This window comes from Stappia sp. ABD4_338 (assembly GCF_056312175.1).
In genome coordinates this window covers 4324660-4380000 of record NZ_CM149982.1, presented here as the reverse complement: position 1 = coordinate 4380000, position 55341 = coordinate 4324660, and the positions used below count along the sequence as shown (strand labels likewise).

Genomic DNA, 55341 nt, shown 5'->3' with positions numbered 1-55341 from the left:
AGCGCGTCAGCCTCTACGCCGATACCGACCACATGGCGACCGTCGCCCGATCCGACACGGGCGAGTATGTCCCGGCCGAGGCACCGGACACCTTTCTGGCCGACGCCTTTGCGGAAGCTGATCGCGTCGGCTACGCCGGCGCCACGCCGAGCCTGTATGACAGCCTCTACCAGACAGCCATGGAGCAGAACGTCGAGCAGGACCTGATCGCCGACCTGGTGCGGATCTTCTCCTTCGACGTGGATTTCAAGGCGCGCGTGAAACCGGGCGACTCCCTCGAGGTCTTCTACGGGCTGGAGCAGGAAGACGCGGACACGCCGGCGGAGATTCTCTACACCGCGCTGACGACGGGCGGCACGACCCGGCGGTTCTACCGGTTCCGCACGCCGGACGACGGGATCGTCGACTTCTATGACGAGACCGGCAAGAGCGCGAAGAAGTTCCTCATGCGCAAGCCGCTCTCGGGCGGCAAGTTCCGGTCCGGCTTCGGCCTGCGCCGGCATCCGATCGTCGGCGTCATGCGCATGCACAATGGCGTCGACTGGGCCGCCTCGCGCGGCACGCCGATCATGGCCGCCGGTGACGGCACCATCACGCGTGCCAGCTGGGTGTCGGGTTATGGCCGGCGCATCGAGATCCAGCATGCCAACGGCTATCTCTCCACCTACAGCCACCAGACGAGCTTTGCAGAGGGCATCCACGAGGGCATGCGCGTGCGCCAGGGCCAGGTGATCGGCTATGTCGGTTCGACGGGCCTTTCGACAGGCGCCCACCTCCACTACGAGGTCAAGGTCAACGGCCGCTTCGTCGATCCCATGCGCATTCGCCTGCCGCGCGGCCGCGTGCTCGACGGCGAGATGCTGGAGGCGTTCAACCGCGAACGCTCCCGCATCGACACGCTCATCGAGCGGGCATCCGGCCCCTCGCGCGTTGCAAGCGCGAACGTCGGCGCGGTCTCCGACGCACGCTGACACACGTTTCCCTTGGCGCGGAACATATGAAAAAGCCCCGGACGAAGTGTCCGGGGCTTTTTTGTCGTCGTGCCGGATAGCCGGCGGGCTTTGCAGCCGTCAGGCGGCTTCCACCTTGGCTCCCGCAACCTGGAACACCAGCCTGTCGGAGCCCGCCGAGACATCGACCGTCTGGCCGTCGGCGATGCTGCCGCCCAGGATCAGTTCCGCAAGCGGATCCTGAACCTCGCGCTGGATCACCCGCTTCAGCGGACGAGCGCCATAGGCGGGATCGTAGCCACGCTCGGCCAGCCAGCCGCGCGCGCTCTCGTCCAGCGCCAGCCGGATCTTGCGATCCTCCAGCAGCCCCTGCAGGCGCTTGAGCTGGATGTCGACAATCGCCGCCATCTGCGAGCGCTGCAGCCGGTGGAACAGGATCTGGTCGTCCAGCCGGTTGAGGAACTCGGGCCGGAAGGAAGAGCGCACCACCGCCATCACCTGGTCCCGGACGGCGGAGGAATCCTCGCCTTCCGGCTGGGCAACGAGGAATTCCGCGCCCAGGTTGGACGTCAGGATGATGAGCGTGTTGCGGAAATCCACCGTCCGCCCCTGCCCGTCGGTGAGCCGACCGTCGTCCAGCACCTGAAGCAACACGTTGAACACGTCGCCATGCGCCTTCTCGATCTCGTCGAACAGCACGACCTGATAGGGCCGCCGGCGGACGGCTTCCGTCAGTGCACCGCCCTCCTCGTAGCCGACATAGCCCGGAGGCGCGCCGATGAGCCGCGAGACCGAATGCTTCTCCATGTATTCCGACATATCGAGGCGGACCATCGCGGTCTCGTCATCGAAGAGGAACGAGGCCAGGGCCTTGGTCAGCTCGGTCTTGCCGACGCCCGTCGGCCCCAGGAACAGGAACGAGCCGATCGGCCGGTTCGGGTCCTGCAGGCCGGCGCGCGCCCGGCGCACCGCGGTCGAGACCGCATGGACGGCTTCCTCCTGTCCGATGACACGGCGGGCAAGCTCGTCCTCCATGCGCAGGAGCTTCTCGCGCTCGCCCTCCAGCATCTTGTCGACCGGAATACCGGTCCAGCGGGACACCACCTGGGCGACGTGATCGGTCGTGACCGCCTCCTCGACCATGGACCCGCCGGCCGTTTCGCTGGCATCGGTCTCGGCGATCTTCTTCTCCAGGTCGGGAATGACACCATAGGCAAGCTCGCCTGCCCGGGCGAGGTCGCCCTTGCGCTGCGCCTTCTCCAGATCGATGCGCGCGGCATCGAGCTGCTCCTTGAGCTTCTGCTCGCCGGAAAGCTTTTCCTTCTCGCTCTGCCAGCGCGCATTGAGACCGTCGGCTTCCTCTTCCAGCCCCGCAAGCTCCGCCTCGAGCCGCTCGAGCCGGTCGTGGGACGGCTGATCGGTTTCCTTCTTCAGCGCCTCGCGCTCGATCTTGAGCTGGATGATGCGCCGGTCGAGTTCGTCGAGCTCCTCGGGCTTGCTGTCCACCTGCATCCTGAGCCGGCTCGCCGCCTCGTCGACCAGATCGATCGCCTTGTCGGGCAGAAAGCGGTCCGTGATGTAGCGGCTGGAAAGGGTCGCCGCCGCCACGACTGCGGAATCGGTGATGCGCACGCCGTGATGCAGCTCGTACTTCTCCTTGAGGCCGCGCAGGATCGAAACCGTGTCCTCGACCGTCGGCTCGTTCACGAAGACGGGCTGGAACCGGCGGGCGAGCGCGGCGTCCTTCTCCACGTGCTTCCGGTACTCGTCGAGCGTGGTCGCACCGACGCAGTGCAGCTCGCCGCGCGCCAGCGCCGGCTTCAGCAGGTTGGAGGCATCCATCGCCCCGTCCGCCTTGCCCGCTCCAACCAGCGTGTGCATCTCGTCGATGAACAGGATGATGCCGCCGGCGGCCGACTGGACCTCGGCCAGAACCGCCTTCAGCCGCTCCTCGAACTCGCCGCGATACTTCGCGCCCGCGATGAGCGATCCCATGTCGAGGGCGAGGAGCTTCTTGTCCTTCAGGCTCTCGGGAACATCTCCATTGACGATCCGGAGCGCGAGGCCTTCCGCGATCGCGGTCTTGCCCACGCCCGGCTCGCCGATGAGTACCGGATTGTTCTTCGTGCGCCTGGAGAGCACCTGCATGGTGCGGCGGATCTCGTCGTCGCGGCCGATCACCGGGTCGAGCTTGCCGTCGCGCGCCACCTGCGTCAGATCGCGAGCATACTTCTTCAGCGCGTCATACTGGTTCTCCGCCGAGGCACTGTCGGCGGTGCGTCCCTTGCGCAACTCGTTGATCGCCTCGTTCAGCCCGGCCGGGGTCACCCCACCCTTGGCCAGCGCCTTGCCGGAACTCATGGCCAGCGCCAGCAGAAGCCGCTCGACGGTGACGAAGGAATCGCCGGCCTTCTCCGCAATCTTCTCCGCCTGGTCGAAGACGCGGGCAAGCCCGGGAGCAAGGTAAAGCTGTCCGTTGCCGCCGGACACCTTGGCGATGGCGGCAAGCGCGGCGTTGTTCGCCGTGGCGATGTCCTTCGGCCGGCCACCCGCGCGCTGGATAAGCCCGGCGGCCATGCCCTCGGGATCGTCCAGAAGAACCTTGAGCAGGTGCTCCGGCGCGAACTGCTGGTGGGATTCGCCGATCGCATGGGTCTGCGCGGACTGCACGAAGCCGCGGGCCCTGTCGGTATATTTCTCGAAATTCATGTGAAACCTCCTGATCCGGCACCCCCCCGAAGCAGGAATGCCTTTTCGGAAATGCGGGCCCGTCGTTCCGGCACCCGCACGGCCGCTACGTGACCGCTCTCAGGATATAGTGTTGCATTTCGACCACAAAAGAGGGGAACCCCGTAGGAACCGCAATCAATCTCGCCCCTCCGGGCGCGCATCGTTCGGGAATGGCGTTTTTCCGCTGATACGGAACCCTTCAAAAACAAAAAAGGGGACCGCGTGAACGCGGTCCCCTCGTCGATTGCATGATCCTGCCGCCCGCGTCACGGACGGCAAGCTGCCCTCACGCGTCGCTCGCTGCCGTCTCGGCTTCCGCCTTGGCGGCACGACTGCGCGGCGCGCGGCGGGCACGCGGCTTCTTTTCCTCGGTGCCCTCGTTGGCTGCGGCAGCCTCCGCGAGCGCGGCCGGCTCGGACTTCGATTTGGACGCACCCGCCGAAGGCTTGGCTTCCTCGCCCGCCTGATCGGCACCGGCTTCCTCGCCGATGGCCGCACGCGAGCGGCGCACGCCCCGGCCCCGCGTACCACGGGTACGACGGCGACCGCGATCCTCGTCGTCACCACCGTCCTCGGCACGGGCTTCGCCCTTGTCCTCGGACGCCTGGGGCACGCTCTTGCCGTTCAGGACCGGCATGTTTTCCACGAAGGGCTGCGGCGCATCCATGGGCATGACGGGCTTGCTGTCGGAGGCGGCTTCGCGCTCGCCACGGCGTTCGGAACGCTCGGCGCGCTCATTGCGCTCCTCCTGCTCGTCCGCATCGTCGTCATTGTCATCCCCGCGCGGAAGAACCACAGGCTGATGCATGCTCTGCTGCGCCGAAGCGATGATGCGCAGATAATGCTCGGCGTGCTGGAAATAGTTCTCCGAGATCACCCGGTCGCCGGCCGCGGCCGCGTCACGGGCAAGCTGCTGGTACTTCTCGGCGACATGATGCGCGGTGCCACGGATTTTGACATCCGGGCCGTTGGACTCATACGTGCGCGACAGCGGATTGGGACCCTTGCGGCCACCCCGCCCCCGAAGGCGCTTGTTGTTCTGATTTCCTGGTCTCATTCTGCCGTTTACTCTCATGAACGGCGACCGGCACAGGCCAGTCAAAACAGTCCGGTCCGCCCGGGCGGCGCCGGCGCCATGATACGCAACGGAACGAGTCGATGTTGCGCGGTCTGAACAAGTCAAAACGGATCGGCAAACGACCGGCACCTGCGCGCCGACCTATCTGGGTCCTGAAAGGGTTCTTCTTGAACAGACCAATGCCGAGCTGCTGAAGGACCTGAAGGTCCATCCTTGCATCTTGCGCCACGGCAGGCACACCGCCTGAAGCGGGACCGGCGAAGACGATGAAACTCGGAAGAGCTCTTGGTCAGCCGACCCGTCGATAACGATGCCACCCCGTCGGGCCTCGGCGTGGAGAAACTAGCCGGTTCCGCGCCCTTTTCCAAGTATCTTTTTCAGAACGGAAATTGTTGGCGCTATTTTGCAACACATTGAGCGGCAACGACCCTATCGCGGCCACCAAGGTCCTGACGCACCTGGACTTCCTCGAGGCCGGCGTGTTCGAGCAGCTTTGTCACGGCCTCGCCCTGGCGCCATCCGATCTCCAGGAACACCGCCCCTTCGGGTCGCAACAGACGCGGCAGGTCGGCCGTGATCGCGCGGTAGGCGTCGAGACCGTCCGCACCGGCAAACAGCGCGAGGTCCGGGTCGTGCTCGCGCACCTCGCGCGAAAGCTGCTCCCGTTCCGCCAAACCGATGTAGGGCGGATTGGAAACGATCAGGTCGAACCCGCCGGAAAGAGCCGCGCCGAAATCCGTTGCGACCGCGTGAAAGCGTTGGCCCACGCCCAGTCGCCCGGCATTTTCACGTGCCGTTTCCAGCGCCCCGCCCGCAAGGTCCGTTGCAACCGCCCGTGCCAGGGGCAGTTCGCTCAGGAGCGCGACCGCGATCGCGCCGGTGCCGGTTCCAAGGTCGGCCAGGACAAGCGGCGCCTCGCGCAGCCCCTGTCGGTCCACATGTGCCAGCGCCGCCTCGACAAGTGTTTCGGTGTCGGGACGCGGCTCCAGTGTCTCGGGGGAGAGGTGAAAGGTCATGCCCCAGAAATCGCGACGCCCGAGAATGCGCCCGACCGGTTCGCCCGCGAGCCTGCGACGCGCGAGTTCCTCGATCCGCGCAGCCACCGCGTCATCCGTCTCGCGGTCGCCATGAAGGATGATCCCGGTGGGCTCCAGCCCACTCGCCTCGGCCACGAGCAGACGGGCGTCGAGCATCGCATCTCCGATTCCCGCCTGCTCGAAGCGACGGCGCAGCGTCCGCACGCTGTCCGCGAGCGTTGCCGGCCGGGTGTCGCCGCTCACAGGCCCTCGGCGGCGAGCAGCGTCGCCTGATGGTCGAGAACCAGTGCGTCGATCACCTCGTCGAGTGCCTCGCCTGACAGGATTTCCTCCAGCTTGTAGAGGGTAAGGCCGATCCGGTGGTCGGTCATGCGGCCCTGCGGAAAATTGTAGGTGCGGATGCGCTCGGACCGGTCACCGGAACCGACCTGGAGACGACGCGCCTCCGTGCGCTCGCTGGCAAGACGCGCGCGCTCGGCGTCGAAGATCCGCGTGCGCAGGAGTTGCATGGCCTTGGCCTTGTTCTTGTGCTGCGAACGCTCGTCCTGCACGGCAACGACCACGCCCGTGGGGATATGGGTGATACGCACCGCCGAGTCGGTCGTGTTGACGTGCTGGCCGCCGGCACCCGAGGCCCGGAAGGTATCGATGCGCAGGTCGCTTTCGGCGATGTCCACATCCACGTCCTCCGCCTGCGGCAGCACCGCGACGGTGGCCGCCGACGTATGGATGCGCCCGCCCGATTCGGTTTCCGGCACCCGCTGCACACGGTGCACGCCGGACTCGAACTTCAGTCGCTCGAACACCCTCTCACCGGACACGGACGCGATCACCTCCTTGAAGCCGCCGACCTCGCCCTCGCTGGCGGACACGATCTCCACCTTCCAGCCGTGAAGCTGCGCATGACGCTGGTACATGCGAAAGAGGTCGCCCGCGAAGAGCGCCGCCTCGTCACCACCGGTGCCGGCCCGCACCTCGAGAATGACGTTGCGCGCGTCCGCCTTGTCACGCGGCAGGAAACCGATCTTCACGGCCTGGGCAAGCGTCTCGACCCTGCCGGCGAGGTCCTCGCGCTCGGCCTCGGCAAGCGCGCGCATGTCCGCGTCGGCATCCGGGTCGGCCACCATCGCCTCGACATCGGCAAGCTCCCGCTCGGCCTGCTGCAACTCGCGCACGCTGCGCGCCAGCGGCTCGAGCTCCGCGTAGTCTCGCGACAGCTTCACATAGGTTTCCGCGTCGGGGTTCTGTGTCATGCGGTGTTCGATTTCCGCGACACGCGACAGCAAGCCCTCGAGTTTCTCCGCCTGGATCATGGCGTTGCATCAAGTCCTTTCATGAAAAAGCGGCAGACGGCCAGGCGACATGCCGCGCGCACCCACGGCCTTTCCCGTGGCGCGAGGCTGGCACGAAGTCCGGCTAGAAGGGAACGTCGGTTTCCTGGGCGAAGGCGCGCAGCGTCGGACGCAACGACCGCAGGTCTCCGGGCGCGTCGAGCAACGGCAGGACGGTCTCCTTGAGCCTTGCGAGATCGAGCGCGCGCACCATCGCCTTCACCGGCCCGAGCGCGGAAGGCGACATGGACAGGTTCGTATAGCCCAGCGCGACCAGCGCCATGGCCTCCAGCGGCCGCCCGGCGATTTCACCGCAGAGCGTGACCGGCGTGTCATGGCGCGCGGCCGTGTCGACGATCTCCTTCAGCGCGCGCAGGAAGGCTGGGCTCATGGTGTCGAACCGGCCCGCCACCCGCGTGTTTCCGCGATCGACGGCATTGAAGAACTGGAACAGGTCGTTCGAGCCGATGGAGGCGAAATCGACCAGAGAGTAAAGCTCGTCGAGCTGATAGAGGAGCGAGGGCACCTCGATCATCACCCCGAGCTGGAGCCGTTCGGGCAGCGCGTAGCCATGGCGGGTAAGATGGGCGATCTCGCGTTCCACCACCCCCTTCGCCCGGCGGAACTCGTCCACCTCCGACACCATCGGGAACATGATCTTGAGATCGCGGCCGGCCGCGGCGCGCAGCAGCGCCCTGATCTGGGTGCGCAGCACACCCGGCCTGTCGAGGCCGAAGCGGATCGCCCGCCAGCCCATGGCCGGGTTTTCCTCTTGGATGGCGCGCAGGTAGGGCAACACCTTGTCACCGCCGATGTCGAGCGTGCGGAAGGTAACGGGCCGTCCTTCCGAGGCCTCAAGCACCTGGCGGTAGTAGTCGGTCTGCACGCTCATGCGCGGGAACGACGAGGCGACCATGAACTGGAGTTCCGTGCGGAACAGCCCGACCCCGTCGGCCCCCGATTCCGTCACGGCCGGAAGATCGACGAGCAGGCCGGCATTGAGCTGCAACGAGAGCTTCGCGCCGTCACGCGTCACCGCCGGCTTGTTGCGCAGGCGCCTGTACTGGGCCTGCCGGCGGGCGCGGAACCGCACCTTCTCCGCATAGGCGTTCTCGATGTCGGGCGCGGGGCGCAGATGCACCTGCCCGCTTTCGCCGTCGACGATCACCGCGTCGCCCGATTCGGCGAGACTGACGAGATTGTCCGCCAGTCCGACGGCGGCGATGCCGAGCGCGCGCGCCACGATGGTCACATGGCTGGTCGGCCCGCCCTCCTCCAGCGCCACCGCGCGGATGCGGTCGCGACCGTAGTCGAGCAGTTCCGCCGCGCCCATGTTGCGCGCCACGATGACCGCGTCCTGGGGAAGGCTTTCGGAGATCGGCCCCTGCTGGCGTCCCATCAGTTCGCGAATGAGCCGATGAGCCAGATCATCGAGATCGTGCAGGCGCTCGCGCAGATAGGGATCGGTCTGGCGCATCATGCGCGCGCGGGTGTCCGACTGGACCTTTTCCACCGCGGCTTCCGCCGTCAGGCCGTTGTTGATCGCTTCCTCGATCTTGCGGATCCAGCCGCGATCATGCGCGAACATGCGATAGGCCTCGAGCACATCGCGGTGTTCGCCGCTCGGCGCCATGTCGCCGGAATTGAGCAGGTCGTCGAGAGAGATGCGCAGCCGGTTGATCGCCCGTTCGAGGCGCTCGAGCTCCACCGTCGCGTCCTCGGCAATGAGGTTCGTGACCACGACGCGCGGTTCGTGCAGCACCACATGACCGAGGCCGACACCATCGGACAGCGCCACGCCCTGAAAGTGCATGGGCCGCGACATGTCAAGCTTGGTGCCCTGCTGCACGATGGCTTCGAGCTCACCGGCGGCCACCATTTCCGCGATGACCATCGCGGTGGTCTGCAACGCCTCCACCTCGTCCTCGAAGTAGGTGCGGTGCGACTGGTTCTGGACCACGAGCACGCCGAGCGTACGCCCGGCGCGCAGGATCGGAACGCCCAGGAAGGAGTTGTAGGCCTCCTCCCCCGTCTCCGGCCTGTAGGCGAAGGCGGGATGGGCCTGTGCGTTGGGCAGGTTGAGCGGACGCGCGTCGGCCGCGATGAGGCCAACGAGGCCCTCGCCCACCTTCAGGCTGGTCTTGTGGACGGCGTCCCTGTTGAGGCCCTCGGTGGCATAGAGTTCCAGCACGCCATCGGCGCGCAGGATGTAGACCGAACACACTTCGGCGACCACATTGGCCGCGATCAGCACGACGATCTTGTCGAGCCGCTCCTGCGCGTTGATCGGCTCCGCCATGACCTCGCGGAGACGCCGCAGCAGAACACGTGGCCCTGCGAGAGTGCTCCGCATCACCCGTCTAGCCCTTTCCGCACCGCCGGTCGGGGGGCCGGCGACACGCGACCCGCGACGCCGGAAGGAACGGAGACTGCCGTCGCCGTTCGCCTACCCGTCCAGATCGTATAGCGAATGGAGAGTCCGCACCGCAAGCTCGGTATAAGCGGAATCGATGAGAACCGAGATCTTGATCTCCGACGTGGTGATCGCCCGGATGTTGATTCCCTTCTCGGCGAGGCCCTGGAAACAGCGCGCCGCGATGCCCGCGTGGCTGCGCATTCCGATGCCGATCACCGACACCTTGACCACGTCGCGCGCGCCCTCGATCGCCTGGTAGCCGATGGCGTCCTTGTGCTCGCGCAGCACCGTGAAGGCGCGGTCGTAGTCGCTCTCGGGCACCGTGAAGGTGATGTCCGTCGTGCGCCCGTCCGGCGAGATGTTCTGGACGATCATGTCCACGTTGATGCCCGCGTCGGCAAGCGAGCCGAACACGGCGCTGGCAACGCCGGGCTTGTCGGCGACGTTGCGGATGGAGATCTGCGCCTCGTCCTTCGCGAAGGCGATACCGGTTACGACTTGCTGTTCCACGATCTCGTCCTCGTCGCAGATGAGAGTGCCCGGCGGCAGGCCGCCCGCGCCGACCTGCGGCGCATCCGGGTCGTCGAAGCTTGAACGCACGAAGGTGCGCACGCCATGCACCATGGCCATCTCGACCGAGCGCACCTGAAGAACCTTGGCCCCGAGCGAGGCCATCTCCAGCATTTCCTCGAAGGCGATGCGCTCGAGCCGGCGGGCACGCGGCACGATGCGCGGATCGGTCGTGTAGACGCCGTCCACGTCGGTATAGATATCGCAGCGGTCCGCGCCGGTCGCCGCCGCCAGCGCCACGGCGCTGGTGTCGGATCCGCCACGGCCGAGCGTCGCGATGCGGTTGTCGGGCGCGACGCCCTGGAAACCGGCAACGACCGCGACCTGCCCCGCCTCGAGCCGCTGCACCAGAAGGTCCGCCTCGATCGAGGTGATGCGGGCCGCCCCGTGCTGGGTATCGGTCTTGAGCGGGATCTGCCATCCCTGCCAGGAACGCGCCTCGATGCCCATGTCCTGCAGAACGATGGCGAGCAGGCCGCTCGTCACCTGCTCGCCGGAGGAGACGATGGCATCGTATTCGCGCGCGTCGTGCAGCGCGGAGGCTTCCCGGCACAGGCCGACGAGACGGTTCGTCTCCCCCGCCATGGCCGAGACGACGACGGCGACCTGGTGGCCCGCCTCGACTTCCCGTTTGACATGGCGCGCCACGTTGCGGATGCGCTCCAGGTTTGCGACGGACGTGCCGCCGAACTTGAGAACCAGTCGGGCCATGGAATTCGTCGTGAGATCTCGGGCGTTGCCGCCGGCGTCATTGGATAAGGAGGGCGGCGAAGCGCCCGTCCCGGGTCGGCTTTTCCATACAGATTGCGACGACCGACCGCAACAGCGATGCTTGACAAAGCCGCGCCGACGAACGACTTCCGGTCATGGCCCAAGGAGGATCCGAGTGATGAGCGGCGCAGGCGCGAACGACAGTCAATTCGCCAATTCCGGGATGGAGCCGAGCGGCGGCACGGTCGACGCGGCCGAGATCGCCCGCTTCAATGCCATGGCCGCCGACTGGTGGGACCCGACGGGCAAGTTCCGGCCGCTGCACAAGTTCAATCCGGTGCGCCTCGGCTACATCAAGCAGCAGGTCTCGGCGCGGTTCGCCCGAGACGACCGCTCTCCCGACGCCTTCAAGGGACTGAAGTTCCTCGACATCGGCTGCGGCGGCGGCCTTCTGTGCGAGCCCATGGCACGGCTCGGGGCCGATGTGACCGGCGCGGATGCCTCCTCCACCAACATCGGCATCGCGAGCGTTCACGCGGAGCAGTCGGGGCTTGCCATCGATTACCGCGCCACCACCGCCGAGGCACTGGCCGACAGCGGCGAGCAATATGACGTCGTCCTCAACATGGAAGTGGTCGAGCATGTCGCCGACGTGCCGCTTTACCTCGATGCCTGCGCAAGGCTGGTGAAACCCGGCGGACTGATGTTCGTCGCCACCATCAACCGCACCCTCAAGGCCTATGCGCTTGCCATCGTGGGAGCCGAATACGTTCTCGGCTGGCTGCCGAAGGGGACGCACACCTATGAGAAGCTCGTGCGCCCGGAAGAGATCGAGCGTCCGTTGGTCGCCGCCGGCCTGACGCCGATCGAGCGCTGCGGCGTGAGCTTCAACCCGCTCGCCGACGAGTGGCGCCAGAGCCGCGATCTCGACGTGAACTACATGATGCTGTTCGGACGCGACCACGCCTGACCGCATAGCGGCAAGGCAGAGCGCCCGGCATCCCCAGGCAGGACCGACCATGGATCCGATCGTTCTCGTTCCCGGCCTCCTTTGCACGGACGCCCTTTATGCGCCGCAGATCGCGGCTTTCGAGGCCGATGGCCGCACCGTCTCTGTCGCCGATCATCGCAGTGACGACACGATCCCGGGCATTGCGGAAAGACTGTTGCGGGATGCGCCGGAGCGCTTCGCCCTTGCCGGGCTCTCCATGGGCGGCTACGTGGCCATGGAGGTCATGCGCCAGGCTCCCCGCCGTGTGACGCGTCTTGCCCTTCTCGACACGGCCGCGCGCCCTGACACGCCGGAGCAGACCGCCAACCGCAAGCGGCAGATCAGGCTTGCCGAGGTCGGACGCCTCGACGAGGTCTCCGCGGCGCTGTTTCCGCTTTTCGTGCATGAGGATCGCGAGAACGATCCCGGACTTCGGAACGCGGTGCTCGCCATGGCCCGCGCGACCGGAGCCGAAGCCTTCGCCCGTCAGCAGACGGCGATCATGAACCGGATCGATTCGCGGCCGCATCTTGCCGCGATCTCCTGCCCGACGCTGGTGCTTGTCGGCGAGGGCGACCGGCTCACGCCGCCGGACCGAGCCCGGGAAATGCATGAGCTGGTGCCCGGAAGCCGTCTCGAGATCATCCCCGGCGGCGGCCATCTTCCGACGCTGGAAACGCCCGGCGCGACCACGGCCGCGCTTCGGGCGTTCCTCGCAGGCTAGGGTGTGGCCCCCTAGCAGCCGGCCAGCCTCATATCCCGGCGGCCGCCTCCTCAAGGGCCGCTTCCTCGATCCGGACCATGCCCATGACCGCGCCGACGACACGGCGTGTCACGTCCGGATCCGGCGCGTGAATGAGCTCGCCAAGGCGTTTCGGCACGACCTGCCACGCCATTCCCCACCGGTCGCGCAGCCAGCCGCACTGTTCGGCCTTGCCGCCACCCTCGAGAAACCCGTCCCAGATCCTGTCGACCTCGGCCTGGCTCCCGCATTCGACCATGAGCGAGAAACTGTGGTTGAACGCGTCCGCGCCTTGCGTCTCGAGCGCCATGAAATGCTGGTCCGCAAGGCGGAAGCCGGCAAGGCGCACGCTCCCCGACGGACCTCCGGGAATCCCGTCGGGAAGCAGGGAAACCCATTCCACCTCGGCGTCCGGAAGCAGGCCGGCATAGAAGGAAAGAGCATCCTCCATGCCGCTGTCGAACCAGAGATGCGGGATGACCTTCGTCATGGCCACTCCTCCCATTTTTTCCGAACCTGCCTCAGGCCGACATATCGAGCAGAACGTCGAAGCCACCGAAAATCATGCGCTTGCCGTCGAAGGGCATATCGCCGAGTTCCGCCATGCGCGGGTCGCTCATCATCTTCTCGAAAACCTGTTCGTAGACTTCCCGCGAGGAAAACTCGATCCAGCTGAAGAGAACCACCTCGTCCTTCTCGGCCTTAACGGCACGGAAAAAGTCGGTGACCTTGCCCTCCGGCACATCGTCGCCCCAGCAGTCCGTGACGCGCGTGGCGCCGAATTCCAGAATGAGCTTCGCGGCGCCCTGCGCATGGGCAAGCATCTTCTCCTTGTCGGCCGCGGGCACCGCCGCCACCATTCCTGCAACATAAGCCATTTCGTTTCTCCCTTTTTGAAGTTCAGGTTGAGGTTCAGCCTGCGGCGGCCAACGCCTTGCGCGCCGCATCCATGTCCATCCACGCAAGCTCGAAGATGTGCCCGTCAGGATCCTCGTAGCTGCGGCCGTACATGAAGCCGTGCTCCTGCACCGGTCCCGGGTCCGAACGCCCGCCGCACGTGCCGGCAAGCTCCGTCAGCCGGTCGATCTCCTCGCGGCTCTCCGCCGAGAAGCAGATCAGCACCTGCGCCTGCCGCCGGGCATCGACGCGCTCCTTGTCGGTGAACTCCGCGAAACGCTCATGTGTGAGCAGCATCACGTGGATTTCGTCGGAATAGGTCATCTTGGCGGCGGTCGCGTCGGTGAACATCGGATCGTTTACCGCCCCCATCTTCTCGTGAAACGCGATCGAACGATCGAGATCGGTGACCGGCAGGTTCACGAAAATCAGCTTTCCCATGTCTTCCTCCTCCTCGCCGGACACCGCCGGCTTGCCAGTGCAAAAAATCCGTCCGGACCGGGCACTTCCTGTTGGAAACCGCGGAATACGGCCGTTTTCCCCTTGCCCTTTTATGTTGATATCAACATATTAAAGACATGTCAAAGACACTCCCCTTCGAGGCGACACTGGAGGTGCGCGACACCTGCCTTTGCCTGCATGCGCAGCGCGCCGCGCGCGCCCTGGCACGCCGGTTCGACGAGGTGCTGCGCCCCTTCGGCCTGACCAACGGCCAGTTCTCCCTGCTGATGTCGCTGAACCGTCCCGAGCCGCCGACATTCGCTCCGGTGGCGGAGCTTCTCGCCATGGACCGCACCACGCTCACGGCGGCCCTGAAGCCGCTTGAGCGGCGCGGTCTGGTACGGGTGGAGCCGGATCGCAAGGATCGACGCAGCCGCCGCCTGATCCTCACGCAGGAAGGCCATGCCGCGCTCATCGCGGCCCTTCCCGCCTGGCGGGAGGCACACGCCGAGGTCGACCGGATGCTGGCTCCGTCCGATCCGCAGGAGGTCCGCGACGCCCTGCGCAAGCTGTCCTGAAACGTGAGGGAAGGAAACGCCGAGGCCCGACGTCTCAGTTGTGGTCCTCGGGAAGGACCGGCAGCGGCAGGACGGCGATGCCCTCGTCGAGAAGCTCTCGCACATCTTCACCCGAGGCTGCACCATAGATGCCCCGCGCCTCGGCCTCGCCGTAGTGGATCTTGCGCGCCTCCTCGGGGAACGCCTCGCCAACGTCCGTCGCACCGGTCACGAGTTCGCTGCGCAACGCGCGGAGCTTCTCCACGACCTCGGTCGGCATCCTGGCCGCTCCGGCGACCTGTCCGCTTGCGGTGGCGGGCTCCGGCCGCTCCCGTGGAGCCACCGCGACACCCGAAGCCCCGTCAGACCTCTCGTCAGGCTGCGCTTGGGCGGTCGTCGGTTCCTCGCCCCGCTCTCCGGCGCCCGCACCGGAAAGCGCCTGCCGCACCGCATCCAGCCGCGCCTCGCGCACCCGCGCGGTCGAGACCGCCGGCGCCATCAGAGCCTTTTCAACGGCGGCCGACCCGCAGGTCGGACAGCTCACCAGGCCCCGTTGGCGCTGGGTCTCGAAATCGTCGTTGCCCCGGAACCACGCCTCGAAGTCGTGGCCGGCATCACAGTGAAGCGAAAAGCGGATCATCCCCGGTCCCTTCCGCCCCCGCGCTGGCCGTTCTCCACGACCTTGAGCACGAAATCGCGCTGGTTGGCGATGGCGGGAATGCGCCCGCGCGCCGCCTCCGCCTCGCCGATGTCGAGATCCGCGACCAGATGGCCGGGCTCGTCATGGTCCAGTTCGGCGATGACCTTGCCCCAGGGATCGCAGATCAGGCTGTGGCCGTAGGTTTCCCGGCCATCCTCATGGCGTCCGCCCTGGGCGGCGGAGAGCATGAAGGCCCCGTTCTCGATCGCCCTGGCACGCTGGAGCACATGCCAGTGCGCCGCGCCGGTCTGGCGGGTAAAGGCCGCCGGCGCGCAAAGCATCGTGGCCCCCGCCCCGGCCTGGGCGCGGAACAGCGCCGGAAAGCGGACGTCGTAGCAGACCGCAAGGCCCAGACGCGCTTGCGGAAGATCGACGACGAGGCTTTCGGTGCCCGGCTGGTAGGTGGCGGATTCCCGCCAACTCTCGCCATTGGCCAGATCCACGTCGAACATGTGGATCTTGTCGTAGCGCGCCAGAAGCCCGCCATCGGGCGCGAACAGGAAGGCCCGGTTGGCGGCCGTCTTCTCGCCGGTGCGAATGGCCAGGGAGCCGATATGCAGGTGGATGCCGAGTTCGCCCGCCAGCCTCGAGAAGGCGGCGACCGCCTCGTCTTCGGCCTCGGGCCGGATCTTGGCGAACAGGTCCGCACGGCTGCGCTCGAGCAGGTTGGTCATTTCCGGGGTCTGGACATACTCCGCCCCGTCCCGCGCCGCCGCGCGTATCAGCTCGCTCGCGGCGGCAACATTCTGCGCCACGTCGCGCGAGCTGCGCATCTGGACCAGTCCTGCCACGAGCCTGCTCATTGCCGTGCTCCCTTTCCGCCTGCTCCGCTCAACCCGCCAGAAGCGCGTCGAGCTTGCCGGCACGCTCCAGGGCCACCAGTTCGTCGCAGCCCCCCACGTGGGTCTCGTTGATGAAGATCTGCGGGAACGTCGAGCCGCCGTTGGTGCGCTGGATCATCTCCTTGCGCAGCTCCGGGTCGAAGGTCGCGTCGAACTCGCGGAAGGACACGCCCTTCTGCTGCAGGAGCGACTTGGCCCGCGTGCAGAAGCCGCACATCTGGCGGGTGTAGATTTCTACGCTCATGATTGCTTTCCGTTTTTGCTCCGACAGGTGCCGGATATAGGGGACCCTCTTGCCGCCGCGCAAGAGGCCGGCCCCTTCGCCTCACGCAGTCGTCACCGGCCGTCCGCGGGTCCAGGGCATCTCATCCGATGGGCGTTTCCGCGCCCGCATGGACGAAGGTGAGCACATCGACGGAGGCAGCACCACCCCGCAACACGGCGCGCGCCGCCGCCTCCACGGTCGCGCCGGTCGTATAGACATCGTCCACCAGCACCACCCTTCGTCCGGTCATGCGCATGGAGCCGTCGTGCGTGGCCACGAATGCCCCGCGAACATTCCTCGCCCGGGCGGCGGCATCGAGGCCGACCTGCCGTTTCGTCGCCCGGCGGCGTGCAAGCGCGAAGGGCGCGACCTCGGCACCGGCGGCCTGCGCCGCATGACGGGCCAGAAGCGCCGCCTGATTGTAACGCCGGCTCCAGTGCCGCAGCCTGTGAAGCGGAACCGGGACCACGAGCGGCGGCCCCGTCTCTTCCGCGCCCGGGGCGAGCAGTTCCGCACCGACGCGGGCCATCCAGCGCCCCATCATGCGCGCGGCGAAGGGATGGTCGTGATACTTGAGCCGCGAGACGAGAATGCGCGCCGGCCCGTCATGGGCGGCGACCGAGCGCAGACGTCCGAACACCGGAGGCCGGGCGATCGCCGACGGAGACACCGCTCCCTCGCCAAGATCATAGGCGAACGGCACGCCGAGACGCTCGCACCAGGGGGGAGCAAGGAACGGCGTTTCGGCCCAGCAGCGCGGGCAAAGTGCCTCCCCGCCGGCAACCAGCCGGTCGCACGAGGGACAGGTGGGCGGAAGCGCCAGGGAAAAGGCTGCGACACCCGCATTCCGGCCGGCCTGAAGCACGCGCCCGAACCCGGCAAGAAGACCCTGCGCCTTGCCACCTCTATCCGCAGCCTGCCGTTCCGCTTCCGCGCTGGCTTCGCTCATTCCCTGTCCGAGCCCCTTGCCGCAGGCGGTCCAAAGGGCCTAATCACGGACCGCCGGTGCAAAGCCTAGCACGTCTCCCGGCAAAGCTTGAGGAAAGGAACGCCATGGCCCCGACACCCGACGACACCGGGACGGCCCGCGAAATCTTCGACCGGCGGCTCCTGGCGCAACGCCGCCGGCGCGCGTTGCAGCGGGGCGTCGAGGGTGCGGACTTTCTTCTCGCCAACGCGGTCGAGGATCTCGCCGACAGGCTCCTGACCGTGACGCGGGACTTCCCGGTCGCCCTCGACCTTGGCGGACACACCGGTCGGCTGGCACGAGCCCTGAACGCGAACCCGCGCATCGGTCGTGTGATCCGCGCCGATCTGTTCGCCGCCGACTCCCACGCGCCGGGATGCGACCTCGTCGTCGACGACGCCTTTCCCCCCTTTGCCGAGGCAAGCCTCGATCTCGTCGTGTCGGTGCTGTCGCTGCATCTCGTCAACGACCTTCCCGGAGCACTGATCCAGATCCGCCGGATGCTGAAGCCCGACGGACTGTTTCTCGCGACGCTGCCGGGCGGCGACACCTTGTTCGAGTTGCGCGACAGCCTGATGCGGGCGGAACTCGAGGTCACGGGCGGAGCGGCCCCCCGCGTCGTGCCCTTCGCCGACACCCGCAGCCTCGGCGCTCTCCTCCAGCGTGCGGGCTTCGCGCTTCCCGTCGCAGACACCGACCGGGTTACGGTGCGCTACGCCGACCTCTTCGGCCTCATTCGCGATCTGCGGGCGATGGGGGCGACGAACATGCTCGTCGAACGCGCGCGCACACCGCTTGCCGGCGCCGTCATCGCACGGGCGGCCGAGATCTACGCGGCCGAGCACGCGGACCCGGACGGACGCCTGCGTGCCACGTTCGACCTGGTGTCCCTGTCGGGCTGGGCACCGCATGAAAGCCAGCAAAAGCCCATGAAGCCGGGAACGGCCAAGATGAGCCTTGCCGACGCGCTCAAGGCGTTCGACGCACCGGATGCGGACGGGAAAAGGAAGCCGGACTGACGCCCGGCGGCATCAGATGATGGAGGACGCCGCCGAAGCGATCACCGCGAAGACATTGTCGTTCATCACGGTCGAAATGGTCGACAGCGCGGTGAGAATGGCAAAGGAGATCAGGCCGACGATCAGGGTGTACTCGATCGCCGTCTCGCCGGTTTCACTCCGCGCAAAATCGGCAAACTTGCCCGACGGGAGCGTACGGACGGCACCGGTTGTTTCGCGAAGAGCCTGCATGAATCGCGTCCTGTCCCTGACATTGTCACGGTGGCGCGCTTTTGCCGCGCTTCGGCCTCAGGCAAGATCGATCAGATGAGGTATGAGCGGTTCGTCCGCGGCCGGCATCGGATAGTCCCGAAGCCGTACGGCCCGCACCCACTTGATCGCCTGCCCTTCCTGGCCGGCCACCGTTCCCGACCATCGTCGGCATACGTACAGTGGCATCAGCAGGTGAAAGTCATCATAAGCGTGACTGGCAAATGTTAAGGGCGCAAGGCACTCTTTCTTAACCGTAATTCCCAGTTCCTCGGCCAATTCGCGAATGAGCGCCTCTTCCGGACGCTCGCCCGGTTCGACCTTTCCGCCCGGGAATTCCCACAGTCCGGCCATCGCCTTGCCCTCCGGCCTCTGGGCGATGAGAACCCGGTTGTCGACGTCAAGCAGCGCGCAGGCCGCGACCAGCACAAGCTTCATGGAAATCCCCGTTTCGTTTCGGCACGCCACGCTAAGGTTTCACTCACCATGACGCGGACAAGTGCTTACGCCGGACCGCGCTCCTCCGGCGGACGGCGATAGTGATAGGCGTAAAGCGGCATGAAGCCGAGCCCCGCGTAGAGCGCGCGCGCCGGTGCATTCTCCGCCGTGACCTGCAGCCACGCCGTCCTTGCGCCGAGTTCCCGGGCCAGGGCGAGACACGCCCTGACCATCTGTCGGCCAAGTCCGCGACGCCGGGCGACGGGCGCGACGGCCACGTCGTAAATGCCGGCAAGCGGACCGTCGACGATGGCGATCGCTACGCCCAGAACCTGCCCCTTGCCGTCATGCGCCACGAGACAAAGGCGCGGGCCGACCACGCGCGACAATGCCGCGCCAAGACTTGCCAGCGCCTGCGGCGTCACCGCCTCGGCACGTGTTCCCCCCGACGCGGCAAAGGCCTTGAGCCACTGGTCAAGCGGGACGTCGGACACGCGAATGCCCTGCGAGGCATCCTCCACCGGACCTTCGGCAAGCGACAGCGTCCAGACGTCCGTTTCGCCCTCCCGGCTCCAGTTTCCGCTGTCCGCGTGATCGATGACCTGCATGGGCGTCAGCGGTGTCACGCGCAGATGGAAGGGAACGCCGTTGCGGGCGAAATGCGCCCGCGCGGCGGCAAGCCGGGCCGGCACGCCGGCCCCGTCAGCAGGGTCATGTATATTGAGCGAGTTGACGCGCCGCGCCGGATTTCCCGGCGACAGGCGCACCAGCCACGCGCCATCGAGATGCAGCCGGTCGCTCGGGAAGGCGTTCACATTGGCCTGCTCGATGGCCGTGACCAGCGCACCGCCTGCGGCAAAACCGTCGTTCACGAGCGATAGTCGCCGTTGATCGCGACGTATTCCTTCGTGAGATCGCAGGTCCAGACGCTGGACGCGCCCTGTCCCAGGCCGAGATCGACCCGGATCGCGATCTCCTGCTCGCGCATGACGGCGGACGCCGCCTCCTCGGAGTAATCGGGATCGCGCTCCCCGTCGACGGCGACCCGCACGTCGCCGAACCAGATCGCCAGCCGGTCGCGGTCGGCCGGTTCACCGGCCTTGCCCACCGCCATGACGATGCGGCCCCAGTTCGCGTCCTCGCCGGCGACCGCGGTCTTGACCAGCGGAGAATTGGCGATCGAGAACGCGATCCTGCGCGCCGAGATATCGCTTTCGGCCCCCGTCACCGTGATCCCGACGAACTTGCGCGCCCCCTCGCCGTCCTTGACGATCATGTGGGCGAGATCGCGCATCAGCGCGGCAAGCGCCTCGCGGAACCCGGCCAAGCGCGGATCCGTGGCATCCTCGATGCGTACTCCGCCGGCCGCCCCGGTCGCGAACAGGAGCACCGTGTCTGAGGTCGAAGTATCGCCGTCGATGGTGATGGCGTTGAACGTGTCGCCGACCGCGCCCGACAGAAGCTCCTGAAGGGCCGCCGGTGCGATGGATGCATCCGTGACGAGGAAGGACAGCATGGTCGCCATGTCCGGCGCGATCATGCCCGCTCCCTTGGCGATGCCGTTGAGCGTCACCGTGGTGTCGCCCACCTTCACCTGGCGTCCGAGCGCCTTGGGGTAGGTGTCGGTGGTCATGATCGCGCGGGCCGCGTCCTGCCAGCTCCCCGCCTTCGCGCCACCGACGAGCCCGTCGATCACGCCGGAGAACTTCTGCGCCGGAAGCGGTTCGCCGATCACGCCGGTGGAGGCAAGGAACACCTCGCCCGGCGCGCAGCCGACGGCGGTCGCGGCAAGGCGGGCGGACAGCTCGGTCGCCTCCTTGCCCTTCTTGCCGGTAAAGGCATTGGCATTGCCGGAATTGACGAGCAAGGCCCGCGCCCGTCCGCCGGCGAGGCTGTCACGGCACCAGTCGACGGCGGCCGACGGGCAGCGCGAACGGGTGAAGACACCCGCCACGTCCGCCCCCTCGTCGAACACCATCATCAGCACATCGGTGCGCCCGGCGTACTTGATTCCGGCCTGAGCCGTGGCAAATCGCACGCCCCCGACCGGGGGAAGCTCGGGATAGGCGGACGGGGCCAGCGGAGAGACGGCAGTCGACATCGGGCGCGCTCCTCGAGTGCGGAAGATCTGGTGCCGGGAGCCTTGCCCGAACCGCCTTGGCGAAGCAAGTCCCTTGCCCCCATCCGCAAGCATCGTCCCCCGTCAGCGGGCCGGATGCATGAAAGCGAAAAACCGCCGATACAGGAACGGGATGATGCCCCAGATCATGGCAAGAACCACAACGGGCACGAGGATCAGCGTGCGCTGCCACACGTCCCAGCCCGTCGTTATCGGCTGGATCATGTAGAGAAGAAGCGTCACCAGCGGGTAGACGCCGGCGAAGACGAGAAGCGCGAAACGCGGGCGCGAGAGCACCGGCGCGGCCTTGGCGGAAGAATGGGTCGAGGAGGAATGGCTCATGGGTTGCTCCACTATGGCGCCTGGATCGGACGTCTGTTCGCGGGCATGTCGGATCACACCAAACGAAACGATCCGTTTCGTTACGCTTATCTATACGGACCGTTTCGTATCGTCAAGAGGGCTGCTAACCTGATATGACTCACGCGGTTGGTCCGTCGATGCTGGCGGGAAGAGGGCTGCGAAGGGACGGACGATGACCGACGGCACGCAGGATACGGACGGGACGGACGCTGAGTCGAGCGCCCAGCGCACGTCCATAGGCGCAAGACGAAATCCGGCCACGGCGGAGGCGATCCGTCTGGCCGCGACCGAAATCCTTGCCGAAAAAGGCTATGCGGGCTTCTCCGTGGAGGCCGTGGCGCGGCGGGCCCGCGCCGGCAAGCCGACCATCTACCGGTGGTGGCCCAGCAAGGCCGAACTGCTTCTTGACGTCTATCACCGGCAGAAGACGGGCATGCCGGAGCCCGATACGGGCTCAGTGATCGAGGACCTGACGATCTATCTGGACGCGCTTCTGCGCATCTGGCGCGAGACGCCGTCGGGCACGGTGTTCCGCTCGCTGATCGCCGAGGCCCAGACGGACAGTGCCGCCGCGCGGGCGCTCAGGACCTACCTGGACCAGCGGCTCGACCAGAGTGCCGCGATGATCCGTCGCGCCCGGACCCGCGGCGAGGTCGCCGAAACCGTCGACCCGCTGCTCGCCATGGAGCTCGTCACCAGTTTTGCCTGGACCCGTCTCGTGACGGACCGGCTCGATATGGAAACGGCCGCCGTGAGGGCGGCCGTCTCGCTGTTCGTGGAAAGCTGGCGGGCCTGACCCGCCGGCCGGCTCAGTCGGTCTTCTTGGTCTCGCCGTCCGTTTCGGCGGCGCCCTTGTCGTCCGTGGCCTCTTTAGCGCCGAACACCTCGATTTCGGTCGAGGCCTTCAGGTCTTCCATGACCTTGGCATACCGTTCGCGCAGGAGCTCCTGGCGAAGGCGCTCACGCACCTCGTCCAGCTCCGGCGCCGGCTGCTTGCGAACGTCCTCGAGCTTGATGACGTGCCAGCCGAACTGGGTCTGCACAGGCTCCTTGGTGAACTGGCCGACCTCGAGCGCGAAGGCCGCGTCGGCGAATTCCTTGACCATGCGGCCCTTGGTGAAATAGCCGAGATCACCGCCGTTGGGGCCGGACGGTCCGGTCGACTTCTCCTTGGCCACCTCGGCGAAGTCCGCGCCGCCCTCGAGGTCCTTGATGATCGCCTCGGCCTCTTCCTTCGTTTCCACGAGGATGTGGCGGGCGTGACGCTCCTCCTCGCCGGCATAGTCGGCGAATTCCTTGTCGTAGGCGGCCTGGACGTCGGCGTCGGTGATCTTCTGCTCGACCTCGCGCGCCAGATAGGCGTTGCGAAGCGCGCGGGTCTTGAGGAACTCGACCTGGCGCTCGAACTCGGGCTCCTTGTCGATGCCGGCCGCGCGTGCCGCGTTGGCCATCACCTGCATGTCGACCATGACGTCGGTGAGCACGCCGCGCCACTGGGTCGGCGGCACCTGGCGGAGCTGGTCGGCGAAATCACGCGACGCGAAGGCGATGTCGGCCTCGGTGATGGTCGTGTCGCCCACTTTGGCGACCGCATCGCCCGGCTCCTGGGCCTGGGCCGGAGCGGCCGCGCCAAAGGCAAGTGCCAGGGCAAAAAGCCCCCCGGCGAGGGTTCGGCCGCTGATGGCGCTCGGGTGACGTGTCATTCTATCTCCTTCCACTGGATGGACGCGGTCTGCCCGGGGGCGTTCCTGGACCCGCGGCCGGCCGCGGCGCGCGCACACTGGCGCAAAAGACGCGGCGTTGACAACCTTCCGACCCCCTCTTATCTCTCGAACGGCCCGGCCGGTCGGCCGAACGGCTTCTTGTCGAGCGTGCGTCCCTCTCCCCTCCCATTGCGGCGGATCTGAGGCTGGCACGCGCCCGTATCGTCAATCTGATCAGTGGATCGCCGCCTGCTCTTAAGAACATCCGGGCGGCAGCCGCGTGAAGCATAAGGACCGCCACATGGCCGGCCTCGGCGCACTCGCCAGAAAGCTTTTCGGAAGCGCAAACGACCGCCGCATCAAGCAGATGCGAAGCAGGGTCGCCGCCATAAACGCGCTCGAGGAAGAGGTGAAGGGGCTGAGCGACGACGAGTTGCGCGCCCGCACCGCGACCTTCCGCGAGGAACTGGCGACCGGCAAGAAACTGGACCACATCCTCGAGCCCGCGTTCGCCACCGTGCGCGAGGCCTCGCGCCGCGTCCTTGGCCAGCGGCACTACGACGTGCAGCTCATCGGCGGCATCGTGCTGAATTCGGGACAGATCTCGGAAATGCGCACCGGTGAGGGCAAGACGCTGGTCGCGACCCTGGCCGTCTATCTCAACGCCCTTGAGGGCAAGGGCGTTCACGTCGTCACCGTCAACGACTACCTCGCCAGCCGCGATGCGGAGTGGATGGGCCGGATCTATCGCTTCCTCGGCCTCTCCGTCGGCGTCATCGTCCACGGGCTGAGCGACGAGGAGCGCCGCGCGGCCTATGCCGCCGACGTGACATACGGCACGAACAACGAGTTCGGCTTCGACTACCTGCGCGACAACATGAAATACGACCGCGCCTCCATGGTGCAGCGCGGACACAATTTCGCGATCGTCGACGAGGTGGACTCGATCCTCATCGACGAGGCGCGCACGCCGCTCATCATCTCCGGCCCCCTCGAGGACCGCAGCGAGTTCTACAACACCGTCGACGCCTTCATCCCGATGCTGTCGGACGAGGACTTCGAACTCGACGAGAAGCAGCGCTCCGCCACGTTCACCGAAAGCGGCAACGAGCGCGTGGAAACCCTGCTGCGCGAGGCGGGACAGCTCAAGGGCGACGGCCTCTACGACGTGGAGAACGTGTCCATCGTTCACCACCTGCAGCAGGCGCTGAAGGCCCACAAGCTGTTCCAGCGCGACAAGGACTACATCGTGCGCAACGGCGAGGTCGTCATCATCGACGAGTTCACCGGCCGCATGATGCCGGGCCGGCGCTATTCGGAGGGCCTGCACCAGGCACTCGAGGCCAAGGAGAAGGTGGCGATCCAGCCCGAGAACCAGACGCTGGCCTCGATCACCTTCCAGAACTACTTCCGCCTCTATTCCAAGCTTGCCGGCATGACCGGCACGGCCGACACGGAAGCCGAGGAATTCGCCAACATCTACGGCCTTGAAGTGGTCGGCATTCCCACCAATCTCGCCGTGCAGCGCATCGACGATGATGACGAGGTCTACCGCACGGTCGAGGAGAAATACGACGCCATCGTCGAGCTCATCGACGACTGCAAGGGCCGGGGCCAGCCGGTGCTCGTCGGCACCACCTCCATCGAGAAGTCCGAACTTCTCGCCGCCCGCCTCAAGAAGGCCGGCTACAAGCAGATGGACGTCAACGACCCCGACGCCTTCAAGCCGCTGTTCACCGATGACGGCATCACGAAGGCCAAGGTGTTCGCCGTCCTGAACGCGCGCTACCACGAGCAGGAAGCCACGATCATCTCCCAGGCCGGCGTGCCCGGCGCGGTGACGATCGCGACCAACATGGCCGGTCGTGGCACCGACATCCAGCTCGGCGGCAGCGCCGACATGCGCATCGAGCACGAGCTCGGCGACCTGCCCGAGGGCGAGGAGCGCGCCGCGCGCGAGGCCGAGATCCGCAGCCAGATCGAGGCCCGCAAGCAGCGCGCGATCGAGGCCGGCGGCCTCTACGTGATCGGCACGGAGCGCCACGAGAGCCGGCGCATCGACAACCAGCTGCGCGGCCGTTCGGGCCGCCAGGGCGATCCCGGCCACTCCAAGTTCTTCCTGTCGCTGCAGGACGACCTGATGCGCATCTTCGGCTCCGACCGCATGGACGGAATGCTGCAGAAGCTGGGCCTGAAGGACGGCGAGGCCATCGTCCATCCCTGGATCAACCGGGCGCTGGCCAAGGCGCAGCAGAAGGTCGAGGCGCGCAACTTCGACGTCCGCAAGAACCTGCTCAAGTTCGACGACGTCATGAACGACCAGCGCAAGGTCGTGTTCGACCAGCGCATCGAGCTTATGGACGGCGAGGCGGTCGCCGAGACCGTCGCCGACATGCGCCACGACGTGATCGAGGACATGGTCGCCCGGCACATTCCCGAAAAGGCCTATCCCGAGCAGTGGGACACCGAGGGACTCGAAGGAGAGGTGCGCCAGTATCTCGCGCTTGACCTGCCGGTGCAGGACTGGGCCCGCGAGGAAGGCATCGCCGACGAGGAGGTCATCGACCGTCTCAAGAAGGCCGCCGACGAGGCCATGGCCCGCAAGGTCGCCCAGTATTCGCCCGACATCATGCGTCAGGTGGAAAAGGCCGTCCTCCTGCAGACGCTCGACCACCTGTGGCGCGAGCATCTGGCCAATCTCGACCACCTGCGTTCGGTGATCGGCTTCCGTGGCTACGCCCAGCGCGATCCGCTGCAGGAGTACAAGACCGAGGCCTTCACCCTGTTCGAGGGCATGCTGGCCAACCTGCGTCAGGCGGTCACGGCACAGCTCATGCGTGTCGAGCTGGTGCAGGACACTCCCAACCTTGAGGAACAGCAGCAGCTTCCCGAGATGCACGCCGAGCACCGCGATCCGCTCACGGGCGAGAACGAGTTCGAGGGCGAGCCGGCTCCCCAGCTTGCCGGCGGCGCGCGCGACCCGAACGTTCCCTCGACCTGGGGCAAGGTCGGACGCAACGAGCTCTGCCCCTGCGGTTCTGGCAAGAAGTACAAGCACTGCCACGGGTTGCTTTCCTGAGCCTTGCAGCGCGGAACAATGTGAATACGGCCGGGCGGGAGGAATTCCCGTCCGGCTTTTTTGTCCGCGAGGCAGCAGCTCCTGCCCGCGATTGATCCCGCCCGACGCCACACGATATGAAGAAGCGATCGCGCGGCATGCCGCCGCCCGTCGCGGGAGGAGCCATGCGCACGCGCCCGGAGCTTGAGGAGATAGAGGACTGGCTGATCCGCGAGGCGCTCGGCAGTCCGGACATATCCGCCCTGTTCGCGGGCACCTGCGAGCGTCTTCGCTCCCTGGGGATTCCGATCGTTCGCGCAAATCTGGCCTGGGCCACCCTTCATCCGCTCGTCGACGCCGAAGCGGTGCTGTGGACCCTGGATGAGGGCGCGCGCTTCGAGCAGTACCGTCATGAGCATGGCGAGGGCGCGGAATGGCTAGACAGTCCGATCCGGGCCTTGATCGTCAGCGGCGAGGACCGCCTGCGGCGCAACCTGGCTGCCGCCAACACGGATCCGGGCTTTCCCCTGCTGCGCCGCCTGCGTGACGAGGGACATACGGATTACCTTTTGATGCGCACGGGCTTCGACCTGCCCAACACCAACGAGACGGGCGCCTCGGGCATGATCGCGAGTTGGGCGACGCGCGCGCCCGATGGCTTCGACGCCCGTTCGGTGGACGACGTCGAGTACCTGCAGATCCGCCTGGCGCTGGCGGCCCGCTCCACCATCCAGACACGCATAGCCAGCACGCTTGCCGAAACCTATCTGGGGCGCCGTGCCGGCCGCCACGTGCTGTCCGGCAAGATCCGCCACGGGGACGGGGAGGCCCTGGAGGCGGTGATCTTCTATTCCGACCTGCGCGATTCGACCGGCCTTGCCGACCGGCTCCCGCCGGACGTCTACCTCGCGCATCTCAACACCTATTTCGACGCGGCGGCGGGCGCCGTGACGGAGGCCGGCGGCGACGTGCTCGACTTTATCGGCGACGCGATACTCGCCGTCTTTCCCATCGAGGTCGACGGCTTCGAGGCCGCCGCGTCGCGCGCGCTTCAGGCTGCCGAGACCGCGCTGGTGCGCATGGATCAGGCGGCACAAGGGACCTCTCTTCCCCTGCGCTGCGGCATCGCGCTCTCGCACGGGTCCGTGATGTTCGGCAACATCGGCGTCGCGGACCGCATGACCTTCTCGGTCATCGGCCCCACGGTGAACGCGGCCGCCCGCATCGAGCAGATGACCAAGACGCTGGCGAGCCCGCTTCTGGTCACATCGGAGATCGCCGCCGTCGCGCCCGGACGCTTCGAACGGCGCGGAAGCTACCCGCTCGCCGGTTTCGGCGCCGAGGTCGAACTTTACGCTCCACGGGGTCCGGTGACGCCGTGAACGCGGTTCTTACCCGCTTCGCCTCCCCTCCAGAGAACTGACAGTCTGTTCATATTTTTGTCATTGTGCGACAAGCCATTATCGACGTTGCGTCAGTTTGACTCACCAACCGCTGGCTGCGTTTCTTGCTCTTGTCAGGAACTGCAGTGCCGGACATGATCGTCTCGCTTTAGGGAGGAGCCATGCTGTTTCGTGCCATAGACGGCTTGAACGAGGTGGTCGGACGCGTCATCAGCGTGCTGGCCATCGTCTTCGCCGCGATCATCATTTACGACGTCATCATGCGGTATGCGCTGAACGCCCCGACACGCTGGGCGTTCGACGTGACAAAGCAGCTTTTCGGATTCTATTTCGTGCTGCTGGGGGGCTATGCACTGCGCCATCAGGCGCATGTGCGGGTCGACCTGATCACGGGCGCCCTGCGCCCGCGCGCCCGGCGCATTGTCGAGGCGGCGGGCTACCCGCTCTTTTTCTTTCCCTTCGCATGGGTATTCCTCGAGCAGTCGTGGATTTTCGCCGCCCGGTCCTGGAACCAGGGCGAGACGACCTACGGCGCCGTCCAGCTCCCCGTGTATCCGCTGAAGATGGCCATGTGCCTCGCGGCGGGTCTGCTGCTGCTGCAGGGCATTTCGGAATTCCTCAAGCTGGTCCTGGACCGGGAAGACGTCGTACGCCATGACGCCTGAACTCATCGCGGCCGCCATGTTCGGAATGCTCCTTCTGGGGCTGTTCATGGGGCATCCGCTTGCCTTCGTCCTCGGCGGTGCCGCGGTCGCGGGCACCCTCCTCGCCGGCAAGCCCATGCTGCTCGGCATCGTCGTCAACCGCATCTACGGCGACGTTCTCGACAACTACACGCTGATCGCGATCCCGCTCTTCGTGCTGATGGCGCGCTTCCTGTCTGATTCCGGCGTCACCGACCGCATGTTCGAGACCTTGCGCCTGCTCATGTCGCGGGTGCGCGGCGGCCTGGCGCTCGCGGTCGTCTTCATCTCGATCCTGCTTGCGGCCACCACCGGCATCATCGGCGCGTCGATCACGGTCATGGGCGTCATGGCACTGCGTCCCATGCTGCAATACGGCTACAGCGCGAGGCTCACCACGGGCGTCATCGCCTCCTCGGGCTGCCTCGGCATCCTCATCCCGCCGTCGATCATGCTGATCCTGATGGCGAGCTACTCGCCGCTTTCGGTGGGCGAGCTCTTCGCCGGGTCCATGGTTCCAGGCGTCCTGCTCGGCCTGCTCTACGCCGGATATGTCGCCCTGATCGCCATCCTGCGTCCCGACCTCGCACCCTCGGTCGAGCCCGACGAGAAGGTCGGGCGCGCCGAGTTGCTGCGCCTTCTCGCCTTCGAGGCGGCACCGCCGCTCGTGCTGATCCTGGGCATTCTCGGAAGCCTTCTGGCCGGCATCGCCACTGCCACGGAGGCCTCCGCCATCGGCGCCTTCCTGGCACTCGGCATCGTCATCGTGCGCGGCAAGTTCCAGATGAAGACCTTCTATGGCGCGCTGCTGGAGACGGGCCGCACTTCGGCGATGATCCTGTTCATCGTCGTCGGGGCGACAGCCTTCACGGGCGTGTTCAACATCACCGGCGGCCTGCGTGCCGTGCAGGAGATCATCCGCAGCCTCGACATGGAGCCCTGGGCCCTGATCGCCATGATGATGGTGATCGTGTTCCTGCTCGGCGCCTTCCTCGACTGGACGGGCATCGTGCTGCTGTCCTTCCCCATCTTCCTGCCCATCGTGCAGGAGATGAACGTGAGCCTTCTGTGGTTCGTGGTGCTGATGGCCGTCGTGCTTCAGACCTCGTTCCTCACCCCTCCATTCGGCTATGCGCTGTTCTACCTGCGGGCGATAGCCCCACGCAGCGTGTCGACCGGAGACATCATCATCGGCGTCCTGCCCTTCGTGGGACTGATCGTCATGATGTGCCTGCTGGTGGCCCTGGTCCCCGACCTCGTGACCTGGCTGCCCAGCGTTCTCTATGCAAGCAACTAGACGGGAGGAGACGTCATGCTGAAGACATCCCTGAAATACGCCGCAAGCCTTGCCGTGCTCGCCACCGTGGCGGGCCCCGCCCTGGCGCAGGAAAGCTGGACGATGACCACCACCTGGCCGTCGTCCCTGGAGCTGATCGAGACCGACAAGCATTTCGTCGATCTCGCCAACAAGCTCACCGAGGGCGAACTGACCATCGACTTCTACGAGGGTGGCAGCCTCGTTCCCTCGGGCGAGGTGTTCGGCGCCGTCGAATCCGGCTCCATCCAGGCCGGCGGCGACTGGCCGGGGTACTGGGCCGGCCGCGATCCCGCGTTCTCGCCGCTTTCCACCACCGCCAGCCTGTTCAACGCCGTCGACTACGTGAACTGGATCAAGCAGTGGGGCGGTGACGAGCTCTACATGGAGACCTACGGCAAGTTCGGCATGGTCTATCTGCCCTACGGCGTGACCAACAACGAGTCCGGCTTCCGCACCAACGCGCCGATCCGCAACCTCGAGGATCTCCAGGGCAAGCGCCTGCGCCTGTCCGGCCTCGAGCAGGGCCGCCTGCTGGAGAAGCTCGGCGGCAGCCAGGTCTCCATGGCCGGTGGCGAGATCTACCAGTCGCTGGAGCGCGGCGTGATCGACGGAGCCGAGTTCTCCACGCCGAACGTCGACTATTCCGGCGGCTTCCAGCAGGTCACCAAGTACTGGTCGACCCCGGGCTGGCACCAGTCGGCCTCGGTCTTCGGCGTGATGATCAACAAGGCCGCCTGGGACGCGCTGTCACCCGAGACCCAGGAGAAGCTGAAGATCGCCGCCGACGCAACGCTTCTGTGGTCGCTCGCCTTCACCGAGAAGCGCGCCAACGAGGCCTACGCCAAGTTCCAGGAAGCCGGCACCGAGATCACCCGCATGGATGACGAGACGCTGGCCAAGATCCAGGAAATGGCCAACGAGGTCATCGTGGAGACCGCCTGCGAGACCCCGTCCTCGGCGAAGGTCTATCTCAGCCAGCTCTCCTACCTGGAGGACTATCGCGGCTGGCGCGAGGCGTCCGCGCCGTTCAATCTCGGCCGCACCCCGAACGGTCCGGACATCGAGAAGATCCGCGCCTGCGCCGAAAAGTAAGCGGCACACCTGCCGGCGGAGCAATCCGCCGGCACTGTCTCGCGACCTGCAGGCCGGAAACCTGCAAGCCAGAAACGATGAAAGCCGGCCCCGGGGCCGGCTTTCGCATTTGAGAAGAAGCCCTTCCAGGTCGGTCAGGACCCGAAGCGTCGAGACCATTACTGCTTGACGACCACCCTGGCGCCGACCTTGACCTTTTCATACAGGTTCTCGACGTCCTCGTTCAGCATCCGGATGCAACCCGACGAAACGGCCCGGCCGATCGACCAGTCCTCGTTGGTGCCGTGGATGCGATACTCGGTGGAGCCGAGATAGAGCGCGCGGGCGCCCATCGGGTTCTTGGGGCCGCCGGGCATGTAGGAGGGCAGCTTGCGGCCCTTCTTGCGCTCGCGAACGATCATTTCCGGCGGCGGCGTCCAACCCGGCCACTTGGCCTTGCGCGTCACCTTCTCCGTGCCCGACCAGCCGAAGCCCTCGCGCCCGACACCGATGCCGTAGCGCATCGCCTTTCCGCCCGGCATCACGTAGTAGAGATAGCGGTCGCGGGTGTCGACGATCACCGACCCCGGCTCCTCGGAAGTGCGGTAGCTCACCACCGTGCGCTTGTACTTCTCCCGCGCGATCTTGCCCGCCGCTTCCGGCGTGATGCTGTATTCCTGCCAGCTCCGGCTCACCGGATCATAGAAGCGCCCGCTCTGGGCCTGCGCGGCCCCCGTCGCCAGGCCGAGCGTGACAACCGCGCCCACCAGTCCCGTCCAAAACCGCATGACATCTCCTCGCTGTCCGGCCCGTGTAACGCACCGCAGCCAATCCGCCTGAACCGCGCGCAGCGGCCCTTGCCGCCCGCGCTCACCCGAAACACTGAGACGCCGAAAATACACGGGAGGAGGTTTCAGTTCCCTTTCTCTTTTTCAAGCAGTGCGAGGACGTCGGCGCGATGTGGCAGGGGCGCAACAGCGCCGTAGCCACACACGGCAAGCGCCGCAGCCGCGTTCGCGTGACGGGCCGCCGCGACGCCATCGCCGGTTGCCAGGAGCTCGGCGAGAAAGGCACCGTCGAAGGCATCCCCCGCGCCCGTCGCATCCACCGCCTTCACCACATGCGGTGCGATGCGCTCGCGCGTGTCGCGATTCGCGTAGAGAACGCCGTCGGCCCCGAGCGTCAGCCCCACATGGCGCGCGCCGAGAGCGAGATAGTGGTCAGCGATCTCTCCGGCTGTCTCCAGCCCCGTCAGCAGGCGCGCGTCGTCGAGTCCCGGCAGCACGATGTCGGCCATGGCCGCCGTCGCCTCGATGACGGCCCGGGCCCGCGCCAGCGGCCACAGCTTCAGCCGCAGATTGGTGTCATAGGAAACAAGGCCGCCCGCCTTTCGCACGATGTCGATGGCCTCGAAAACACCGTCGCAGGCAACGTCCGAAATCGCCTGGCTGATGGCCGACACATGCAGCACCTTGGCCTGCTTCAGGAGATCGTGCGGCAGATGCCGTACGCCGTAGCGGCTGGATGCGGAGCCCGCGCGGCGGTAGGAGAAGACATGCCCCTGCGGCCCGTGGGTGACGAAATAAAGCCCTGTGGGAGCGTCCTCCATGCGCAACACCGCGCGCGTGTCGACACGCTCGCTCCGCCACAGCACGTCGAACAGGTCCCCGAACACATCCGCGCCCGTCGCCCCCAGATAGCCGACCGACGCCCCCTGACGCGCCGCCGCGATCGCCGCGTTGGACGTGTCGCCCCCAAAGCCCTGCACATAGGGGCCATCCGGGGTCGTCTGGTTGAACTCGATCATCGGCTCGCCGAGAAACAGAAGCTCCATCGAACACGCCACTCCCATTCTTGTCGCGCAAGGCAAAGGCCCTGCCGCGCCGTTTCAATCGATTTAATTCCCATGCGCCGCCTGTCGCCGCGTGTCAACCGCAGCCTGACAAGCGCTCTCCGCGGGACCGGCGCGCCTCCGCCCCTCGCCAGCGGCGCGCGGGCATGCCAAAACACACCGGGGCGCCTTCGTCAGCAAGGCTCCCGCCTGAAACGAACGACAGATTTCCGGGACGAAGCACATGGCCGACATCGCCCTCCCCTTCCTCGACACCGGGCCGGCGCCGGGAGACGCCACCGACGACGCACCGATCGTGCTTCTGCACGGATTCGCCGGCGACGCGCGCGGATTCTCGGGCCTCTCGGAGCGTCTCGCGCCACGACGTCGCACCATTGCCTTCGACCTTCCCGGCCACGGCAGGGCTCTCGACTGGCCGCGCATCGGCGGAGCGGGAGCCGCGGCGCGCGCCGTCGCCGGATCGCTTGACGTGATGGAGGTGCCCCGCGCCCATGTCGTCGGTCACTCCATGGGCGGGGCCGCCGCCTGCCTGCTCGCGCTCAAGGCGCCGGAACGGGTGGCAAGCATGACGCTTCTGGCGCCCGGCGGCTTCGGCACGGAGATCAACCACGCCCTCCTGCGTCATTTCGCCAGCGCCCGCGAGGCAAACGTCATTCACCTTCTCTTCGAGCAGTTCTTCGGACCCGACTTCGTTCTCCCGCCGCTCGTGGTGCGGCAGGCCGCCGAATGGCGCGCGCGCCCCGGCGTGGTCGAAACCCTGGTGGAGATCGTGAAGAGCCTGCTCGACGGCCCGCGCCAGCAGGTGCTGCCGCTGGAGGATATCGCGGCCCTCGGCATTCCGGTGCGCCTCGTCTGGGGCACTTCCGACAAGGTTTTGCCCGTGACCCAGGCCCGCGACGTGCCGGGCGTCTTCGGGGTGCATGTCTTCGACCGCATGGGCCACATGCCCCATCTGGAGCGCCCGGAAGCCGTCGCCCGCATCATCGGCGAGCAGGTTTCTTCCACCTGACAGCGCGCCGGACATGAAAAAAGGGCCGCGCCCCACGGCACGGCCCTTTTCGTTTTTTGTTCCGGTCCCGAAGGCGGGAGCGCCTTACTTGGCGCCCTTGGCCCGCTCGATGGACTCCAGGATGATGCGCTTTGCCTCGTCCGGGCCGCCGAAGCCGGTGATCTTCACCCACTTGTTCGGCTCGAGATCCTTGTAGTGCTCGAAGAAGTGCTTGATCTGCTGGATGGTGATGTCCGGCAGGTCCTCGTAGTGGTTCACGTTCTCGTAGCGGCGCGTCAGCTTGGCGGACGGCACGGCAAGGAGCTTCTCGTCCTGGCCCGCCTCGTCCTCCATGAACAGCACGCCGATCGGGCGGCAGTTCATGATGGCGCCGGGAACGATCGGGCGCTGGTTGGCCACGATCACGTCGACCGGGTCGCCGTCGCCGCACAGCGTGTGCGGAACGAAGCCGTAATTGCCGGGGTAGCGCATCGGCGTGTAGAGGAAGCGGTCGACGTACATCGCGCCCGCATCCTTGTCCATCTCGTACTTGATGGGCTCGCCGCCGACCGAGACTTCGATGATGACGTTGATGTCTTCGGGCGGGTTCTTGCCGATCGGCACGGCATCAATGCGCATGGGCAGGCTCCTCGGGCAGGCCGGCGGGGCGCGACGAAGCACGGGTCCCGGACCTTGCATGAAACGGTTGATCGCGGGCTGTATGGCAAGCCGCGCCGTCAAAGGCAAGCCGGAAATTGTGCGCTGCACCTTGCGGTCCGGGCCAGCCGGTCTACCAGCGATCGGAAGGGGCGACGAGCCCGTCCACCTGAGCGTAGCCGCCCGATCCCCTGCCCTGGTCGAGCGGATAGGCCTCCTCGACCAGATAGGGACCGCCCCCGACACTGTCCTTCGACGACAGCAGCACGAAGCGGTTCGCCGTGAAGGTCAGCTCCTGAAAGCCCCCGTGCTCGGCCAGCCAGCGCGCCACGTCCTCGTTGCTGGAGGAGCGGCAGCGGGCGAGCGTCACATGCGGCACATACTTGCGCCGCTCGGGCTGGAGCCTGAGGCGCTGCATCATGCGCTCCTGCTCGCCCTGCATCTCCACCAGGTCGCTTGCGGGTTCCACACGCGCGAACACCGCGTGCGGCTTGCCGTTGGCGAACGCCCCCAGCCCGGTGATGCGCACCTGCACGGGAGCCCGGCGCACCCGGTCGAGCGCGTCGGCGATCTCGTCGGCCATCCGGTCGTCGACGTCACCGATGAACCGCAATGTGATGTGATAATTCTCGGGATCGATCCAGCGCGCACCGCGCAGTCCGCCGCGCAGAAGGGAGAGCATGAGGCCCGTCTGGGACGGGATCTCAAGCCCGGTGAACAGTCGAGGCATGGCTTGGCCCTCCGCTGTCTCCGATGCCTTCATCAGGACGGCAAACCCGCATCTCTGCAAGCGAAAAACGGTTTTGCGCGCTGCAACAAGACCTTGCCGCTCCCATCCCCCGCCCTCAACGACGAACGGCGGCTCCCGGGGGAACCGCCGTCGCGCGAATCAGCAGGCTGCGCCCGGGCGGCCTTACGGGCAGGGGCTGCCGCGATGCTGGTAGATCTCGGTGATCCTCGCCTCGATCTCGTCGGTGATCTTGAAGCCGTCCGCATCCAGATCATGCTCGAGCTGGGCGATGGTGGTCGCCCCAAGGATCACCGAGGTGGTGAAGGAACGCGCCTGAACGAAGGCGATGGCAAGCTGCGAGGGCGACACGCCGAGATCGGCGGCAAGGTCGACATAGGCGTTGATCGCCTCCTCCGCGCCCGGCTTCTCGTAGCGCTGCAGCCGGTCGAAGAGCGTCTTGCGGGCGCCCTCGGGCCGAGCGCCGTCGCGGTACTTGCCGGTGAGGTAGCCCTGCGCCAGAGCCGAATAGGCCAGCAGGCCCACCTGCTCGCGATGGGCGATCTCCGCCAGACCGGTCTCGAAGGTCCGGTTGACGAGATTGTAGGCGTTCTGGATCGAGACGACGCGCGGCAGCCCCATCTTCTCGGCAACCGCAAGGAACCGCATGGTGCCCCAGGCGCTCTCGTTCGACAGGCCGACATGACGGATCTTGCCCGCCTTTACATGCTCGGCGAGGGCGGCAAGCGTCTCCTCGATCTCCACCTCGTCCTCGAGGGGCGCCGGGTCGCTCCAGATCGTCGGATTGGAGCCGAAGCCGGACACGTTCCGGTCGGGCCAGTGGATCTGGTACAGGTCGATGTAGTCGGTGCCGAGCCGCTTGAGGCTCTTGTTGACGGCTTCTTCCACATGCGCGCGCGACAGGTTCGCCTTCACGCCCGCGTCACGGAACCAGGTGTTGTCGGACCGTCCCACGACCTTCGTCGCCAGGACCACCTTGTCGCGGTTGCCCCGCGCCTTCAGCCAGGTGCCGATGATTTCCTCGGTGCGGCCCTGGGTCTCGGCCTTCGGCGGGATCGGATAGAGTTCGGCGGCATCGAGAAGGTTGATGCCCCGGTCGAGCGCGAGATCGAGCTGGGCGTGGCCCTCGGCCTCGGTATTCTGCTCGCCGAAGGTCATCGTGCCGAGCGAAAGGCTCGACACGGTAATGTCTGTGCGTCCAAGTCGGCGCTGTTCCATGGGGTCCGTCGTCCTGTTGGAAATGCGGGGCACGCGGGAGGGCGGCCCTCGCGGATATTGCGTAGGGTAAATTGCTGAGGGGCGACACTTTGGCCCCGGCCCCGGCCAAGGTCAACCGCGCGGGGCGCGGTCCTCCCCGCTCCGTGAAATCAGCTTCTCGACGCTTGGCAGGATACCCTCCACGATCAGCTCCACGCCGGCCGCCGTCGGATGCATCCCGTCGGCCATCACCGTCTCGGGCGAAACCGGAATGCCCTCCAGGAAATAGGGATAGAGCAGCACGTCCTCGCTCCGAGCCAGGTCGGGGTAGATCGCGTCGAAGGCGTCGGCATACTCTTCGCCCATGTTGCGCGGCGCCTTCATGCCCGCGAGCAGCACGGTGATGCCGCGCTCCCTGAGCCGGCGCACAATGGCCTCGAGATTGTCCCGCGTGGTCTCGACGGGCAGTCCGCGCAAGGCGTCGTTGGCGCCGAGTTCGACAATCGCCGCGTCCACCTCCTCGCCGAGCGACCAGTCGAGCCGCGCAAGGCCCGCGGTCGTCGTGTCGCCGGAGACGGACGCGTTGAGCACCTTCACATCATGCCCCCGCGCCTTCAACGCCGTCTCGAGCCGGGCGGGAAAGGCGTCCTCGGGCGGGAGCCGGTAGCCGGCGGACAGGCTGTCGCCGAAGGCGGCGATCACGAGAGGGTCGGCTTGCGCGCCCTGCGGCATCCCCGCGACGCAGGCGAGAGCGAAAAGAACGGTCGCCACACGACGTGCGGCGCGGGCAAAAAATGTATCAAACTGTCTCACCGGTTCTCTTCCTCTGGACGCGACTGGCTCGCCTTCCCATATCGTTCAAATCCTTCTCCCGGCAATGCGGCCCGATCGAGGCCCGCCGCCGGACAGTGTCCGCCGGAGCCCTCGAGGGTCGACGCGCGGGCGCGAACCGACGACCGATCGCACGAAGAAACAGGGCTTTCCATGACCGACCGGCCTGCCGCAGCGCCCCTCATCCGGCTTGAAGACGTTCACCTCAGCCTCGGCCAGGGCGCCGGGCGTGTCGACATTCTCAAGGGGGTCGGCCTCGACGTGGAGACCGGCCGTTCGCTCGGCATCGTCGGCCCCTCGGGGTCGGGCAAGTCCACGCTCCTCATGGTGATGGCGGGCCTGGAGCGCGCCGACAGCGGCAGCGTGTCCATCGCCGGCACGGACCTGACGCGGCTCGACGAGGACGCTCTCGCCCGTTTCCGGGGGCGCGAGATCGGCATCGTGTTCCAGTCCTTCCATCTCATTCCCAACATGAGCGCGCTGGAAAACGTCGCGGTACCGCTCGAACTTGCCGGGCGCGCCGACGCCTTCGAGGCGGCACGCGCGGAACTGGAGGCCGTCGGCCTCGCGCATCGCGCCGGCCACTATCCGGCGCAGATGTCCGGCGGCGAGCAGCAGCGCGTCGCGATAGCCCGCGCGCTGGCGATCCGCCCGCCCCTGCTTCTCGCCGACGAACCGACCGGCAATCTGGACGAAACCACCGGCGCGCAGATCGTCGAGCTCATGTTCGAGGCCTGCGCCTCGCGCGGCATGACCATGGTTCTCGTCACCCATGACGCGGCCCTTGCCCGTCGCTGCGATGCCATGATCCGGGTTCGCGACGGGCACATCGAGACCATCGACGCCGAACCCGCGCTCGGGATCGCCTGACGATGCACGGCACCAAGGCACGCCCGTCCGCCGCCCCCTCTCAGCGCTCCCGGCCCGGCCTAGGGCTTGCGATGCGCTTCGCCCTGCGCGAGATGCGCGGCGGCCTGAAGGGATTCTACGTCTTCATCGCCTGCATCGCGCTCGGCGTCGCGGCCATCTCCGGCGTCGCCTCCGTGTCGCGGGCGCTGGTGGAAGGCATCTCGGCCGAGGGAACCACGATCCTCGGCGGCGACATGTCCTTCCGCCTGATCCACCGTCAGGCCGATGCCGACGAGCAGGCGTTCCTCGACGACCTGGGGCAGGTGTCACGGATCGCGACCCTGCGCGCCATGGCCCGCGTGCCCGATACCGGCGAGCAGACACTGGTCGAGCTCAAGGCCGTGGACGGGGCCTTTCCGCTTTACGGCACGATGGAGCTCGCCTCGGGAGCGTCCCTTGCCGACGCGCTCGCCCTGCGGGACGGCCACCATGGCGCCGTCGTGGAGCCCGAGCTTCTGGTGCGCCTCGGCCTCGCGGTCGGCGACACCTTCCGCCTCGGCCGCGCCGAGCTTGCCATCACCGACACGATCGCCACGGAGCCCGACCGGCTGAGCGACGGCGTCAATTTCGGTCCGCGCATCACCATTTCCGACGCGGCACTTGAAGAGACCGGCCTTGTCCAGCCAGGCAGTCTCGTGCGCTGGATCTACCGCATCCGCCTGCCCCAGGGCACGACGACGGACGAAATCGCCACGCTCGAGGAAGAGGCGAAGGCCGCCTTCCCGCGCGCCGGCTGGCGCATCCAGTCCCGCGCCGAGGCCGCGCCCGGTCTCCAGCGCAACATCGGGCGGCTCGCCCAGTTCCTGACCCTCGTCGGCCTGACGGCGCTCGTCGTGGGCGGCGTCGGCGTCGCCAATGCGGTGCGCTCCTATCTCGACGCCAAGCGGCCGGTCATCGCGACCCTGCGCTGCGTCGGCGCCGAGGGCGGCTTCGTCTTCCGCGTCTACCTGATGCAGATCGCCGTGCTCGCGAGCGTCGGCATCGTCATCGGCCTTGTGCTCGGGGCGCTCATCCCGCTTGCCGCCGCCGGCGCGCTCGCCGGCATCCTGCCCGTTCACGCGGTCGCCGGCATCTATCCCGCCGAACTCGGCCTCGGCGCGCTCTACGGTGGCCTCACCGCCCTCGCCTTCGCGCTGTGGCCGCTCGGGCGCGCCCATGACGTCGCGCCCCGGCTGCTGTTTCGCGATGACGTCAGCGGCGAGGCGAAGCGTCCCCGCCCGGCTTATGTCATCGCGACGGTGGCGACCGTGACGCTTCTCGCCGGGCTCGCCGTCGTGCTCGCCGGCGATCTGCGCATCTCGCTGACCTATGTGGGCGCGACGCTGGTCGTCTTTGCGCTTCTGGCGCTCATCGCACGCCTCATCATGGCGCTCGCGCGCCGAGCGCCGCGCCCGCGCGGCACGGAGCTTCGGCTTGCGATCGGCAACATCCACCGCCCCGGCGCGCTCACGCCCTCGGTGGTGCTTTCGCTGGGGCTCGGCCTGTCGCTGCTCGTCACCCTTGCCCTCATCGACGGAAACCTGCGCCGCGAACTTGGCCAGAGCATTGCCGCGCAGGCGCCGAGCTTCTTCTTTCTCGATGTGCAACAGAACGAACGCGAAGCCTTCGACGCCCTGCTCGCCCGCGAGGCTCCGGGGGCGAGCATCGACGGGGCGCCCATGCTGCGCGGACGCATCGCCGCGGTGAACGGCGTGCCCGCCGACCAGCTCACGCCGTCGGAGGGCGGAGCCTGGGTGCTGCGCGGAGACCGCGGCATCACCTATGCGGCCCAAAAGCCGGAGAACGCCACGTTGACCGAAGGAACCTGGTGGCCGGCCGATCATTCGGGAACGCCACTGGTGTCCTTCGAGGCGGACGCGGGCGCCGATCTCGGACTGAAGATCGGAGACACGATCACCGTCAATGTGCTCGGCCGCGAGATCACAGCCGAAATCGCCAACTTCCGACGGGTCGAGTGGGAATCGCTCGCCATCAACTTCGTCATGGTGTTCTCGCCCAACACCTTCGCCGGCGCGCCGCACACGCATCTGCGCACACTGACCTACCCGGACGGCGGCAGCGATGAACGCGAATTCGCCCTGCTCAAGACGCTTTCCTCCGAGTTTCCGACCGTAACGGCGGTGCGGGTCAAGGACGCCATCGAACAGGTCAACGATCTCGTGGCGCAGCTTGCCTGGGCGATCCGCGCGGCCGCCTCGATCACCCTCGTCGCCTCGGTGCTGGTCCTTGCCGGCGCCCTGGCCGCCGGCCATCGTCACCGCACCTACGACGCAGTGATTCTCAAGACGCTGGGCGCGACCCGGGCACGCCTGATCGCGGCCTTCGCGCTGGAATACACGATCCTGGGCCTTGTCACGGCGGCCTTCGCCGTCGGCGCTGGAACGCTGGCCGCCTCCTTCGTGCTGACTCGGGTGATGGACACGGGCTTCACCTTCCTGCCGGCGACGGCGGTCGGAGCGGCCGTTGCCGCGCTCGTGCTCACCGTCGGGCTCGGGTTGATCGGCACCTGGCGCGTGCTGGGACGCAAGCCGGCTCCGGTGCTGCGCAACCTGTGACGACTGACAATCGGCACGTGCCGGGCACGGGGTTTTCCACGACGATCCACGAGATGTGGACGTCTGCCGGCGTGTATTGACATTCAAGCGTTTTCTCCGCGCGCGATCCGGTTACAATTGCGCCGCTTTGGTTCGCGTCCGGCCAATCGGGGGGCTGACGTGCCAGGCGGCGGTGATCCGGCCGGGTCGCTGCCTGCCCGGGCGTGTCGTCAACCGGTCGGGGCGGGGCGTGTGCCGTTGCCAGATCACGGCGCTGCCGGTCAGCGTCGCACAACAACGTCACACAGACCGTCACTTCGGGAGACGTCCGACATGTCCGATTTTCTGCGCCCCATGCGCCGGCTCGCCGCCGCGACCGTGCTTGCCGCAGCCGCCCTCGTCCAGCCCGCCGCGGCTGAATCCCCCTTCCACACCGGTGTCTGGCAGGCCAATGGCGCCAACGGTCCCGAGGGCCTCGTGCTGAGCGACTGGCTGGTGTTCGAGAACGGCCTTCCCGCGCGCTGGCTCTACCGCAAGGCCGGCACCAACGACGCCAACCAGTTCGACTTCTACACCCGCGCCATGGGCGAGAGCGTCTACGCTCCGGTCGAGATCCGTGTCTACCGCACCGGCGAGCACGAGATGACCTACACGATCTTCACGCGGGAGAAGAACAAGAAGGAACAGACGGAAATCTCCAAGGTTTCCGCCAAGCGCCTGTCGATCCCCAATTACAAGAACTCCTGCCTGTCGGTGGAGAACAAGGGCGAGCGCCTGTTCGGCCGCTGGGCCGGCACCAGCGCCTCCAGCTTCAAGTCGTTCCATCTTTCCAAGTCGAAGCTGACCATCGACGGCAAGAGCCGCAAGGTCGAGGCCATGCCCGTGCGCACGGGCCGCATCGGCATCGTGGAAAACGGCCAGCCGATCGCCTTCCTCACGGACGGCGGCGGCGACTACGCCGTGGTGCAGTGGTTCAAGCCGGGCATCGATGTCGCCACGATGATGGACCCGAAGAAGGAAATCCTCGACTTCGCCGGCGAGGAGATCATTCGCTGGCCGAACGGCACCTGCGACCGCCAGATCAAGTCGCGCCTGGCCACCATGAAGTGAGCCGCATGACCGGCCGGCGGGGAAACGTCCTGTTTACCCACTGGCCAGCATGACAAAACCGTAACGCAAAATCGGCACGACGGGCCTTGTTCCGCCGTGCCGCCATCTCCATATTTGGACATGACGTGCGGGCTTTCGCGGTCCTGCCGGAAGGTAGGGGCGTGGAGATTGCATGTCGGGAGGGGAACAGGGCGTGAAGCCGTGGTTCCCCGCTGCGCCGATGCGGGAACGGGACGGATCCTCCCCTCGCGTCGCGCTCAGCGATCCAGAACGTGACCGTGAACCGCGACAGAGAGGACTTTCGATGTCGACCTTCGACCGCAATTCCAACATTCGGTATGCTGCGGCCGGCGCGCGCGCAGAGGCCGGCGTCTATGACGAGGGCCTGCGCGCCTACATGCTGGGCGTCTACAACTACATGGCGATCGGCCTTGCGATCACCGGCGCCATGGCTCTTGCCACCTTCTACATGGCCGTTGAGCAGACCGCCGGCGGCATGGCGCTGACCGCTTTCGGACAGGCCATCTACATGAGCCCGCTGAAGTGGGTGGTGATGCTCGCCCCGCTCGCGGCGGTGTTCTTCCTCAGCTTCAAGATCCAGTCCATGAGCGCAAGCGCCGCGCAGATGACCTTCTGGGTCTATGCGGCCATCATGGGCGTATCGCTGTCCTCGATCTTCCTCGTCTTCACCGGCGAGTCGATCACGCGCGTGTTCTTCATCACCGCCGCGTCCTTCGGTGCGCTGAGCCTCTACGGCTACACCACCAAGAAGGACCTGTCGGGCTGGGGCTCGTTCCTGTTCATGGGCCTGATCGGCATCATCATCGCCTCGCTGGTGAACATGTTCATCGGCTCCTCGGCGATCCAGTTCGCCGTGTCGGTGATCGGCGTGCTCGTCTTCGCCGGCCTGACGGCCTACGACACGCAGCAGATCAAGGAGATGTACTTCGAGGGCGACAGCTCCGAGGTCGCGGCCAAGAAGTCGATCATGGGCGCGCTGCGTCTGTACCTCGACTTCATCAACCTCTTCATCATGCTGCTGCAGCTGTTCGGCAACCGCGACTGATCGCGACGCCGCGCGGGCCCGCACCGGCCCGCGGAACAAGACAGGAAAAAGGGGCGCGGATGCCAATCCGCGCCCCTTTTTCGTTTCCGACGGTGGCCCGGCGATTCTGTCGCGCCCCTCGTGCCGGCCGCTTTTGCCCTGACCGCCATCACGCGTCTTGTCACCCAGTCCGGCCGGATCTCCCCCGCGTCCATTTCTTGCCTTCGGCATGCCCTTGCGGCCTGCCGCCGATTGACCGCCCGTCCGCCCTTGGCAATATCGTCGGCGATCCTCAACAAGCGGACGGACCGTCATGTCACGCGTAAACCGTTTTCGTCATTTCTCCCCTGCACCGCGCCATTCGTTTCTGCTCGCGGGAACCGCGCTCGGCGCGATCCTACTTGCGGGTTCGGCCCAGGCGGATCCGGATGCCGAGTACGACGCCCAGTGGGGTCTCGGCATGATCGGCGCCAAGGCGGCGCATGATCGCGGCTACACCGGTGCGGGCGTTACCGTCGGCGTCGTGGACAGCGGCATCTACGCCTTTCATCCCGATCTTGTCGGCAACCTGAGCCCGGTTTCCATGAACGGTCCGACCGGCCTTTCCGCAGACGGCATCGACGCGGAAGGGCACGGGACCCATGTCGCCGGCACGATCGCGGCCGAGCGCAACGGTTACGGCATGGTCGGCGTGGCGCCGGGCGCCAAGGTGGCGGCCCTTCAGCTCACCAACTACGGCAGCGATGCAATCGATGATGCCACGCTCGACACGACCGCCGCGCGCCTCTTCGACCACGGGCTGGCCAACGGCATCGAGTTCTACAACAACTCCTGGGGCTCCGACCCGATGATGCCCTCGGGCGGCACGGACCTGGAGAACGCGCGGACCTATCTGGAGACCACCTACGACTACATGTTCGATGCCATCGAGCGCGGGGTCGAGGCGGGCAATGTCTACGTCTGGGCCAACGGCAACGACGGCCTGCCGAGCGTGGCGCTCGAGCCCGGCCTTCCCGTCCTCTACCCCGAGCTCAAGGGGCACTGGATCGCGGTCGCCGCGCTGGAACAGGACGGCGAGATCGCTCCCTACTCCAACCGTTGCGGCATCGCCGCGACCTGGTGCATTTCCGCTCCCGGCGGAGACGACGACGAGGACACGGGCGGCATCTATTCCACCTCGCACGACGGCGACTATGTCCGCATGTCGGGCACGTCCATGGCGGCACCGCATGTCACCGGCGCGCTTGCCATCGCGCGGCAGATGTTCCCCGACGCCAAGGGCAGCGAGCTCACCGAACTCATCTTCGCCACCGCGACCGACGTGGGCGAAGCCGGCATCGACGACATCTACGGCTGGGGCATTCTCAACCTTGACGCCCTGACCTCGACCCGTGACGCCAAGACCGGCGCGATCTACGCCCAAGGCACCTATGCCCAGGGCCGCACCATGGGACAGATCGCGGACCTGGCGGCATCGCTGACCGGTGGGCTCGACGGTGGCGCTCCCTCCACCGGCAACGTCACCTTCTCAACCAACGGCGCCGCGCCGGAGACCAACTTCAATGCCCGATGGTGGGCAGCCCCCATCGCCGGCCTCACGAACACGTCGGCAAGCGCCACCAGCGGCTCGGCGCTCACCCGCTCCGCCGGCGCGCTGACCGGCATGGACTTCCGCCCCTCGCAGGACGTGCGTTTCGGCATCGGCCTCGGCTTCAGCGAGACGCGCACCTCGAGCTCGGGCAACAGGAGCCGCGCCACCGGGCTGCACGCACTCGCCTACGCCGGGCTTCGGCGCGGCGCCTGGTTCGCCGACGGAGCCGCCGGCCTCAGCCGTTTCGAGACCTCCACCAGCCGGTCGGGCATCGTCGGCGCGGGCGGCGCGGCGGGCGGCCTTTCCGGTTCCTCCAAGGGGACGGATATCGGCGCGTGGAGCAACGCGCGTGTCGGCATGACCTTCCAGACCGCCCTCGCCACGCTGCAGCCCTACGCACAGGCCCGGCTTGTGCACCAGTGGCTTGGCTCGACGAGCGAAACCGGCGCCGGGGCCTTCGCTCTCACCGCACCGTCCGCAACGACCTCGCAGACGGATCTGGGCGCCGGCATCCGGCTTGTGGCCAACGGCTTCGACACATCCGCCGGCACCTTCCGTCCGGTGCTGGACCTCGCCTATGCCCGTGCGATCGGCTCGCTCGGCGACAGCCGCGCGACAACCATGCTCGGCGCTCCCGTCGCGGCGGGCTCCCTTGGCATCGGACGCGACATCGCCCGCCTGTCCGCCGGCCTGACCTACGCCTCGGCCTCGGGGCGTGTCACCGGCACGCTCGGGTATTCGGGCGAGTACCGGGCGCGCGCGACGTCTCACGCGCTCAACGCCAGCGTCGGCATGAAGTTCTGACGCCCTTTCCGCCCGCAAACGCAAAGGCAAACGGCCGCGCCATCCCCGCGCGGCCGTTTCGCATTGTCATTCAGGTCAACCGGAGCCCGAGCGCTCAGACCAGGCTGAGATGCCGGCGCTTCTCGAAGACCTTGAGCACCTGGGCCAGTTCGCCGCCACGCTTGAGGATCGTCCCTCCCGCGCCGACCACCGCGAAGGCACCCTGACGGCGCGCGTTCTTCGGCACTTTCTCGATGCGGTAGAGCGGCATCTCGGAACTGCGGCGGAAGACGGAGAAGATCGCCCGGTCCTTGAGATGGTCGATGGCATAGTCGCGCCATTCTCCGGCTGCGACCTTCTGCCCGTAGACCCTCAGGATGAGATCCAGTTCCCGGCGGTGGAACGCCGTGACCGGCGGTGCCGCCGGTGCCTGAGGCTGGGCGTGGCCCTGCGTCTGGGGCCGGGCCGGCCCCTGCTGGCCCGCCGCCCCGGATCGTGCGGATATATCCTCGGGATCGCTCATGGCGCCTCCTGGTCTGCGGCCCGGATCGCGGGCCCTCGATGCCGTCACGCAAGCGTCATGATGGGCCGGGGAAAACCCGTTTGGCAAGGGAGGCGGCGAACAGGCGAAGGCGGTGCCGAAGCGGGGTCCGTTCGATTTCATAGTTTTGCCCAATTGCAGCCCATACCGCGCCATCTTGGAGGGGGATAACGGCATCGTTGCAGAAGGAACCCGCTGCGAAGCTTCGGAACGCAACAGCCCCCCAGCCCCCCGGGGTTTTGCGGCAAGGGTTCCGGTTCAGGCACTGGTCTCCAGTTTCCCTGGACGAGGATGCAACCGGAAGGGCCGGCTCAGCGCCGGCCCTTTTCCGTTTCCGGACCCGTTTTTCTCCCGCGTCCCCCTCGCAACCTCCGACAGCGGCGACAAAATTTCGCGCTCTGCTCGCATTGCTTTTGTCCTGCCGCAAACGGGGCTATCATGAGGTCATGACACTCGGTCTGACAGCCCTGCGCCCCGCGCGCGCCCAGGATGCAGAAGCGCTTGCCGCGATCCATGAGGAAACGTGGCGGGCGACCTATCGCGGTGTCATCGACGGGATCGAGCTGGAACGCATGATCTCCCGACGCGGGCCGAAGTGGTGGCGCACGGCGCTGTCACGCGGCGTGCGCATTCTCGTGCTGCATGTGGCCGGCGTTCCCGCCGGGTATGCCACCTTCGGTCGCAGCCGGATGCGCGAGCTTCCCTTCGAGGGCGAGATTTACGAGCTCTACGTGCGCCCCGACCATCAGGGCATGGGATTCGGCACCGAACTGTTTCATGCCGCCCGCTCCGCGCTTGAGAAGTCGCGACTGTCCGGTCTTGCCCTGCGCGTGCTGCGCGACAACGAGGAAGCCGTGCGCTTCTATCACAATCGCGGCGGCCAGGCCCTGATGACGACCCGCGAGCGCGTCGCCCAGACCTCGCTGCACCTCACCGTGTTCGGCTGGTTCCCCGACGATCCGTCCTGACCGCGAACTTGCAGCCCTACCCGCGCGCGCCGTATCGCTCCGCCTTTTCAAGCCACTGTCTCCGGTCTTCCTCGCCGGATCCGTGGATCGGCGCGAACATGCGGAACCGCACCTTCGAGAAGCCGCAGAACTCCAGGATCTGCTTGCGCATCACCCGGAACCCGGGTGCCCGCAGGACGTAGCGCAGATACCATCCCGGCGTGTCGCTGGTGACGAGAACCTCCGCCGTGCGCCCCTTGAGCAGCGGCACGGGAAAGGCCTTTCCCTTTTCGTAGCGATAGGCGAAGCCCGGCAGCAATGCCCGGTCGAACAGCCCCTTGAGCTTGGCCGGAACACCGCCCCACCACAGCGGATGCGCGATCACAAGATGATCGCACCAGGACAGTGCCTCCTGAACGTCGGCAAGGCACGATTCGAGCTCGCGTTTTTCGCCGTAGCCCGAGCGCATGTCCGGGTCGAAGTCCATCGCCGAAAGCCGCAAGATCCTGACCTCCCGGCCCGCCGCCTCCGCGCCGCGCTCATAGGCGGAGGCGATCGCCCCGCAATAGGAGGATGCCACTGGATGTCCGTCGAGAATGAAAACCCTGCTTGCCACGACCACGCTCCGTCTCTACAAAATTGACCGTGGTCACGTAATCATTCATTTTGTGACCATGGTCAATATTTGCTTCCACGTATCACGGATCCGTGATCGACGCTGGTGGTGCCGGCTCGCGGCACCCGGCATGCTGCCGGGCGTCGGAAATGAGGGACGCATGGTCGGAAGACCCCAGCAACGTTCAAGGGACACACGCGCGAAGATCCTCGCTGCGGCTCGCGCGGCCTTTGCCGAGGACGGCTTCGAGACCACGAGCGCCGAGGCCGTCGCACAGCGTGCCGGCGTCTCCAAGGCGACGGTTTTCGCGCATTTCGGCGACAAGACCGGCCTTCTCATCGCCGCCAAGATCGATGGCCTCGACACCATCCTTGCGGACATGCGCGCACGCGCCGAAGCCGTGGGACGGCAGACGCCGGGCAAGGCACTGGCCGGCGTGTTCCTGCCGCTCCTGACGCTCTACCGCGAGGACCCGGAATTCGCGCGCCTGTTCCTCGTGCAGTCGACGCTGAAGGACGGTCCCTGGACGCGCCAGTTCCTGGAGGTCTGCGCGGAGCTTGAGGAGGTGGCAACGCTGGCCTGCACGCGCGCGGCCGACGCCGGAGCCCTGCCCGGCCATCCCGACCCTTCGCTGGCCGCGCAGGGTCTGCTTGCCTTTTTCTATCACGCCATCGTCGGCCACAGCATCGGCACACTGGCCGATGCCGCCGCCCAGGAAAGCTTCTTCACCGCCCTTGTCGAACGCTGGGCAAGCGCCAGCGCGTGAGGTGTCTCAGTTGCGCTCGTCGAGCAGCCGGCGCGCGATCACCTGTGCCTGGATCTCCGCAGCGCCCTCGAAGATGTTGAGAATGCGCGCATCGCACAGCACCCTGCTGATCTGGTACTCGAGCGCGAAACCGTTGCCGCCGTGGATCTGCAGCGCGTTGTCCGCCGCCGCCCAGGCGACCCTGGCGCCCAGAAGCTTGGCCATGCCCGCTTCCAGGTCGCAGCGCCGGCCGGAGTCCTTCTGGAAGGCCGAGAAATAGGTGAGCTGGCGCGCCGCCATCAGTTCGCCCGCCATCAGCGCGAGCTTGTCGGACACACGCGGGAAGGCGATCAGCGACTTGCCGAACTGGACGCGCTCTTCCGCATAGCGAAGCCCGAGATCCAATGCCGCCTGCGCGACGCCAAGCGCCCGTGCCGCCGTCTGGATGCGTGCCGCCTCGAAGGTCTGCATGAGCTGCTTGAAGCCCTGTCCCGGCACCCCGCCGAGCAGGTTTTCATGCGCTACCTCGAAGCCGTCGAAGGCGATCTCGTACTCCTTCATGCCGCGATAGCCGAGCACCTCGATCTCGCCGCCCGACATTCCCGGCGCCGGAAAGGGCTCGTCGTCCGTGCCGCGCGGCTTGGGCGCCAGGAACATGCTCAACCCCTTGTAGCCCGGCTCGGAGGGGTCCGTTCGCGCCAGTAGCGTCATCACGTCGGCGCGCACCGGATGCGTGATCCAGGTCTTGTTCCCGTAGATCTTCCAGGTGTCGCCCTCGCGCACCGCACGCGTCTTCAGCGAGGCGAGGTCGGAACCGGTGTTGGGCTCGGTGAAGACGGCCGTGGGCAACACCTCGCCGGACGCGATCTTCGGCAGCCAGTCGGCCTTCTGCGCGTCCGTTCCGCCGCACAGGATGAGTTCGGCGGCGATCTCGGAGCGCGTGCCGAGCGAGCCGACGCCGATATAGGCCCGGCTCAGTTCCTCCGAGACGACGCACATGCTCTCCTTGCCAAGCCCCAATCCGCCGAAGTCCTCCGGGATCGTCAGGCCGAACACGCCGAGATCCGCCATCTCGGCGATGACCTCGAGCGGGATGTAGGCGTTCTTCAGATGCCAGTCGTGGGCAAAGGGCTCGACCCGGTCGGACGCGAATCGCCGCATCTCGCCGCGCACCTGCTCATAGGTGTCCTCAAGCCCTGTCGCGCCGAAGACCGACACGCCGCGCTGCTGGCGCATGAGTTCCGCAAGCCGGGCGCGAAGATGTCTTGCGCTGCCCTCGTCGATCAGCCGATCCACCGCTGCGGTGCGAAAGCCGTCGGCCTCCTCCCGCGCGATGCCGAGATCGGCCAGGCGCACGATTTCGTTCTGGTTCATGGGAATGCCGCCGAAGACCTGCGCCAGATATTCGGCGAAGGCGATGCGCAGCGTCAGCTCCTCGGTCTCCCCGAACGCGCCTTCCTCGCCAAGACGTGCCGCCCAGGCGTCGAGCTGCTTCAGCGCCTCCGCGTAGGTCGCGAGCCAGGCAAGGCCATGGGTCGCGCGCTGTTCCTCCTCCATGCGCGCGGAGGAAATCCGCCCGTCCACGGCGACCAGGTCGCGCACCCGCGCGACCGCCAGCCTCACGAGCCGCTCCACGTCCGCGACTGCCGCCGCCCTCAGCGCGCCGGTCTCCCCGGCGTCCCTCGTGATCTCCGCCTGACCAGTCTGCGACATCCCGTCCATCTCCCGAAACTCTCTCCCTCGCGCCTCCGGCCCCGTCTTCGCGGCCGAAAATGGTGCAGCGCACACATTACCGCCGCCTCGCCGCGAAGCAATGCTTCTTTTGGCTCGCCCCTGGAGAAATTATCTTGCGCGCACTGGTTCGGGCCCCATGCCTGGCGCATGGCTCTGATCGAGGGCGGGTTGACGGGGCAGCGCCTGCACCGCAAAACCGTCTCACCATGCGTTTCAAGAGAGCCTTCCGGGCCACCTTCGCCGTCCTTCGCGACGCCATCCGTCACATGAGCGCCGACGACGGCTTCGCGGTCGCGAGCCACGTGGCCCTGTCGTCCCTGCTCGCCCTGTTTCCCTTCCTGATCTTCATCGCGGCGCTGACCGGCTTCCTGGGCATGGCCGGCATGGCGGACCGGATCGCGGCGCTGCTCTTCGATGCCTGGCCGAAGGAGGTCGCGGGCCCCATCGCGCGCGAGATCCGCGTCGTTCTGACCGAGCCGCGCGGCGATGCCCTGACCTTCGGTATCGTGGTCGCGCTGTGGTTCGCCGCCAACGGGGTGGACGCGCTCAGGATCGCGCTCAACCGGGCCTATGGCGTCATCGAGCGCCGCTCCTACCTGCGCCTCAGGCTCATGGCCATCGCGCTGGTCATCGCCGGCTCGGTGATTCTCATCGCCTTCGCCTTCCTGATCGTCTTCGCACCGCTGGCGATCAAGGCGGCACTGGCCTTTGCCCCGGTGATCGAGCCCTTCGTCAACCGGCTGAACCTGTCCCGCTACATGATCGCGACCCTGCTCACGCTTGGCGGTCTGCTGGTGGTGCACAGTTTCCTGCCCGCGCAGCGGCGGCGCTTTCTCGACGTTCTGCCAGGCATCCTGGCCACCCTTGCGCTCTGGCTGGCCGCCGGCGCGGCCTTCGGCGCCTATCTGGCGAGCTTCGCCAACTATGTCTCCACCTACGCCGGCCTTGCCGGCGTCATGACAGCGCTGGTGTTCCTCTACATGGTCTCGGCGTGTTTCGTTTTCGGCGGCGAGCTCAACGCCGCGATCCTGCGCCGGCGCAAGCAGGCAGCCACAAGCCTCCAGGGTGTGGGGGGCTAGTCAGGGCGTGGGCGGGCAGGCCGTCAGGCGGGCATCCGCCGCGTGCCGACCCGACGCTCGCGGATCATCAGCAGCGCGCCGACAACCAGCGCCATTCCCGCGATCTGCGCCGGCACCAGCGTCTCGCCGAACAGGAAATAGCTCTCCACCGTGGTCGCCACCGGAACCAGGTAGAACAGGCTCGCGACCCGGGCCGCGCTGCCCGCCCGGATCAGCACCATCAGCAGCAGGATCGCGCCGACCGACAGCACAAGCACCAGCCACGCCATGGCGAAGACGAGTTCGCCCGACCAGGTGATGTGCCAGCTTTCGCCAAGCGACAGCGGTGCGACGACGGCGAGCGCGCCGAAATACTGCACCACGGTGCCGGACACGAGATCCGTCGTTCCCGCGTGCTTCTTCTGGTAGACGGTGCCGAGGGAGATGCCCGCCACCGCCACGAGGCATATGAGCGCATTGGCGGGCGTCATGCCGGAGGCGGCCGCGCCGAGCTTCGGCAACACGACGAGCGCCAATCCCGCGGCGCCCAGCGCCAGCCCCGCCCAGTGCCGCCGGGCAATCGCCTCGCCCAGCATGGGGCCGGCGATCAACGCCGTCATCAGCGGCTGCAGGCCCAGAACCAGCGCGGTCACGCCGGCCGGCATTCCATTGTCGATGGCATAGAAGATGGCGCCGAGATAAACGCCATGGATCATCCCGCCGGCCAGGATCGCATGGCCCCAGGCCCGGCCGCCGCGCGGCCAGTGCGCGCCGCTTGCCACCGCGATGAGGGCAAGCACCGGCAGCACCAGCGCGAACCGCACGGTGAGAAAGGCGAAGGGCTCGATATAGGGCGCGCCAAGCTTCGAACCGATGAACCCGGTCGACCACAGCAGCACGAAGATGCCGGGCGCGGTTTTCTGCAAGATGTTTCCCAAGACAACCTCGAAGGGGATCACGGTCGATCGACCGGAGGGCACCGACACGGCACCATAGTGTCTTGCCGACGGACCCGCATCCTCTATCTCCCGGGTGCCGGAGCACGCCGGCGGCCGATCCCGCGTTTGCGCTTTGGAAAAATCGCGGGCAAAGTCCGCCCGGGTTCATGCGGCGCGAGGTCCCCCTGCCCCGCGCGGCGCTCCTCCTGCCACGGCCACGGGCCACGCCTCCACGCACAGCGCCGACCGGCGCTCAAAGCCAAGGGACACGGGAACATCATGGGCGAGAGCATCGTCATCGTCGGCGCCGGACAGGCCGGCGCGCAGGTCGCGCAGTCGCTGCGCCAGGCCGGCCACGAAGGACCGATCACGCTGATCGGCGACGAGGCACAGGCGCCCTATCAGCGCCCGCCCCTGTCCAAGAAATACCTCGCCGGCGAGATCGACGCCGAGGGGCTGGCGCTGCGCCCCGATGCCTTCTACGAGCAGAACCGCATCACCTGCCGTCTCGGTGTCCGCGTCGAGGCCATCGAGCGTGACACCAAACAGCTTCGGCTTTCGGACGGAGAAATCCTCGCCTACGACCGGCTGGTGCTGGCGACCGGCACCCGCCCCCGCCGCCTGCCGGTCCCCGGCGCGGATCTCGAGGGCATCGTCAGCCTGCGCGGCATCGCCGACGTGGACACGATCCGCGCCCACCTCCAGCGCCCGTCGCGCATCGCCATCGTCGGCGGCGGCTACATCGGACTGGAATTCGCCGCCGTGGCCCGCAAGCTCGGCCACGAGGTGACCGTCATCGAGGCTCAGGAACGCGTCATGCAGCGCGTGGTCTCGCCCGCCGTCTCGTCCTGGTTCGAGGCGCTGCATACGGGCGAAGGCGTCACGCTGCGCCTCGGCACGGCCATCGCCGGTTTCTACGGCACGGGCAGGGTCGAGGGGGTGCGGCTCGCCGATGAAAGCACCATCGACTGCGACATGGTGCTGACCGCCGTCGGTGCCCAGCCCAACGACGAGCTCGCGAGCGCCACGGGTCTGGAGACCGATGACGGCATTCTCGTCGACGCGGCCGGACGCACCTCCGACGAGGCGATCTTCGCCGCTGGCGACTGCACCCGCTTCTTCTCCGCCCTCTACAACCGCTCGATCCGCCTGGAGAGCGTCCAGAACGCCATCGACCAGGCCAAGATCGTCGCCCAGGCGCTGACCGGCGGCGAGCCGGATTACGATCCGGTGCCCTGGTTCTGGTCCGACCAGTACAAGGTCAAGCTCCAGATCGCCGGCCTCTCGCCCGGCCATGACGAGGCACGCACGTTCGGGGATCCGGCGACGGGCAGTTTCTTCGTCGCCTATCTTGAAAAGGGGCGGCTCATCGCGGTCGACAGCATCAACCACCCGCGCTCGCACATGATGGCGCGCCGGGCGGTGGGAAAGCCGTTCGCGGAAGGTCTTCTGCCGGAGGGCTGAGGCCCTTTGGCCCCACGCCGGCTACGTGCCGACTACGCGGACGGCCCCGTGTCGTCCGGCTCCGCCTCGATGGCCTCCATGTCGGCATCCGAAAGGCCGAAATGATGGCCGATCTCGTGCACCAGAACATGAGTGACGATGTCGCCGAGCGGTTCCTCGTAGGCGGCCCAGTAATCGAGGATGGCGCGGCGATAGAGCGTGACACGGTTGGGCATCTGCCCGCTCCAGCCGGTGGCGCCGCCCTGCGCCAGGCCGACGCCCTCGAAGAGACCGAGCAATTCGAACGGGTCCTCGATGCTCAGGGCGTCGAGGACGTCGTCCTCGGCGAGATCCGTGACCCGGATCTCGATCTCGCCGCACAGCGCGCGGAAGGTTTCGGGCAGATCATCGAAGGCATGGCGCGCCAACGTCTCGAAATCGGATAGATCGGGGGCCATGAGCCCGGCCCAGTCACGATCAACGCCGCGCCTGTCAACAAATCCCATGCGTCCTGCGTCCTTCCTGCAAGCCCCGTCCCCTACGGACGATTTCTAGAGGACATAGGTCCACAGGAGGTAAATCGCGAGTCCGATCGCGAACACGGCCCCGGCGCCGCGCCCGATACGCCGGCCCATGCGCTCGATCGGATCTTCCTCCTCGCGGGTCTTCGAAGCTCCCTCGAAGGCGGCGCGCAGCACGGTCTCGCTCTCGCGCTCAGCCCTCGACAGCGTGCGCCGGGCTTCTTCCCGGCGTTCGGCGTCTTTTTCCTCGCGCGAGGTCATCACCACCCCTCAGACCGTGCGGTCGCGCCGGGCACGCAGCCCCAGCGCCGCCACGAGCGCCAGCAGCGCGACGGCGGCCGAGGCGACCGCGTTCCACCCTGCGAAGGACAGGCCGAAAAGCCGCCAGCTTGCCTCGGTGCAGCTCACGACGCGCGTCGACTTGAGCGCGTTGAGCATTCCCGCCGCCGAACTCGGGATCGCGGCTCCGCCGCCGCAGTCCACCGGTCCGGGCCAGAAGCCCCATTCGGCGCCGGACTGATAGATCCCGAGACCAGCGCCGTAGAAGAACACCGCCGCGACCGCCAGCAGCAGCAGCATGGCGAGAGACCGCATGTGCCCCCTCCAGAGGAGGATCAGCGCAAGGAGCGCGAGCGGAAGTCCGATATAATAGGGAACTCGCTGTTCCAGGCACAGCTTACAGGGCGCGTATCCGCCGAGGATCTGGAACCCCCAGGCCGTCAGGATCGCGGCAAGCCCGCCAACGAGCGCGAGCAGCGTCGCGACGGCGGGCGTAAGGCGGGAAAGCAGCATGGGAACCCCTTGGCGTTACAGGAACTTGATCGCGATGAAGCCGCCGACGAGTCCCACCACGAAAATCGTGAACATGAGCCCGAGCCGCTTCTCGATGAAGGTCCGGATCGGCGGGCCGAAAAGATAGAGCAGACCCGCCACCACGAAAAAGCGCAGACCCCGCGCCAGGACGCTGGCGACCATGAAGACGGCGAAGTCGAGGCCGGTCGCGCCGCTGGCGATTGTGATGACCTTGTAGGGAAAGGGCGTCACGCCGGCGATGAACACGATCCACGCCCCGTATTCGTTGAAACGGGCGCCGAACTGCTCGAACTTGTCGAGGTAACCGTAGAACGCCAGTATGGGTTCGGCCACCTGCAGGAACAGGAAGGCTCCGATCGCATAGCCCACCGCACCGCCGACAACGGAGGTGACGGTGGCGATCGTCGCATAGGCGAAGGCCTTCGTCCGCCGGGCGATCACCATCGGGATCAGCAGGATGTCGGGAGGGATCGGAAAGAACGAGCTTTCGGCGAACGAAACCGCCCCGAGCGCCAGCGGCGCGCGGCGTCCCGAGGCAAGCGACATTGTCCAGTCGTAGAGGCGGCGCAACATGAAAGCTCAATAGCCGGACGCGGGCCGCTTGTCATCTCAATCCGCTGCGGCATCCGGTCTTGGACAGGCCGGAGGTTTCAATTGACGACGCAGGCGCCGTGGCTATGATCGCGCCCGGTCGCCACGACTCTCGTCCGTGCCGCGAATGCCCCTGTGGCGGAATTGGTAGACGCGACGGATTCAAAATCCGTTTCCCTAACCGGAGTGTCCGTTCGAGTCGGACCAGGGGCACCACAGGCCCGGACCGTCAGGGTCCGTTTCGGTCTCTTTCGCGCCAGCGCCCATATGCCGCCGCACCGAAACCCAAGAGCCGCATCCTGCCCCGGCCGGGCAGCCTTGACGACACGCCGGCGGCCCCGGCCTGAAACCCGCCCGAGGAACCCGCCCGTGACAGCCCACCGCCGCTCGATCATCGACGCCTGCCTGGCCATGAACGCCTCGGGCCTCAACCAGGGCACGTCGGGCAATGTCTCGCTGCGCACCGACGACGGCTTCCTGATCACCCCGTCCGGCATCGC

The 55341-nt window shown here is 67.0% G+C and carries 55 protein-coding genes and 1 tRNA gene (2 of these 56 cut by a window edge); 23 read left to right on the top strand and 33 right to left on the bottom strand.

Annotated elements, in window-relative coordinates:
* A protein-coding gene (locus ACYX4S_RS19675) for a M23 family metallopeptidase (RefSeq protein WP_476361417.1) crosses the window boundary here: on the top strand, positions 1-971 show its 3' end. It extends 1105 nt beyond the left edge of the window; 971 of the gene's 2076 nt are visible here — the last part of the coding sequence; the start codon falls outside the window, past its left edge; the stop codon is at positions 969-971.
* Positions 972-1070: 99 nt separating this feature from the next.
* Here the strand turns inward: ACYX4S_RS19675 and clpB are convergent, their stop codons facing one another.
* The 6 genes from clpB to ACYX4S_RS19645 all read right to left on the bottom strand — a co-directional run bounded on the left by clpB (position 1071) and on the right by ACYX4S_RS19645 (position 10823).
* A complete protein-coding gene (gene clpB / locus ACYX4S_RS19670; protein WP_476361416.1) occupies positions 1071-3659 on the bottom strand; it encodes an ATP-dependent chaperone ClpB in 2589 nt (862 codons plus the stop codon).
* Between the two features lie 307 nt (positions 3660-3966).
* Entirely contained in the window at positions 3967-4737 is a 771-nt protein-coding gene (locus tag ACYX4S_RS19665; protein WP_476361415.1) for a DUF4167 domain-containing protein, read from the bottom strand.
* Between the two features lie 419 nt (positions 4738-5156).
* A complete protein-coding gene (prmC, locus tag ACYX4S_RS19660; protein ID WP_476361414.1) occupies positions 5157-6038 on the bottom strand; it encodes a peptide chain release factor N(5)-glutamine methyltransferase in 882 nt (293 codons plus the stop codon).
* Entirely contained in the window at positions 6035-7108 is a 1074-nt protein-coding gene (prfA, locus tag ACYX4S_RS19655) for a peptide chain release factor 1 (RefSeq protein WP_293722182.1), read from the bottom strand. Before prfA ends, prmC begins: the two co-directional genes overlap by 4 nt.
* A gap of 103 nt (positions 7109-7211) precedes the next feature.
* Complete coding sequence (ptsP, locus tag ACYX4S_RS19650; RefSeq protein WP_476361413.1) at positions 7212-9479, bottom strand: phosphoenolpyruvate--protein phosphotransferase; 2268 nt, start codon at positions 9477-9479, stop codon at positions 7212-7214.
* A 93-nt stretch (positions 9480-9572) separates the two neighbouring features.
* Positions 9573-10823, bottom strand: coding sequence for an aspartate kinase (locus ACYX4S_RS19645; RefSeq protein WP_476361412.1), 1251 nt, complete (start codon positions 10821-10823; stop codon positions 9573-9575).
* 223 nt (positions 10824-11046) lie between these two features.
* On the opposite strand from ACYX4S_RS19645, the gene ubiG reads away from it, so the two are divergent.
* Together ubiG and ACYX4S_RS19635 are read left to right on the top strand one after the other, a co-directional pair.
* Entirely contained in the window at positions 11047-11793 is a 747-nt protein-coding gene (gene ubiG, locus ACYX4S_RS19640) for a bifunctional 2-polyprenyl-6-hydroxyphenol methylase/3-demethylubiquinol 3-O-methyltransferase UbiG (RefSeq protein WP_476362897.1), read from the top strand.
* Between the two features lie 49 nt (positions 11794-11842).
* Positions 11843-12538: an alpha/beta fold hydrolase gene (locus ACYX4S_RS19635; protein WP_476361411.1), complete on the top strand. Its 696-nt coding sequence runs from the start codon at positions 11843-11845 to the stop codon at positions 12536-12538.
* A 28-nt stretch (positions 12539-12566) separates the two neighbouring features.
* Here ACYX4S_RS19635 and ACYX4S_RS19630 read toward each other — a convergent pair whose 3' ends face one another.
* From ACYX4S_RS19630 to ACYX4S_RS19620, 3 genes are read right to left on the bottom strand one after another with little or no spacing between them, the layout of a single operon-like run.
* Positions 12567-13046 (bottom strand): VOC family protein, encoded by a 480-nt coding sequence (locus ACYX4S_RS19630; RefSeq protein ID WP_476361410.1) that lies wholly within the window; start codon positions 13044-13046, stop codon positions 12567-12569.
* Positions 13047-13077: 31 nt separating this feature from the next.
* Positions 13078-13434, bottom strand: a complete 357-nt coding sequence (locus tag ACYX4S_RS19625) for a DUF1428 domain-containing protein (protein WP_476361409.1) — start codon at positions 13432-13434, stop codon at positions 13078-13080.
* Positions 13435-13468: 34 nt separating this feature from the next.
* The gene (locus ACYX4S_RS19620) at positions 13469-13894 is read right to left on the bottom strand and encodes a VOC family protein (protein WP_476361408.1); all 426 of its coding nucleotides are present in this window, start codon (positions 13892-13894) and stop codon (positions 13469-13471) included.
* A gap of 137 nt (positions 13895-14031) precedes the next feature.
* Here ACYX4S_RS19620 and ACYX4S_RS19615 point away from each other — a divergent pair, with 137 nt between their 5' ends.
* Positions 14032-14472: a MarR family winged helix-turn-helix transcriptional regulator gene (locus ACYX4S_RS19615; protein WP_293722199.1), complete on the top strand. Its 441-nt coding sequence runs from the start codon at positions 14032-14034 to the stop codon at positions 14470-14472.
* Positions 14473-14506: 34 nt separating this feature from the next.
* Here ACYX4S_RS19615 and ACYX4S_RS19610 read toward each other — a convergent pair whose 3' ends face one another.
* The 4 genes from ACYX4S_RS19610 to ACYX4S_RS19595 all read right to left on the bottom strand — a co-directional run bounded on the left by ACYX4S_RS19610 (position 14507) and on the right by ACYX4S_RS19595 (position 17207).
* Positions 14507-15091: a DUF1178 family protein gene (locus tag ACYX4S_RS19610; protein ID WP_476361407.1), complete on the bottom strand. Its 585-nt coding sequence runs from the start codon at positions 15089-15091 to the stop codon at positions 14507-14509.
* Positions 15088-15954 (bottom strand): carbon-nitrogen hydrolase family protein, encoded by an 867-nt coding sequence (locus ACYX4S_RS19605; protein ID WP_293722203.1) that lies wholly within the window; start codon positions 15952-15954, stop codon positions 15088-15090. Before ACYX4S_RS19605 ends, ACYX4S_RS19610 begins: the two co-directional genes overlap by 4 nt.
* 28 nt (positions 15955-15982) lie before the next feature.
* Positions 15983-16240, bottom strand: coding sequence for a glutaredoxin 3 (grxC, locus tag ACYX4S_RS19600; protein WP_476362896.1), 258 nt, complete (start codon positions 16238-16240; stop codon positions 15983-15985).
* A 118-nt stretch (positions 16241-16358) separates the two neighbouring features.
* Positions 16359-17207 (bottom strand): ComF family protein, encoded by an 849-nt coding sequence (locus ACYX4S_RS19595; RefSeq protein WP_476361406.1) that lies wholly within the window; start codon positions 17205-17207, stop codon positions 16359-16361.
* Between the two features lie 104 nt (positions 17208-17311).
* On the opposite strand from ACYX4S_RS19595, the gene ACYX4S_RS19590 reads away from it, so the two are divergent.
* Positions 17312-18244 (top strand): methyltransferase domain-containing protein, encoded by a 933-nt coding sequence (locus tag ACYX4S_RS19590; protein WP_476361405.1) that lies wholly within the window; start codon positions 17312-17314, stop codon positions 18242-18244.
* A gap of 12 nt (positions 18245-18256) precedes the next feature.
* Here ACYX4S_RS19590 and ACYX4S_RS19585 read toward each other — a convergent pair whose 3' ends face one another.
* The 5 genes from ACYX4S_RS19585 to ACYX4S_RS19565 all read right to left on the bottom strand — a co-directional run bounded on the left by ACYX4S_RS19585 (position 18257) and on the right by ACYX4S_RS19565 (position 21392).
* Entirely contained in the window at positions 18257-18475 is a 219-nt protein-coding gene (locus ACYX4S_RS19585; RefSeq protein WP_476361404.1) for a Flp family type IVb pilin, read from the bottom strand.
* Between the two features lie 57 nt (positions 18476-18532).
* A complete protein-coding gene (gene mutT / locus ACYX4S_RS19580) occupies positions 18533-18931 on the bottom strand; it encodes an 8-oxo-dGTP diphosphatase MutT (RefSeq protein ID WP_293722211.1) in 399 nt (132 codons plus the stop codon).
* A gap of 65 nt (positions 18932-18996) precedes the next feature.
* The gene (locus tag ACYX4S_RS19575; RefSeq protein WP_476361403.1) at positions 18997-19803 is read right to left on the bottom strand and encodes a GNAT family N-acetyltransferase; all 807 of its coding nucleotides are present in this window, start codon (positions 19801-19803) and stop codon (positions 18997-18999) included.
* On the bottom strand, positions 19800-21032 hold the full coding sequence (gene argJ / locus ACYX4S_RS19570; RefSeq protein WP_476361402.1) for a bifunctional glutamate N-acetyltransferase/amino-acid acetyltransferase ArgJ: 1233 nt from the start codon (positions 21030-21032) through the stop codon (positions 19800-19802). Before argJ ends, ACYX4S_RS19575 begins: the two co-directional genes overlap by 4 nt.
* 102 nt (positions 21033-21134) lie before the next feature.
* Positions 21135-21392 carry a putative antibiotic biosynthesis monooxygenase gene (locus ACYX4S_RS19565; RefSeq protein WP_293722214.1) on the bottom strand — a complete coding sequence of 86 codons (258 nt, stop codon included), beginning with the start codon at positions 21390-21392 and terminating at the stop codon, positions 21135-21137.
* Between the two features lie 193 nt (positions 21393-21585).
* On the opposite strand from ACYX4S_RS19565, the gene ACYX4S_RS19560 reads away from it, so the two are divergent.
* Complete coding sequence (locus tag ACYX4S_RS19560) at positions 21586-22209, top strand: TetR/AcrR family transcriptional regulator (protein WP_476361401.1); 624 nt, start codon at positions 21586-21588, stop codon at positions 22207-22209.
* Between the two features lie 13 nt (positions 22210-22222).
* Here ACYX4S_RS19560 and ACYX4S_RS19555 read toward each other — a convergent pair whose 3' ends face one another.
* Positions 22223-23116: a peptidylprolyl isomerase gene (locus ACYX4S_RS19555; RefSeq protein WP_476361400.1), complete on the bottom strand. Its 894-nt coding sequence runs from the start codon at positions 23114-23116 to the stop codon at positions 22223-22225.
* A 301-nt stretch (positions 23117-23417) separates the two neighbouring features.
* Between ACYX4S_RS19555 and secA the strand changes: the two genes are divergently transcribed.
* The 5 genes from secA (at position 23418) to dctP (ending at position 30670) form a co-directional block, all read left to right on the top strand.
* Positions 23418-26195: a preprotein translocase subunit SecA gene (gene secA, locus ACYX4S_RS19550; RefSeq protein WP_476361399.1), complete on the top strand. Its 2778-nt coding sequence runs from the start codon at positions 23418-23420 to the stop codon at positions 26193-26195.
* A gap of 164 nt (positions 26196-26359) precedes the next feature.
* Entirely contained in the window at positions 26360-27556 is a 1197-nt protein-coding gene (locus tag ACYX4S_RS19545; protein WP_476361398.1) for an adenylate/guanylate cyclase domain-containing protein, read from the top strand.
* Between the two features lie 182 nt (positions 27557-27738).
* Positions 27739-28242, top strand: a complete 504-nt coding sequence (locus tag ACYX4S_RS19540) for a TRAP transporter small permease subunit (protein ID WP_293722222.1) — start codon at positions 27739-27741, stop codon at positions 28240-28242.
* A complete protein-coding gene (locus ACYX4S_RS19535; RefSeq protein WP_476361397.1) occupies positions 28232-29557 on the top strand; it encodes a TRAP transporter large permease in 1326 nt (441 codons plus the stop codon). Before ACYX4S_RS19540 ends, ACYX4S_RS19535 begins: the two co-directional genes overlap by 11 nt.
* Before the next feature lie 15 nt (positions 29558-29572).
* The gene (gene dctP / locus ACYX4S_RS19530; RefSeq protein ID WP_476361396.1) at positions 29573-30670 is read left to right on the top strand and encodes a TRAP transporter substrate-binding protein DctP; all 1098 of its coding nucleotides are present in this window, start codon (positions 29573-29575) and stop codon (positions 30668-30670) included.
* Between the two features lie 158 nt (positions 30671-30828).
* Here the strand turns inward: dctP and ACYX4S_RS19525 are convergent, their stop codons facing one another.
* The gene (locus ACYX4S_RS19525) at positions 30829-31437 is read right to left on the bottom strand and encodes a L,D-transpeptidase (RefSeq protein ID WP_293722228.1); all 609 of its coding nucleotides are present in this window, start codon (positions 31435-31437) and stop codon (positions 30829-30831) included.
* A gap of 125 nt (positions 31438-31562) precedes the next feature.
* On the bottom strand, positions 31563-32483 hold the full coding sequence (locus tag ACYX4S_RS19520; protein WP_476361395.1) for a sugar kinase: 921 nt from the start codon (positions 32481-32483) through the stop codon (positions 31563-31565).
* Positions 32484-32724: 241 nt separating this feature from the next.
* On the opposite strand from ACYX4S_RS19520, the gene ACYX4S_RS19515 reads away from it, so the two are divergent.
* Positions 32725-33510 carry an alpha/beta fold hydrolase gene (locus tag ACYX4S_RS19515; protein ID WP_476361394.1) on the top strand — a complete coding sequence of 262 codons (786 nt, stop codon included), beginning with the start codon at positions 32725-32727 and terminating at the stop codon, positions 33508-33510.
* Between the two features lie 84 nt (positions 33511-33594).
* Here ACYX4S_RS19515 and ppa read toward each other — a convergent pair whose 3' ends face one another.
* The 4 genes from ppa to ACYX4S_RS19495 all read right to left on the bottom strand — a co-directional run bounded on the left by ppa (position 33595) and on the right by ACYX4S_RS19495 (position 36823).
* Positions 33595-34128, bottom strand: a complete 534-nt coding sequence (ppa, locus tag ACYX4S_RS19510; protein ID WP_293722234.1) for an inorganic diphosphatase — start codon at positions 34126-34128, stop codon at positions 33595-33597.
* Between the two features lie 151 nt (positions 34129-34279).
* A complete protein-coding gene (gene thpR / locus ACYX4S_RS19505) occupies positions 34280-34876 on the bottom strand; it encodes an RNA 2',3'-cyclic phosphodiesterase (RefSeq protein WP_422067435.1) in 597 nt (198 codons plus the stop codon).
* 183 nt (positions 34877-35059) lie between these two features.
* A complete protein-coding gene (locus tag ACYX4S_RS19500) occupies positions 35060-36112 on the bottom strand; it encodes an aldo/keto reductase (protein WP_422067434.1) in 1053 nt (350 codons plus the stop codon).
* 111 nt (positions 36113-36223) lie between these two features.
* Positions 36224-36823, bottom strand: coding sequence for an arylesterase (locus tag ACYX4S_RS19495; RefSeq protein WP_476362895.1), 600 nt, complete (start codon positions 36821-36823; stop codon positions 36224-36226).
* Between the two features lie 252 nt (positions 36824-37075).
* Between ACYX4S_RS19495 and ACYX4S_RS19490 the strand changes: the two genes are divergently transcribed.
* From ACYX4S_RS19490 to ACYX4S_RS19470, 5 genes are all read left to right on the top strand, one after another.
* On the top strand, positions 37076-37792 hold the full coding sequence (locus ACYX4S_RS19490) for an ABC transporter ATP-binding protein (protein ID WP_476361393.1): 717 nt from the start codon (positions 37076-37078) through the stop codon (positions 37790-37792).
* A 2-nt stretch (positions 37793-37794) separates the two neighbouring features.
* Positions 37795-40386, top strand: coding sequence for an ABC transporter permease (locus ACYX4S_RS19485; RefSeq protein ID WP_476361392.1), 2592 nt, complete (start codon positions 37795-37797; stop codon positions 40384-40386).
* Positions 40387-40698: 312 nt separating this feature from the next.
* Positions 40699-41475, top strand: coding sequence for a hypothetical protein (locus ACYX4S_RS19480; RefSeq protein ID WP_476361391.1), 777 nt, complete (start codon positions 40699-40701; stop codon positions 41473-41475).
* 304 nt (positions 41476-41779) lie between these two features.
* Positions 41780-42541 (top strand): Bax inhibitor-1/YccA family protein, encoded by a 762-nt coding sequence (locus ACYX4S_RS19475; protein WP_293722254.1) that lies wholly within the window; start codon positions 41780-41782, stop codon positions 42539-42541.
* Between the two features lie 292 nt (positions 42542-42833).
* Positions 42834-44915, top strand: a complete 2082-nt coding sequence (locus ACYX4S_RS19470) for a S8 family peptidase (RefSeq protein ID WP_476361390.1) — start codon at positions 42834-42836, stop codon at positions 44913-44915.
* Between the two features lie 94 nt (positions 44916-45009).
* Here the strand turns inward: ACYX4S_RS19470 and ACYX4S_RS19465 are convergent, their stop codons facing one another.
* Entirely contained in the window at positions 45010-45417 is a 408-nt protein-coding gene (locus ACYX4S_RS19465) for a DUF2794 domain-containing protein (RefSeq protein ID WP_476361389.1), read from the bottom strand.
* A 464-nt stretch (positions 45418-45881) separates the two neighbouring features.
* On the opposite strand from ACYX4S_RS19465, the gene ACYX4S_RS19460 reads away from it, so the two are divergent.
* Positions 45882-46403, top strand: coding sequence for a GNAT family N-acetyltransferase (locus tag ACYX4S_RS19460; protein WP_293722259.1), 522 nt, complete (start codon positions 45882-45884; stop codon positions 46401-46403).
* Between the two features lie 16 nt (positions 46404-46419).
* Here ACYX4S_RS19460 and ACYX4S_RS19455 read toward each other — a convergent pair whose 3' ends face one another.
* Positions 46420-46998 (bottom strand): NAD(P)H-dependent oxidoreductase, encoded by a 579-nt coding sequence (locus ACYX4S_RS19455; protein ID WP_476361388.1) that lies wholly within the window; start codon positions 46996-46998, stop codon positions 46420-46422.
* Positions 46999-47158: 160 nt separating this feature from the next.
* Between ACYX4S_RS19455 and ACYX4S_RS19450 the strand changes: the two genes are divergently transcribed.
* Positions 47159-47764, top strand: a complete 606-nt coding sequence (locus ACYX4S_RS19450; RefSeq protein ID WP_476361387.1) for a TetR/AcrR family transcriptional regulator — start codon at positions 47159-47161, stop codon at positions 47762-47764.
* Between the two features lie 6 nt (positions 47765-47770).
* On the opposite strand, the gene ACYX4S_RS19445 is transcribed toward ACYX4S_RS19450, so the two are convergent.
* Positions 47771-49456 carry an acyl-CoA dehydrogenase family protein gene (locus tag ACYX4S_RS19445; RefSeq protein ID WP_476361386.1) on the bottom strand — a complete coding sequence of 562 codons (1686 nt, stop codon included), beginning with the start codon at positions 49454-49456 and terminating at the stop codon, positions 47771-47773.
* Positions 49457-49683: 227 nt separating this feature from the next.
* On the opposite strand from ACYX4S_RS19445, the gene ACYX4S_RS19440 reads away from it, so the two are divergent.
* The gene (locus tag ACYX4S_RS19440; RefSeq protein WP_476361385.1) at positions 49684-50556 is read left to right on the top strand and encodes a YihY/virulence factor BrkB family protein; all 873 of its coding nucleotides are present in this window, start codon (positions 49684-49686) and stop codon (positions 50554-50556) included.
* 23 nt (positions 50557-50579) lie between these two features.
* Here ACYX4S_RS19440 and ACYX4S_RS19435 read toward each other — a convergent pair whose 3' ends face one another.
* Positions 50580-51461: a DMT family transporter gene (locus ACYX4S_RS19435; protein ID WP_476361384.1), complete on the bottom strand. Its 882-nt coding sequence runs from the start codon at positions 51459-51461 to the stop codon at positions 50580-50582.
* Positions 51462-51752: 291 nt separating this feature from the next.
* Here ACYX4S_RS19435 and ACYX4S_RS19430 point away from each other — a divergent pair, with 291 nt between their 5' ends.
* Positions 51753-52937: an NAD(P)/FAD-dependent oxidoreductase gene (locus tag ACYX4S_RS19430; protein ID WP_476361383.1), complete on the top strand. Its 1185-nt coding sequence runs from the start codon at positions 51753-51755 to the stop codon at positions 52935-52937.
* A gap of 32 nt (positions 52938-52969) precedes the next feature.
* On the opposite strand, the gene ACYX4S_RS19425 is transcribed toward ACYX4S_RS19430, so the two are convergent.
* The 4 genes from ACYX4S_RS19425 to ACYX4S_RS19410 are packed head-to-tail and all read right to left on the bottom strand — an operon-like array spanning position 52970 to position 54823.
* Positions 52970-53422 (bottom strand): metallopeptidase family protein, encoded by a 453-nt coding sequence (locus tag ACYX4S_RS19425; RefSeq protein WP_422067422.1) that lies wholly within the window; start codon positions 53420-53422, stop codon positions 52970-52972.
* Positions 53423-53467: 45 nt separating this feature from the next.
* Positions 53468-53698, bottom strand: a complete 231-nt coding sequence (locus tag ACYX4S_RS19420; RefSeq protein ID WP_476361382.1) for a hypothetical protein — start codon at positions 53696-53698, stop codon at positions 53468-53470.
* 9 nt (positions 53699-53707) lie between these two features.
* Positions 53708-54229: a disulfide bond formation protein B gene (locus ACYX4S_RS19415; RefSeq protein WP_476361381.1), complete on the bottom strand. Its 522-nt coding sequence runs from the start codon at positions 54227-54229 to the stop codon at positions 53708-53710.
* Positions 54230-54244: 15 nt separating this feature from the next.
* Positions 54245-54823 (bottom strand): YqaA family protein, encoded by a 579-nt coding sequence (locus ACYX4S_RS19410; protein WP_422067420.1) that lies wholly within the window; start codon positions 54821-54823, stop codon positions 54245-54247.
* A gap of 147 nt (positions 54824-54970) precedes the next feature.
* Between ACYX4S_RS19410 and ACYX4S_RS19405 the strand changes: the two genes are divergently transcribed.
* Positions 54971-55057: transfer RNA gene (locus ACYX4S_RS19405), tRNA-Leu, on the top strand.
* Positions 55058-55210: 153 nt separating this feature from the next.
* Positions 55211-55341: the start of a class II aldolase/adducin family protein gene (locus ACYX4S_RS19400; RefSeq protein WP_476361380.1), read on the top strand. The gene runs 514 nt beyond the window's last position; only the first 131 of its 645 coding nucleotides appear in the window; it begins with the start codon at positions 55211-55213; the stop codon falls past the right edge of the window.

Excerpts from the sequence above, each read along its gene's own strand:
- clpB (WP_476361416.1), bottom strand. The coding sequence starts at position 3,659 with ATGAATTTCGAGAAATATACCGACAGGGCCCGCGGCTTCGTGCAGTCC.
- ACYX4S_RS19665 (WP_476361415.1), bottom strand. The coding sequence starts at position 4,737 with ATGAGACCAGGAAATCAGAACAACAAGCGCCTTCGGGGGCGGGGTGGC.
- prfA (WP_293722182.1), bottom strand. The coding sequence starts at position 7,108 with ATGATCCAGGCGGAGAAACTCGAGGGCTTGCTGTCGCGTGTCGCGGAA.
- ptsP (WP_476361413.1), bottom strand. The coding sequence starts at position 9,479 with ATGCGGAGCACTCTCGCAGGGCCACGTGTTCTGCTGCGGCGTCTCCGC.
- ACYX4S_RS19645 (WP_476361412.1), bottom strand. The coding sequence starts at position 10,823 with ATGGCCCGACTGGTTCTCAAGTTCGGCGGCACGTCCGTCGCAAACCTG.
- ubiG (WP_476362897.1), top strand. The coding sequence starts at position 11,047 with ATGGAGCCGAGCGGCGGCACGGTCGACGCGGCCGAGATCGCCCGCTTC.
- ACYX4S_RS19635 (WP_476361411.1), top strand. The coding sequence starts at position 11,843 with ATGGATCCGATCGTTCTCGTTCCCGGCCTCCTTTGCACGGACGCCCTT.
- ACYX4S_RS19630 (WP_476361410.1), bottom strand. The coding sequence starts at position 13,046 with ATGACGAAGGTCATCCCGCATCTCTGGTTCGACAGCGGCATGGAGGAT.
- ACYX4S_RS19625 (WP_476361409.1), bottom strand. The coding sequence starts at position 13,434 with ATGGCTTATGTTGCAGGAATGGTGGCGGCGGTGCCCGCGGCCGACAAG.
- ACYX4S_RS19620 (WP_476361408.1), bottom strand. The coding sequence starts at position 13,894 with ATGGGAAAGCTGATTTTCGTGAACCTGCCGGTCACCGATCTCGATCGT.
- ACYX4S_RS19615 (WP_293722199.1), top strand. The coding sequence starts at position 14,032 with ATGTCAAAGACACTCCCCTTCGAGGCGACACTGGAGGTGCGCGACACC.
- ACYX4S_RS19610 (WP_476361407.1), bottom strand. The coding sequence starts at position 15,091 with ATGATCCGCTTTTCGCTTCACTGTGATGCCGGCCACGACTTCGAGGCG.
- ACYX4S_RS19605 (WP_293722203.1), bottom strand. The coding sequence starts at position 15,954 with ATGAGCAGGCTCGTGGCAGGACTGGTCCAGATGCGCAGCTCGCGCGAC.
- ACYX4S_RS19595 (WP_476361406.1), bottom strand. The coding sequence starts at position 17,207 with ATGAGCGAAGCCAGCGCGGAAGCGGAACGGCAGGCTGCGGATAGAGGT.
- ACYX4S_RS19590 (WP_476361405.1), top strand. The coding sequence starts at position 17,312 with ATGGCCCCGACACCCGACGACACCGGGACGGCCCGCGAAATCTTCGAC.
- ACYX4S_RS19585 (WP_476361404.1), bottom strand. The coding sequence starts at position 18,475 with ATGCAGGCTCTTCGCGAAACAACCGGTGCCGTCCGTACGCTCCCGTCG.
- mutT (WP_293722211.1), bottom strand. The coding sequence starts at position 18,931 with ATGAAGCTTGTGCTGGTCGCGGCCTGCGCGCTGCTTGACGTCGACAAC.
- argJ (WP_476361402.1), bottom strand. The coding sequence starts at position 21,032 with ATGTCGACTGCCGTCTCTCCGCTGGCCCCGTCCGCCTATCCCGAGCTT.
- ACYX4S_RS19565 (WP_293722214.1), bottom strand. The coding sequence starts at position 21,392 with ATGAGCCATTCCTCCTCGACCCATTCTTCCGCCAAGGCCGCGCCGGTG.
- ACYX4S_RS19560 (WP_476361401.1), top strand. The coding sequence starts at position 21,586 with ATGACCGACGGCACGCAGGATACGGACGGGACGGACGCTGAGTCGAGC.
- ACYX4S_RS19555 (WP_476361400.1), bottom strand. The coding sequence starts at position 23,116 with ATGACACGTCACCCGAGCGCCATCAGCGGCCGAACCCTCGCCGGGGGG.
- secA (WP_476361399.1), top strand. The coding sequence starts at position 23,418 with ATGGCCGGCCTCGGCGCACTCGCCAGAAAGCTTTTCGGAAGCGCAAAC.
- ACYX4S_RS19545 (WP_476361398.1), top strand. The coding sequence starts at position 26,360 with ATGCGCACGCGCCCGGAGCTTGAGGAGATAGAGGACTGGCTGATCCGC.
- ACYX4S_RS19540 (WP_293722222.1), top strand. The coding sequence starts at position 27,739 with ATGCTGTTTCGTGCCATAGACGGCTTGAACGAGGTGGTCGGACGCGTC.
- ACYX4S_RS19535 (WP_476361397.1), top strand. The coding sequence starts at position 28,232 with ATGACGCCTGAACTCATCGCGGCCGCCATGTTCGGAATGCTCCTTCTG.
- dctP (WP_476361396.1), top strand. The coding sequence starts at position 29,573 with ATGCTGAAGACATCCCTGAAATACGCCGCAAGCCTTGCCGTGCTCGCC.
- ACYX4S_RS19525 (WP_293722228.1), bottom strand. The coding sequence starts at position 31,437 with ATGCGGTTTTGGACGGGACTGGTGGGCGCGGTTGTCACGCTCGGCCTG.
- ACYX4S_RS19520 (WP_476361395.1), bottom strand. The coding sequence starts at position 32,483 with ATGGAGCTTCTGTTTCTCGGCGAGCCGATGATCGAGTTCAACCAGACG.
- ACYX4S_RS19515 (WP_476361394.1), top strand. The coding sequence starts at position 32,725 with ATGGCCGACATCGCCCTCCCCTTCCTCGACACCGGGCCGGCGCCGGGA.
- ppa (WP_293722234.1), bottom strand. The coding sequence starts at position 34,128 with ATGCGCATTGATGCCGTGCCGATCGGCAAGAACCCGCCCGAAGACATC.
- thpR (WP_422067435.1), bottom strand. The coding sequence starts at position 34,876 with ATGCCTCGACTGTTCACCGGGCTTGAGATCCCGTCCCAGACGGGCCTC.
- ACYX4S_RS19500 (WP_422067434.1), bottom strand. The coding sequence starts at position 36,112 with ATGGAACAGCGCCGACTTGGACGCACAGACATTACCGTGTCGAGCCTT.
- ACYX4S_RS19495 (WP_476362895.1), bottom strand. The coding sequence starts at position 36,823 with ATGCCGCAGGGCGCGCAAGCCGACCCTCTCGTGATCGCCGCCTTCGGC.
- ACYX4S_RS19490 (WP_476361393.1), top strand. The coding sequence starts at position 37,076 with ATGACCGACCGGCCTGCCGCAGCGCCCCTCATCCGGCTTGAAGACGTT.
- ACYX4S_RS19485 (WP_476361392.1), top strand. The coding sequence starts at position 37,795 with ATGCACGGCACCAAGGCACGCCCGTCCGCCGCCCCCTCTCAGCGCTCC.
- ACYX4S_RS19480 (WP_476361391.1), top strand. The coding sequence starts at position 40,699 with ATGTCCGATTTTCTGCGCCCCATGCGCCGGCTCGCCGCCGCGACCGTG.
- ACYX4S_RS19475 (WP_293722254.1), top strand. The coding sequence starts at position 41,780 with ATGTCGACCTTCGACCGCAATTCCAACATTCGGTATGCTGCGGCCGGC.
- ACYX4S_RS19470 (WP_476361390.1), top strand. The coding sequence starts at position 42,834 with ATGTCACGCGTAAACCGTTTTCGTCATTTCTCCCCTGCACCGCGCCAT.
- ACYX4S_RS19465 (WP_476361389.1), bottom strand. The coding sequence starts at position 45,417 with ATGAGCGATCCCGAGGATATATCCGCACGATCCGGGGCGGCGGGCCAG.
- ACYX4S_RS19460 (WP_293722259.1), top strand. The coding sequence starts at position 45,882 with ATGACACTCGGTCTGACAGCCCTGCGCCCCGCGCGCGCCCAGGATGCA.
- ACYX4S_RS19450 (WP_476361387.1), top strand. The coding sequence starts at position 47,159 with ATGGTCGGAAGACCCCAGCAACGTTCAAGGGACACACGCGCGAAGATC.
- ACYX4S_RS19445 (WP_476361386.1), bottom strand. The coding sequence starts at position 49,456 with ATGTCGCAGACTGGTCAGGCGGAGATCACGAGGGACGCCGGGGAGACC.
- ACYX4S_RS19440 (WP_476361385.1), top strand. The coding sequence starts at position 49,684 with ATGCGTTTCAAGAGAGCCTTCCGGGCCACCTTCGCCGTCCTTCGCGAC.
- ACYX4S_RS19430 (WP_476361383.1), top strand. The coding sequence starts at position 51,753 with ATGGGCGAGAGCATCGTCATCGTCGGCGCCGGACAGGCCGGCGCGCAG.
- ACYX4S_RS19425 (WP_422067422.1), bottom strand. The coding sequence starts at position 53,422 with ATGGGATTTGTTGACAGGCGCGGCGTTGATCGTGACTGGGCCGGGCTC.
- ACYX4S_RS19420 (WP_476361382.1), bottom strand. The coding sequence starts at position 53,698 with ATGACCTCGCGCGAGGAAAAAGACGCCGAACGCCGGGAAGAAGCCCGG.
- ACYX4S_RS19415 (WP_476361381.1), bottom strand. The coding sequence starts at position 54,229 with ATGCTGCTTTCCCGCCTTACGCCCGCCGTCGCGACGCTGCTCGCGCTC.
- ACYX4S_RS19410 (WP_422067420.1), bottom strand. The coding sequence starts at position 54,823 with ATGTTGCGCCGCCTCTACGACTGGACAATGTCGCTTGCCTCGGGACGC.